The sequence below is a fragment of the Stenotrophomonas sp. AG209 genome, from assembly GCF_003550055.1.
Taxonomy (GTDB): Bacteria; Pseudomonadota; Gammaproteobacteria; order Xanthomonadales; family Xanthomonadaceae; genus Stenotrophomonas.
In genome coordinates this window covers 1,881,804-1,939,223 of the sequence record NZ_QXDB01000001.1, presented here as the reverse complement: position 1 = coordinate 1,939,223, position 57,420 = coordinate 1,881,804, and the positions used below count along the sequence as shown (strand labels likewise).

General features: G+C 67.1%; 48 protein-coding genes (2 of these 48 running past the window's edge). 36 read left to right on the top strand and 12 right to left on the bottom strand.

From position 1 onward, the window contains the following. Positions 1–189 carry the 5' portion of a carbohydrate kinase family protein gene (locus DFO63_RS08985; RefSeq protein ID WP_049443686.1) on the bottom strand. It extends 750 nt beyond the left edge of the window, so 189 of the gene's 939 nt are visible here — the first part of the coding sequence; the start codon lies at positions 187–189; the stop codon falls past the left edge of the window. A 283-nt stretch (positions 190–472) separates the two neighbouring features. On the opposite strand from DFO63_RS08985, the gene DFO63_RS08980 reads away from it, so the two are divergent. The 9 genes from DFO63_RS08980 (at position 473) to DFO63_RS08940 (ending at position 12,705) form a co-directional block, all read left to right on the top strand. Continuing rightward, positions 473–1,519, top strand: coding sequence for a rod shape-determining protein (locus DFO63_RS08980; protein ID WP_005419402.1), 1,047 nt, complete (start codon positions 473–475; stop codon positions 1,517–1,519). A gap of 121 nt (positions 1,520–1,640) precedes the next feature. Then, on the top strand, positions 1,641–3,023 hold the full coding sequence (mreC, locus tag DFO63_RS08975; protein ID WP_119006791.1) for a rod shape-determining protein MreC: 1,383 nt from the start codon (positions 1,641–1,643) through the stop codon (positions 3,021–3,023). Next, positions 3,020–3,505, top strand: coding sequence for a rod shape-determining protein MreD (gene mreD, locus DFO63_RS08970; protein ID WP_005419400.1), 486 nt, complete (start codon positions 3,020–3,022; stop codon positions 3,503–3,505). Before mreC ends, mreD begins: the two co-directional genes overlap by 4 nt. Positions 3,506–3,508: 3 nt before the next feature. Further along, positions 3,509–5,584, top strand: coding sequence for a penicillin-binding protein 2 (gene mrdA, locus DFO63_RS08965; RefSeq protein WP_049443684.1), 2,076 nt, complete (start codon positions 3,509–3,511; stop codon positions 5,582–5,584). After that, positions 5,581–6,693, top strand: coding sequence for a rod shape-determining protein RodA (gene rodA, locus DFO63_RS08960; protein WP_049443682.1), 1,113 nt, complete (start codon positions 5,581–5,583; stop codon positions 6,691–6,693). The genes mrdA and rodA (DFO63_RS08960) overlap by 4 nt, the downstream gene beginning before the upstream one ends. Positions 6,694–6,815: 122 nt before the next feature. Further along, a complete protein-coding gene (gene rodA / locus DFO63_RS08955) occupies positions 6,816–7,910 on the top strand; it encodes a rod shape-determining protein RodA (RefSeq protein WP_182474399.1) in 1,095 nt (364 codons plus the stop codon). 1,060 nt (positions 7,911–8,970) lie between these two features. Continuing rightward, positions 8,971–10,116 (top strand): lytic murein transglycosylase B, encoded by a 1,146-nt coding sequence (mltB, locus tag DFO63_RS08950; protein WP_101766094.1) that lies wholly within the window; start codon positions 8,971–8,973, stop codon positions 10,114–10,116. Then, positions 10,113–11,384, top strand: a complete 1,272-nt coding sequence (locus DFO63_RS08945; RefSeq protein ID WP_049443676.1) for a septal ring lytic transglycosylase RlpA family protein — start codon at positions 10,113–10,115, stop codon at positions 11,382–11,384. The genes mltB and DFO63_RS08945 overlap by 4 nt, the downstream gene beginning before the upstream one ends. Positions 11,385–11,484: 100 nt before the next feature. Continuing rightward, positions 11,485–12,705 (top strand): D-alanyl-D-alanine carboxypeptidase family protein, encoded by a 1,221-nt coding sequence (locus DFO63_RS08940; RefSeq protein ID WP_101766093.1) that lies wholly within the window; start codon positions 11,485–11,487, stop codon positions 12,703–12,705. 226 nt (positions 12,706–12,931) lie between these two features. Here the strand turns inward: DFO63_RS08940 and DFO63_RS08935 are convergent, their stop codons facing one another. Beyond that, the gene (locus DFO63_RS08935; RefSeq protein WP_182474398.1) at positions 12,932–13,990 is read right to left on the bottom strand and encodes a lipid A deacylase LpxR family protein; all 1,059 of its coding nucleotides are present in this window, start codon (positions 13,988–13,990) and stop codon (positions 12,932–12,934) included. A gap of 351 nt (positions 13,991–14,341) precedes the next feature. On the opposite strand from DFO63_RS08935, the gene DFO63_RS08930 reads away from it, so the two are divergent. The 7 genes from DFO63_RS08930 (at position 14,342) to gnd (ending at position 21,774) form a co-directional block, all read left to right on the top strand. Further along, entirely contained in the window at positions 14,342–14,620 is a 279-nt protein-coding gene (locus DFO63_RS08930) for a YbeD family protein (RefSeq protein ID WP_005411067.1), read from the top strand. Next, the gene (gene lipB, locus DFO63_RS08925) at positions 14,608–15,318 is read left to right on the top strand and encodes a lipoyl(octanoyl) transferase LipB (protein ID WP_014038512.1); all 711 of its coding nucleotides are present in this window, start codon (positions 14,608–14,610) and stop codon (positions 15,316–15,318) included. Before DFO63_RS08930 ends, lipB begins: the two co-directional genes overlap by 13 nt. A 19-nt stretch (positions 15,319–15,337) precedes the next feature. Continuing rightward, complete coding sequence (gene lipA, locus DFO63_RS08920) at positions 15,338–16,348, top strand: lipoyl synthase (protein WP_049442836.1); 1,011 nt, start codon at positions 15,338–15,340, stop codon at positions 16,346–16,348. A gap of 234 nt (positions 16,349–16,582) precedes the next feature. Further along, positions 16,583–18,760 carry a carboxy terminal-processing peptidase gene (locus tag DFO63_RS08915; protein WP_049442837.1) on the top strand — a complete coding sequence of 726 codons (2,178 nt, stop codon included), beginning with the start codon at positions 16,583–16,585 and terminating at the stop codon, positions 18,758–18,760. A gap of 233 nt (positions 18,761–18,993) precedes the next feature. After that, on the top strand, positions 18,994–19,602 hold the full coding sequence (locus DFO63_RS08910) for a DUF2242 domain-containing protein (protein ID WP_119006788.1): 609 nt from the start codon (positions 18,994–18,996) through the stop codon (positions 19,600–19,602). Positions 19,603–19,625: 23 nt separating this feature from the next. After that, positions 19,626–20,858, top strand: a complete 1,233-nt coding sequence (locus DFO63_RS08905; protein WP_182474397.1) for a hypothetical protein — start codon at positions 19,626–19,628, stop codon at positions 20,856–20,858. A 10-nt stretch (positions 20,859–20,868) separates the two neighbouring features. Continuing rightward, positions 20,869–21,774 carry a phosphogluconate dehydrogenase (NAD(+)-dependent, decarboxylating) gene (gene gnd / locus DFO63_RS08900; RefSeq protein ID WP_049442839.1) on the top strand — a complete coding sequence of 302 codons (906 nt, stop codon included), beginning with the start codon at positions 20,869–20,871 and terminating at the stop codon, positions 21,772–21,774. A gap of 441 nt (positions 21,775–22,215) precedes the next feature. Here the strand turns inward: gnd and DFO63_RS08895 are convergent, their stop codons facing one another. Beyond that, positions 22,216–23,259, bottom strand: coding sequence for an oxidoreductase (locus tag DFO63_RS08895; RefSeq protein WP_101766090.1), 1,044 nt, complete (start codon positions 23,257–23,259; stop codon positions 22,216–22,218). A 170-nt stretch (positions 23,260–23,429) separates the two neighbouring features. Here DFO63_RS08895 and DFO63_RS08890 point away from each other — a divergent pair, with 170 nt between their 5' ends. From DFO63_RS08890 to DFO63_RS08875, 4 genes are all read left to right on the top strand, one after another. Then, positions 23,430–23,813 carry a BON domain-containing protein gene (locus tag DFO63_RS08890; protein WP_014038506.1) on the top strand — a complete coding sequence of 128 codons (384 nt, stop codon included), beginning with the start codon at positions 23,430–23,432 and terminating at the stop codon, positions 23,811–23,813. Positions 23,814–24,013: 200 nt separating this feature from the next. Further along, positions 24,014–25,831 (top strand): ATP-binding protein, encoded by a 1,818-nt coding sequence (locus tag DFO63_RS08885; RefSeq protein WP_101766089.1) that lies wholly within the window; start codon positions 24,014–24,016, stop codon positions 25,829–25,831. Next, entirely contained in the window at positions 25,828–26,268 is a 441-nt protein-coding gene (locus DFO63_RS08880) for a response regulator (RefSeq protein ID WP_005411057.1), read from the top strand. The genes DFO63_RS08885 and DFO63_RS08880 overlap by 4 nt, the downstream gene beginning before the upstream one ends. A gap of 4 nt (positions 26,269–26,272) precedes the next feature. Beyond that, entirely contained in the window at positions 26,273–27,784 is a 1,512-nt protein-coding gene (locus DFO63_RS08875) for an ATP-binding protein (protein ID WP_049442843.1), read from the top strand. 75 nt (positions 27,785–27,859) lie between these two features. Here the strand turns inward: DFO63_RS08875 and DFO63_RS08870 are convergent, their stop codons facing one another. After that, on the bottom strand, positions 27,860–28,603 hold the full coding sequence (locus DFO63_RS08870; RefSeq protein WP_119006787.1) for a 20S proteasome subunit A/B: 744 nt from the start codon (positions 28,601–28,603) through the stop codon (positions 27,860–27,862). A gap of 91 nt (positions 28,604–28,694) precedes the next feature. Here DFO63_RS08870 and folK point away from each other — a divergent pair, with 91 nt between their 5' ends. Beyond that, entirely contained in the window at positions 28,695–29,180 is a 486-nt protein-coding gene (gene folK, locus DFO63_RS08865) for a 2-amino-4-hydroxy-6-hydroxymethyldihydropteridine diphosphokinase (RefSeq protein WP_032130416.1), read from the top strand. A 75-nt stretch (positions 29,181–29,255) separates the two neighbouring features. On the opposite strand, the gene DFO63_RS08860 is transcribed toward folK, so the two are convergent. Continuing rightward, positions 29,256–29,993 (bottom strand): pteridine reductase, encoded by a 738-nt coding sequence (locus tag DFO63_RS08860; RefSeq protein WP_024957037.1) that lies wholly within the window; start codon positions 29,991–29,993, stop codon positions 29,256–29,258. A gap of 59 nt (positions 29,994–30,052) precedes the next feature. On the opposite strand from DFO63_RS08860, the gene DFO63_RS08855 reads away from it, so the two are divergent. After that, positions 30,053–31,237: an SAM-dependent methyltransferase gene (locus DFO63_RS08855; protein ID WP_119006786.1), complete on the top strand. Its 1,185-nt coding sequence runs from the start codon at positions 30,053–30,055 to the stop codon at positions 31,235–31,237. Continuing rightward, entirely contained in the window at positions 31,234–31,626 is a 393-nt protein-coding gene (locus DFO63_RS08850; RefSeq protein WP_101766087.1) for a VanZ family protein, read from the top strand. The genes DFO63_RS08855 and DFO63_RS08850 overlap by 4 nt, the downstream gene beginning before the upstream one ends. 137 nt (positions 31,627–31,763) lie before the next feature. Here the strand turns inward: DFO63_RS08850 and DFO63_RS08845 are convergent, their stop codons facing one another. The 3 genes from DFO63_RS08845 to DFO63_RS08835 all read right to left on the bottom strand — a co-directional run bounded on the left by DFO63_RS08845 (position 31,764) and on the right by DFO63_RS08835 (position 38,056). Beyond that, positions 31,764–34,121, bottom strand: a complete 2,358-nt coding sequence (locus DFO63_RS08845; protein ID WP_119006785.1) for a family 20 glycosylhydrolase — start codon at positions 34,119–34,121, stop codon at positions 31,764–31,766. 111 nt (positions 34,122–34,232) lie between these two features. Further along, on the bottom strand, positions 34,233–36,896 hold the full coding sequence (locus tag DFO63_RS08840; RefSeq protein WP_119006784.1) for a TonB-dependent receptor: 2,664 nt from the start codon (positions 36,894–36,896) through the stop codon (positions 34,233–34,235). Positions 36,897–37,039: 143 nt separating this feature from the next. Further along, entirely contained in the window at positions 37,040–38,056 is a 1,017-nt protein-coding gene (locus tag DFO63_RS08835; RefSeq protein WP_049442849.1) for a glucokinase family protein, read from the bottom strand. Positions 38,057–38,432: 376 nt separating this feature from the next. Here DFO63_RS08835 and DFO63_RS08830 point away from each other — a divergent pair, with 376 nt between their 5' ends. The 6 genes from DFO63_RS08830 to DFO63_RS08805 all read left to right on the top strand — a co-directional run bounded on the left by DFO63_RS08830 (position 38,433) and on the right by DFO63_RS08805 (position 47,582). Further along, entirely contained in the window at positions 38,433–39,722 is a 1,290-nt protein-coding gene (locus tag DFO63_RS08830; RefSeq protein WP_119006783.1) for a sugar MFS transporter, read from the top strand. A gap of 39 nt (positions 39,723–39,761) precedes the next feature. After that, a complete protein-coding gene (locus DFO63_RS08825) occupies positions 39,762–40,829 on the top strand; it encodes a LacI family DNA-binding transcriptional regulator (protein WP_006391719.1) in 1,068 nt (355 codons plus the stop codon). A 7-nt stretch (positions 40,830–40,836) separates the two neighbouring features. Continuing rightward, entirely contained in the window at positions 40,837–41,865 is a 1,029-nt protein-coding gene (locus DFO63_RS08820; RefSeq protein ID WP_049442851.1) for an SIS domain-containing protein, read from the top strand. Further along, entirely contained in the window at positions 41,865–43,013 is a 1,149-nt protein-coding gene (gene nagA / locus DFO63_RS08815; RefSeq protein WP_101766084.1) for an N-acetylglucosamine-6-phosphate deacetylase, read from the top strand. The genes DFO63_RS08820 and nagA overlap by 1 nt, the downstream gene beginning before the upstream one ends. Then, positions 43,013–44,095 (top strand): heparan-alpha-glucosaminide N-acetyltransferase domain-containing protein, encoded by a 1,083-nt coding sequence (locus DFO63_RS08810; RefSeq protein WP_259337412.1) that lies wholly within the window; start codon positions 43,013–43,015, stop codon positions 44,093–44,095. The genes nagA and DFO63_RS08810 overlap by 1 nt, the downstream gene beginning before the upstream one ends. Before the next feature lie 460 nt (positions 44,096–44,555). Next, entirely contained in the window at positions 44,556–47,582 is a 3,027-nt protein-coding gene (locus tag DFO63_RS08805; RefSeq protein ID WP_119006781.1) for an autotransporter outer membrane beta-barrel domain-containing protein, read from the top strand. A 157-nt stretch (positions 47,583–47,739) separates the two neighbouring features. Here DFO63_RS08805 and DFO63_RS08800 read toward each other — a convergent pair whose 3' ends face one another. Next, positions 47,740–48,174: a hypothetical protein gene (locus DFO63_RS08800; protein ID WP_049442855.1), complete on the bottom strand. Its 435-nt coding sequence runs from the start codon at positions 48,172–48,174 to the stop codon at positions 47,740–47,742. Positions 48,175–48,589: 415 nt separating this feature from the next. Between DFO63_RS08800 and DFO63_RS08795 the strand changes: the two genes are divergently transcribed. The 4 genes from DFO63_RS08795 (at position 48,590) to DFO63_RS08780 (ending at position 51,570) form a co-directional block, all read left to right on the top strand. Next, entirely contained in the window at positions 48,590–49,627 is a 1,038-nt protein-coding gene (locus tag DFO63_RS08795; RefSeq protein ID WP_119006780.1) for a S41 family peptidase, read from the top strand. A gap of 3 nt (positions 49,628–49,630) precedes the next feature. Then, positions 49,631–49,966: a hypothetical protein gene (locus DFO63_RS08790; RefSeq protein WP_049442857.1), complete on the top strand. Its 336-nt coding sequence runs from the start codon at positions 49,631–49,633 to the stop codon at positions 49,964–49,966. Positions 49,967–50,015: 49 nt separating this feature from the next. After that, entirely contained in the window at positions 50,016–50,450 is a 435-nt protein-coding gene (locus DFO63_RS08785) for an SseB family protein (RefSeq protein ID WP_005419309.1), read from the top strand. Positions 50,451–50,565: 115 nt separating this feature from the next. Next, positions 50,566–51,570, top strand: coding sequence for an RHS repeat-associated core domain-containing protein (locus DFO63_RS08780; protein ID WP_080347447.1), 1,005 nt, complete (start codon positions 50,566–50,568; stop codon positions 51,568–51,570). A 241-nt stretch (positions 51,571–51,811) separates the two neighbouring features. Here the strand turns inward: DFO63_RS08780 and DFO63_RS08770 are convergent, their stop codons facing one another. From DFO63_RS08770 to DFO63_RS08760, 3 genes are all read right to left on the bottom strand, one after another. Next, positions 51,812–53,032: a multifunctional CCA addition/repair protein gene (locus tag DFO63_RS08770; protein WP_049442859.1), complete on the bottom strand. Its 1,221-nt coding sequence runs from the start codon at positions 53,030–53,032 to the stop codon at positions 51,812–51,814. A gap of 113 nt (positions 53,033–53,145) precedes the next feature. Next, complete coding sequence (locus tag DFO63_RS08765) at positions 53,146–53,382, bottom strand: hypothetical protein (protein ID WP_049442860.1); 237 nt, start codon at positions 53,380–53,382, stop codon at positions 53,146–53,148. A gap of 106 nt (positions 53,383–53,488) precedes the next feature. Then, positions 53,489–55,474 (bottom strand): transglycosylase SLT domain-containing protein, encoded by a 1,986-nt coding sequence (locus DFO63_RS08760; protein ID WP_049442861.1) that lies wholly within the window; start codon positions 55,472–55,474, stop codon positions 53,489–53,491. Between the two features lie 151 nt (positions 55,475–55,625). Here DFO63_RS08760 and DFO63_RS08755 point away from each other — a divergent pair, with 151 nt between their 5' ends. From DFO63_RS08755 to DFO63_RS08745, 3 genes are all read left to right on the top strand, one after another. Continuing rightward, complete coding sequence (locus tag DFO63_RS08755; RefSeq protein WP_014038483.1) at positions 55,626–56,033, top strand: biopolymer transporter ExbD; 408 nt, start codon at positions 55,626–55,628, stop codon at positions 56,031–56,033. A 104-nt stretch (positions 56,034–56,137) separates the two neighbouring features. Then, the gene (locus tag DFO63_RS08750) at positions 56,138–56,512 is read left to right on the top strand and encodes a biopolymer transporter ExbD (protein WP_233490800.1); all 375 of its coding nucleotides are present in this window, start codon (positions 56,138–56,140) and stop codon (positions 56,510–56,512) included. Positions 56,513–56,783: 271 nt separating this feature from the next. After that, positions 56,784–57,420, top strand: the beginning of a protein-coding gene (locus DFO63_RS08745) for a TonB-dependent receptor (protein ID WP_049442864.1). The gene runs 2,225 nt beyond the window's last position; only the first 637 of its 2,862 coding nucleotides appear in the window; its start codon is at positions 56,784–56,786; the stop codon falls past the right edge of the window.

Here is a 57,420-nt window from a genome sequence, read left to right as displayed (position 1 = left end):
CTGGCCGCCCAGCAGGTGCAGGTTGTAGGCGATGTTGCCGGCGCAGCCGCCGAACTCGCGGCGCATGCGCGGCACCAGGAAGGACACGTTCAGGATGTGCACCTTGTCCGGCAGGATGTGATTCTTGAACTGGTCCGGGAACACCATGATGGTGTCGAAGGCAAGAGAACCACAGATCAGAGCGGACATCGATGTAAGCCTATGCGGTGAATTTTGGGGTGGGCCGGCCCGGTTCAGCGGGCAAGCAAACGGCGCCCTTGGGCGCCCGACGGCGCAAAGGTTACCCGCTGGTGCCGCTCAGGGCCAGAACCGGGTGAGACCCGATCAGGCCGAAAGCCTGTGAAGACGCGGGTTCAGCTAGTTTTTTCCTTGCTCGGCGGCAGGCGGGTTGCTAGGCTTGTCGGCCTCGAATTCTGCCCATTTTTTCGCCATCCCGCGGCGGGCACGACACCCCTCAGGACTCCTTCCTCAGATGTTCAAGAAACTCCGTGGCATGTTCTCCAACGACCTGTCCATCGACCTGGGCACGGCCAACACCCTCATCTACGTGCGCGGGCAGGGGATCGTGCTGAACGAGCCGTCGGTCGTGGCCGTGCGCCAGGACCGTGCCATCGGTGGCACCCGCTCGGTGGCAGCCGTGGGCGCCGAAGCCAAGCAGATGCTGGGCCGTACCCCGGGCCACATCACCACCATCCGCCCGATGAAGGACGGCGTCATCGCCGACTTCACCTACACCGAGGCGATGCTCAAGCACTTCATCAAGAAGGTGCACAAGTCGCGCGTGCTGCGCCCGAGCCCGCGCGTGCTGGTCTGCGTGCCGGCCGGCTCGACCCAGGTCGAGCGCCGCGCGATCAAGGAATCGGCCGAGGAAGCCGGTGCCCGTGACGTGTTCCTGATCGAAGAGCCGATGGCCGCCGCGATCGGCGCCGGCATGCCGGTCACCGAAGCCCGTGGCTCGATGGTCATCGACATCGGCGGCGGCACCACCGAAGTGGCGGTGATCTCGCTCAACGGCATCGTCTATTCGGCCTCGGTCCGCATCGGCGGCGACCGCTTCGACGAGTCGATCACCAACTACGTGCGCCGCAACCACGGCATGCTGATCGGTGAAGCCACCGCCGAGCGCATCAAGGTCGAGCTGGGCTGCGCCTACCCGCAGGCGGAAGTGATCGAGATGGAAATCTCCGGCCGCAACCTCGCCGAGGGCGTGCCGAAGATGATCAAGATCAGCTCCAACGAGGTGCTTGAAGCCCTGCACGAGCCGCTGTCGGGCATCGTCAGCGCGGTCAAGCTGGCGCTGGAGCAGACCCCGCCGGAACTGTGCGCCGACGTCGCCGAGCGCGGCATCGTGCTGACCGGTGGTGGCGCTCTGCTGCGCGACCTGGACCGCCTGATCTCCGAGGAAACCGGCCTGCACGTGCAGGTGGCCGACGATCCGCTGACCTGCGTGGCCCGCGGTGGCGGCCGTGCGCTGGAGCTGGTGGACATGCACGGCAACGAGTTCTTTGCGCCGGAATAAGCCGTCCCGGCCGTTCCTGCCCGCCGCGCCCTTCCGGGGTGCGGCCCGCCGCGATGGCGGGCCGGCACCGGCGGGGCGCCCGCGTGTTTCCCTTCCGCCTTCTGCCAGTTGAATCGTTGCCGTGCCGCCCTACGCCGGTCCTCCCGTTGCCTCCCGATCCGGTGATGCCGCCAGCCCCCTGAGGTTGCTGGCTTACCTCGCATTGGCCATCACCCTGATCGTGCTCGACGACCAGGCCGGCTGGCTGGCGCGCCTGCGCGAGCAGGCCAACAGCCTGGTGCAACCGGTATGGGCGCTGGCTGGCCTGCCCGGCAAGCTCGGCAACCAGGTCAAGGATTCCGCCGCCAGCCACACCCAGCTGGTGACCGAGAACCGCGAACTGCGCAACCAGCTGCTGCTGGCCAACGCGCGCCTGACCCGCCTGCAGACCGCCGCGCTGGACAACGCCCAGCTGCGCGAACTGCTGAACGTGGCCGAGCGCAGTGGCCTGGACGTGCAGCTGGCGCCGATCCTGGACATCGACCTGGACCCGGTGAAGCAGCGGCTGGTGCTTGATGCCGGCACCCGCGAGGGCGTGCATGTCGGCCAGGCGGTGATCGACGCCGGCGGCTTGATGGGGCAGGTGATCAGCGTCACCGGCGGCACCTCCACCGTGCTGCTGCTGACCGACCCCGACCACGCGGTGCCGGTCACCGTGGCCCGCAACGGCGTGCGCCTGATCGTCTACGGCCGCGGCGACAAGCTGGAGCTGCGCGACATTCCGCTCAGCGCCGGCGTGGAAGTGGGCGATGAGATCGTCACCTCCGGCCTCGGCGGGCGCTTCCCGGCCGGCTTCCCGGTCGGCACCATCACCGGCCTGCGCCCGGACGATACCCATGCCTTCCTGGTCGGCGAACTGAAGCCGGCGGCCCAGCTCGACCGCGGCCGCGACGTGCTGTTGCTGCGCCCGGGCGCGGCGATCCGGATTCCGCCGGAACTGCGCCTGCAACTGGAAGCCACCGCGCCGGGCGGCCCGGCCAGCGCCGCTGCCGCGCCGGCGGGAGCCGTGCCTGCGGCAACCACACCGGCCGCCACCGCGCCGGCACCCGTCCCGGCAACGCCTGCACCGGCCGTGGGCCGGTCACCGGCTCCGTCTGCGACGCCGACGGTGGCCCCGGCCTCCTCGCTTGATCCTGCTGCTCCGGTAGTGCCGGCCGCTGGCCGGCAGCAATCCTCGTCTGTGACGAGGAATGCTGCCCCCGCATCCTCCCTTGCCCCCCCGCCTTCGGCGCGCCCCCTTGAACAACAAGGGGGCTCTCCACCCGATGCTGGGTCGGCCCGGGTAGTGCCGGCCGCTGGCCGGCAACCGGCTCCGTCTTCGACGAAGCCGGTTGTCCCCGCATCCTCCCTTACCCCCGCGCCGTCGGCGCGCCCCCCTCAACAAGAGGGGGGCTCTCCCCCGGCCAGCTCCACGGTAGTGCCGGCCGCTGGCCGGCAACCGACCACGCCGGAGGCCCAGCGATGAGCCGTCTGCGAGACAACCCGTGGGTGCTGCCGGCCAGCCTGGTGGTGGCGCTGCTGCTGGGCCTGCTGCCGTTGCCGGCGCTGCTGCAGCCGCTACGCCCGTACTGGCTGGCGCTGGTGCTGGCGTACTGGGTCATCGAGGCGCCCGAGCGTGTCGGCCTGGGCATCGCCTTCGCCAGCGGCGTGGTCGCCGACCTGCTGTACGGCGGCGTGCTGGGCGAACAGGCGCTGCGGCTGGTGATGCTGGCCTTCATCCTGCAGCGCTTCCGCGCCCGCATCCGCTTCTTCCCGATGTCGCAGCAGATGCTGGCCATCGGCGGCCTGCTGTTCAACGACCGCATCGTCAGCGCGCTGGTCCACATCGTGGTGGATGAGCCGACCCTGCCGTGGTCGTACTGGTGGGCACCGCTGCTGGGCATGGGCCTGTGGCCGCTGGTGTTCGTGCTGCTGGACGCGGTGCGCTTCGGCAAGCGCGGGCGCTGAGCCATGATCCCGCGCCGCCAGGTCAAGAACCCGCACGCCGAAGCCGAACAGTTCCGCCGCCGTGCGGCGCTGGGCTTCCTGGGCGTGCTGGTCTGCCTGCTGGGCCTGGGGGGCTGGTACTTCAAGCTGCAGGTGCTGGACCACGACGTCTACGCCACGCGCTCGGAAGCCAACCGCATCAAGCCGCGGCCGGTGGTGCCCGGGCGCGGCATGATCTACGACCGCAACGGCCGCCTGCTGGCCGAGAACGTGCCGGCGTTCCGCCTGGACGTGACGCCGGACAAGGTCAAGGACATGGACGCCACCCTGGAAGGGTTGGCGAAGATCATCAACATCAGCCCGGAAGAGCTGGAAGCGTTCAACAAGTCGCGCAAGGCGCGCCGCAAGTTCCTGCCGGTCACGCTGAAGCTGCGCATGAGCGACGAGGAGATGGCGCGCTTCGCGGTCGACCGCTGGCGCTTCCCCGGCGTCGAGCTGGAGCCCTACCTGACCCGCCGCTATCCCTACGGCGATCTGTTCGCGCACATCATCGGCTACGTCGGCCGCGTCGATGACAAGGACCTGGAGATCCTCGGCGAAGGCAACGCTGCGCTGACCCACATCGGCAAGTCCGGCCTGGAGCGCTATTACGAGCAGCAGCTGCGCGGCAAGGTCGGCTACGAGCAGGTCGAGACCAACGTGCAGGGGCGTGCGATCCGCACCATCGGCCGCGTCGCCGCGCAGTCCGGCGCCGACCTGCGGCTGTCGATCGACGCCGACCTGCAGCGTGCGATGGTCGCAGCCTTCGGTGACCAGGAAGGCTCGGCGGTGGCGATGGACCCGCGCACCGGCGAAGTGCTGGCGATGGTCAGCCTGCCGTCCTACGACCCCAACCTGTTCGTCAACGGCATCTCGCATGCCGACTTCAAGGCGCTGAACGAAAACCCGTCGCGGCCGCAGTTCAACCGCCTGGTGCTCGGTGGCGTCGCCCCCGGTTCCACGCTGAAGCCGCTGATCGGCCTGGCCGGCCTCGATTCGGGCGTGCGCCGCCCGGAAGACAAGGTGCTGTCCACCGGCATGTTCTACCTGCCGGGCACCTCGCGCGGCTGGGGTGACGCCCACCGTGGCGGCCACGGCTGGACAGACCTGCGCAAGTCCATCGCCGAATCGGTCAACACCTATTACTACAAGCTGGCGCTGGATCTGGGCATCGAGCGCTTCGACCATTACATGGAGTACTACGGCTTCGGCCAGCCGACCGGCATCGACCTCACCGGCGAGATCGGCGGCATCCTGCCGTCGCCGGCCTACAAGCGGAAGAGCCGCAAGGAAGCCTGGTACCCCGGCGATACGGTCAACATCAGCATCGGCCAGGGCGACTGGAAGGTCACCCCGCTGCAGCTGGCGCGCGGCGTCAGCGCACTGGCTGACGGCCAGCTGCGCACCCCGCACCTGGTGATCCAGCAGCGCGACGGTTTCGACAGCGACTGGTCGGCGATGCCGGCTGGCGAGAGCAAGCCGGTCAGCCCCAACCCCAACAACGTGCAGGCCGTGCGCGAGGGCATGATGGCGACCATGCGGCCCGGCGGCAGTGGCTGGCGCGTGGCGGTGGGTGCGCCGTACGTGATGGCCGGCAAGACCGGTACCGCGCAGGTCATCAGCCGCAAGGGCACCGCCGCCGTGAATCCGAAGAGCTTGCCGATGCACCTGCGCCACCGCGCGCTGTTCGTCGGCTTCGCGCCGGCGGACAATCCGGTCATCGCGATCGCGGTGGCCGTGGAAGGCGGTGGCTACGGTGGTTCGGCGGCCGCGCCGATCGCCCGCAAGGTGTTCGACGCCTACCTGCTGGGCAAGATGCCCGAAGGCATGCAGCCGCTGGACAGCGAGCGCGGCACCACCGCCATCGGCGCCACCGCGTTCGACAACGAAGACGCCGGCGCGCGCCAGGCTGGCGACCTCGCCGCGGCGCAGCTGGGAGAACATCCGGTGCTGGTCGGCGTGCCTGCGCCGGAACCTGCACCCGCACCGCAGCCGGGTACGCCGGCCGCCGCCGCGCTGCCTGCCACGCCGCGCCCGACCCCTGCGGAGCCAGCACGATGAGAGTGTTCCTGCGCTGGGCCGGCGACATGCTGCGCCGCTTCTTCAGCACGCTGGACTGGGTGCTGTGCCTGGCCCTGGGTGCGCTGATGGTGATCGGCCTGGCGACCTTGAAGAGTGCCGGTGGCGACAGCCTGGTGATGGCGCAGGGCGCGCGTTTCGCGGTGGGCATGGCCGCACTGTGGGGCATCTCGCGGGTGCCGATCCTGCGCATCCGCTCGGCCACGCCGATGATCTACGCGATCTCGATGATCCCGTTGCTGGCGGTGTTCGTGCTGGGCACCGGTAAATATGGCCGGCAGTGGCTGGACCTGAAGTTCTTCTACCTGCAGCCGGCCGAACTGCTGAAGGTCAGCCTGCCGATGATGGTGGCGTGGTACCTGCACAAGATGCCGCTGCCGCCGCGCTTCAGCACCGTGCTGACCGCGCTGGTCATCATCGGCGTGCCCACCGGCCTGGTGATGCTGCAGCCGGACTTCGGTACCGGCGTGCTGATTGCCGCCAGCGGCGTGTTCGTACTGCTGCTGGCGGGCCTGCCGTGGTGGTGGGTCGGCCTGGGCGTGGGTGGCGTGGCCGCGGTCGCGCCGGTGGCCTGGTTCTGGTTGCTGCGGCCGTACCAGAAGGACCGCATCATGATGTTCCTCGACCCGGAGATGGATGCACTGGGTGCCGGCTGGAACATCATCCAGTCGAAGATCGCGATCGGTTCCGGCGGCTTCGATGGCAAGGGCTGGGGCGAGGGCTCGCAGTCGCACCTGAACTTCATTCCCGAACAGACCACCGACTTCGCGTTCTCGGTGCTGAGCGAGGAGTTCGGCTGGATCGGCGTGGCCACCGTGCTGGCGCTGTACCTGGTGGTGATCGGGCGCTGCCTGTGGATCGCCAGCCAGTCGCGCGATTCCTATTCACGCCTGCTGGCCGGCGCCACCGGCCTGGCGTTCTTCGTCTATGTGCTGGTGAATGGCGGGATGATTTCCGGGCTGCTGCCGGTGGTCGGCGTGCCGATGCCGCTGATCAGCTACGGTGGTACCTCGGCGGTCTCGCTGCTGGCCGGTTTCGGCCTGGTGATGGCGGTGCGCAGCCACAATCCGGTGCATGGCGGCTACGGTTGAGTCCGGCGTCGGGGTCAGATCCCTTTTCCCACAGGAAAAGGGATCTGACCCCAGAGCTCGGCTACGGAGAGCAGGGGCGTCCTGACAGCTTCACGCAAGCGCCCGTTGCTACCGTGGCCAGCGTGGAATGGAAACGACTGCTTGGCGGCTGCCGTGAGGTGGTGCGCACCATCGATCTGCCGTTGCTGGCTGCCTTGTTGATCCTGATGGGCGCGGGCCTGGCGGTGCTGCACAGCGTGTCCGGGCCGGTGGGTGGCCAGGCAGCGCGCTTTGCCGGTGGGCTGCTGGCCATGTGGCTGCTGTCGCGCGTGTCGCTGCTGCGCCTGCGTGCATGGACACCGGCGTTGTATGCGCTGTCGATGTTGCCGCTGATGGCGGTGTACGTGATCGGCACCGGCAAGTACGGGCAGCGCTGGCTCAACCTGGGCGTGTTCTACCTGCAGCCGTCCGAGCTGCTCAAGCTGAGCCTGCCGTTGATGATGGCGTGGTACCTGCACCGGCAACCGCTGCCGCCGTCGCCGCGCACGATACTGACCGCCGCAGTGCTGATCGGCGTGCCGGCGGTATTGATCCTGATGCAGCCCAATCTCGGCACCGCCACCTTGGTCACCGCCAGCGGCGTGTTTGCGTTGTTGCTGGCTGGACTGCACTGGGGCTGGGTGGCGACGGGTGCGGCAGGGCTGGCGGTGGCTGCACCCCTGGCCTGGTTCGGCCTGTTGCGGCAGTACCAGAAGGATCGCGTGCTGACTTTCCTCGACCCGGCGGCAGACCCGCTCGGCACCGGCTGGAACATCCTGCAGTCGCGCATCGCGATCGGTTCCGGTGGCTGGGAGGGGCGTGGCTGGGGGCAGGGCACCCAGGCCACGCTGGATTTCCTGCCCGAGTACACCACCGACTTCGCGTTTTCGGTGCTGGCCGAGGAGTTCGGCTGGATCGGCGTGGCGACGCTGTTTGCGCTGTACCTGTTCGTGGTCGGGCGTTGCCTGTGGATTGCAGTGCACGCGCGCGATACGCATGCGCGGTTGCTGGCCGGCAGCCTGGGGCTGGCGTTCTTCGTCTACGTGCTGGTGAACGGTGGAATGATCTCCGGCCTGCTGCCGGTGGTGGGCATTCCGATGCCGCTGATCAGCTACGGCGGGACGTCGGCGGTCTCGTTGCTGGCCGGCATCGGGTTGGTGATGGCGGTACGCGGGCACCGGCCCGTGCACGGGGGATAGGGTTTCCAGCCAACGGCGCAGCCCCTCGTGGGTGGTCGCGCAAAGCAGTTCATGGGTGGGGCCGGGTAGATGGGCTGCGCAGGGGACGCTGCAAGTACGTCCATGTAAGCTCGGTCGCCGCATCCATGCGGCTCACGCCCCTGCGCAGCCCATCTACCCGGCCACGGACAGGTTCCGTGCGCGTCTACCCACGGAGAAGAAAGAGAAGATCAAAAGCGGGTCGCGGCGCTGCGCTTGCTCCTGAGCCGAGCATGGCTATGCCGGTCGTCCTGACCGGCACCCTTCGGGCCGTCGCCATGGGCGACGTTGGCAGCGGCTCCTGCCGCTGCCTTCGGCTCTACAGGAAGCAATGAAGCGGGCGGCCAAGCTGGTTTTGCTTTTGATCTTCTTTTTCTTTTCCGTGGGTGGACGAACACGGAATCTGCCAGCGGCCGGGTGGGTGGGCAGTGCGGGGTGTCCGCGGCATGGATGCCGCGGCCAAGCCCCCATGGATGGGTTCACGGCGTCCCCGCAGTGCCCACCCACCCGGCCAGCCCTCAGCAATCCGGCTTTCAGCGACCAATTCCACCCACGAGGGGCTGCGCCGTTGGCTGGAAACTTCCTGACTCTGCGCAATGCCCGTTATGGAATCGTTCTCACAACGACGCACAGCAGCACGCGCTCTGACCAATTTCCAGAAAAAATGTTAGCTGGTTCACACTTTTACAGCGCGTTGATCTTGATCAATGGACTTGTCGTAATCGGCCTGCACAATGGCGGCCCGTTCGGCACGGCGCGCCGTCAATCGATGCAGCGCGAGGGGGCGTCGGGCGGGAAGCAGTACTGATCCAACGGGTACAGGGAGCGCGGGGTACTGCCACTGGGGAGCGGCAGCCGCGCAGGTACCGACCGGATCCGGTCGCCGGTTGCGTCTGCGGGGATGGGGACGCAACCGGCAACCTCTATCTGAATGGGGCAGGGTGATCACGACGTCTTCACATTTCCCGCTGAACACGGGCAAATCGTTGTGATTCATGGTGTTAGGGGTTTTAATTCATCCATGACCTGCTAACCTGCGACGATGATTCGACGCACTCTGGCCTGCATGCTCACCCTCGGCCTGGTCGCCTGTGCGACCCAGCCGAAGTCCCCACCGTCTTCGCCCCAGGCCAGCAGTACGCCGCGCCAACCCGCCGCCAAGGCCCATGGCCCGGCCGAGGCTGCGCCCGAAGCCACCGCTGCCACCGCGCCGCCGGTCGATCTGACTCCGGTGCCGTTCGAGGTCGCGCGGGCCCGCTTCATTGCCGATACCGCCAAGCGCTATGGCCTGAAGCCGGAGCAGATCAGCAGCGTGCTCGACCAGGCGCAGGTGCGCCAGCCGATCATCGCCGCGATGTCGCGCCCGGCCGAGCGGGTGAAGCCGTGGAACGAATACCGGCCGATGTTCATCAGCAAGGCGCGCATCGATGGCGGCCGCGCGTTCCTGGCCCAGCACCGTGCCGAACTGGATCGCGTGCAGCAGCGCACCGGCGTGCCGGCCGAAGTGATCGTGGCGATCATCGGCGTGGAAACCAGCTACGGCAAGAATGCTGGCAGCCATCGCGTGCTCGATGCGCTGTACACGCTGGCGTTCTATTACCCGCGCAGCGGCGACCCGGCCAAGCTGGAACGCGAAGTGCGCCGCGAGCTGTTCTTCCGCGATGAGCTGGCCAAGCTGTTCGAGCTGGGCCGCGAAGAGAACCTGGACATCACCACGCTCAAGGGCAGCTATGCCGGCGCGATGGGCATGGGCCAGTTCATGCCGTCCAGCTATCTGGATTACGCCGTGGACGGAAACGGTGATGGCCGCCGCGACCTGTTCACCAGCTACGACGACGTGTTCTCGTCCATCGCCAACTACTTCGTGAAGAAGGGCGGCTGGGTGCGTGGCGGACAGGTGGCCGTGCCGGCCACGCTGGCGCCGGGACGCGAGGAGTTCAATCCGACTGAATGGATGCCGACCTGGTCGATGGCCGACCTGGCGCAGCGCGGCTACCAGCCGAGCGCGTCGGTGCAGCCGGGCGCCACCGCCACCCCGATCACGCTTGAAGGCAGCACCGGCAAGCAGTACTGGCTGGGCTTCCAGAACTACTACGCGATCACCCGCTACAACCTCTCGAAGATGTACGCGATGGCCGTGTTCCAGTTGTCCCAGGCCATCGCCGGACAGGAGCTGCCCCCGGCATGAACATCAGATGGCTGGTCCCAGGCTTGATTGTCCTCGCGTTGGCTGCCTGCAGCAGCGCGCCGAAGAAGCCGGCCACGGCCGGCCATGGTGGCAAGTCGGGTGGCACCCTGGTGCAGGGGCGCGGCTCGCGCCCGGCACACTGTCCGGAAGGGTCGCCGTACGCGGCGGCCAAGGAAGACCTGAGTACCCGCGGCAACTACACCGCCGGTGGCCTGTACAAGCCGGGCGTGCGCGACAGCACGCCGGATTACATTCCCAACGTGGCCTGCATTCCCGAGCCGGAAGTGACCGCCGAGGAGCGCTCGGCGATCGGCAACAAGTCGCCGTACGTGGTGCTGGGCAAGTCGTACAAGGTGCTCGACGATACCCATGACTATGTCGAGCGCGGCACCGCGTCGTACTACGGCGCCAAGTTCCATGGTCGCCTGACCTCCAACCGCGAGGTCTACGACATGTACCAGTTCACCGCCGCGCACAAGACGCTGCCGCTGCCCAGCTTCGCCCGCGTGACCAACCTCGACAACGGCGAGTCGGTGATCGTGCGCGTCAACGATCGCGGCCCGTTCCACGATGGCCGCGTGGTCGATCTCAGTTATGCCGCCGCGGTGCGCCTGGGCATCACCCAGCGCGGCACCGGCAACGTCGAAGTGCGCGCGCTGCAGCCGGGCGAGAGCAACCTGCTGGCGCAGAAGCCGTCGCGCCGCGAGCGTCGTGCCGCCGAAGCGGCAGCCGCGGTGGCCAGTGCGCGCCCGGCACCGACCGCGCGCGCAACCGCCGACAGCGATATCGATCGCCTGGTCAAGGGTCTGCCGGCCGATGGCATGCCGGCGCGTGGCCAGCCGGCTACCACCCAGGGTGTGGCCAGCACCGTGCCAGATGTGGCGGTCAGCAGCCTGCCGCCGAGTGCGCCGCTGGTGCGCAGCACTGCACCGGCACCGGTTGCAGTCGCCAGCGCTGCGCCGCGCGCCGTCGCGCCGGCACCGGTGCGCACCGTCGCCGCTACGCCGGCGGCACCCAGCCTGTCGCAGCAGGTGGTGGGCGCGGTGATGGTGCAGGTCGCCAGCTTCTCCAGTCGAGACAACGCCAACCGCGCGATGGGCCAGCTCAATGCCGCCGGCATCGTCGGTGCGACCATCAGCGACATCGCCGCCGGTGGCCGCACGCTGTTCCGCCTGCGCGTTCCCGCCAACGACCATGCCAGTGCTGCGGAACTTGTCGGCCGCATCGCCGGTCTGGGCCTGGGTTCGCCGCAGATCGTCAAGGATTGATCCGCCCGGGCCGGTGCTGCCGGCCCATGCTCCCCCGGCCTTACAATGGCCGTTACGTTCCACCCTCCATTCCCGGCCGTCCCCTGGAGCCTGCTGTCCAATGAATTTCCGTTCCGCCGCCACCGCCCTGGCCGCCACCCTGGTGGTGGGCCTGGCTTCCGCCCAGACGCCGCTGCCGACCCCGGCCACGCCGGCGCCTGCCGCCGCCGCTGCTGCCCCGGCCACCGTCGCCACTCCGCCGGCCCCGGCGCCGAGCGTGTCCAAGGCCTGGGTCCTGATGGATTACGCCACCGGCCAGGTGCTGGCTGGCGAGAACATCCACGAGCAGCTGGCCCCGGCCAGCATCACCAAGGTGATGACGTCCTACGTGATCGCCGCCGAGGTCAAGAACGGCAAGGTCCGTGCGGATGACCAGGTGATGATGAGCGAGCGCGCCTGGCGCGAGGGTGGCGCCGGCACCGATGGCAGCTACAGCGGCTTCCCGGTCAACCAGACCGCACGCCTGGAAGACATGGAAAAGGGCATGGCGATCCAGTCCGGCAATGACGCCGCGATCGCCCTGGCCGAGCACGTGGCCGGCAGCGAAGAAGCCTTTGCGTCGCTGATGAACAGCTACGCCGCCAAGATCGGCATGAAGGACTCGCACTTCGTCAACGCCCATGGCCTGACCGCACAGGGCCACCACAGCACCGCCTACGACCTGGCGCTGCTGGGCCGCGCAATGGTGCGTGATTACCCGGAAACCTACGCGTACAACAAGATCAAGGAATTCCAGGTCGGCAACATCAAGCAGCCGAACCGCAACCTGCTGTTGTGGCGCGATGGCAGCGTGGACGGCATCAAGACCGGCCACACTTCCGAAGCCGGCTACTGCCTGATGAGCTCGGCCCAGCGTGGCGACCAGCGCCTGATCGCCGTGGTGCTGGGTGGTTCGTCGGAGAAGCAGCGTGCCGATGACAGCCTGGCCCTGCTGAACTGGGGCTTCCGCTTCTTCGAGACCCACCGCCTGTACGAACCGGGCAAGGCCGTGGCCGAGCACAAGGTCTGGAAGGGCACCACCGACAAGGTGCAGCTGGGCGTGGCCCAGCCGATGCTGGTGAGCGTGCCGCGCGGCCGCTACAACGACCTGAAGCCGAGCATCGACGTGCCCAAGACCCTGGAAGCACCGTTCACCGCCGGCCAGCAGATCGGCACCGTGAAGGTCACCCTGGATGGCAAGGTCATCGCCGAGGCACCGCTGGTGGCCGTGGCCGCCGTCGAGCAGGCCGGCTTCTTCAAGCGCCTGTGGGACAGCTTCTGGATGTGGTGGGAATCGGAATGATCCACGCCCCGGCGTGGTGAACGGAAAGGCCGGCGAATGCCGGCCTTTTCTGTTTCGGGATGCCGCTTGCGCATGAATCCTGCCGGATGGGGGTAGTGCCGGCCGCTGGCCGGCTCCCCATGAACCCATCCGGATGTGGGTAGTGCCGGCCGCTGGCCGGCACCCCATGAACCCATCCGGATGTGCCAACAGCCGGCCAGCGGCCGGCACTACCTCACCCCCTCGCTTACAGCGAGCGACTGATGGTGAAGCTGCCGAACACCGGCGACTGGCGCTGGCCATCGAATTCGCGGGTGCTGTGGTAACGCGCGACTGCGAATTTCCAGCGCCCACGCATCACCGCGATGCCGTAGCCGCCCTGGGCCACCACGTGGCGCTTGTCCGCGCTGTGGCTGCTGCGGAACGTGTTGCCGTCCAGGGTGATGTCGCGGATCATCCACGCCGCGTCGGTGGTCACGAACAGGTGCCATGACCAGCCGTTGGGACGACCACCACGGGTCGGTGCGGTGTTCTCACCGGCCGGACGCAACGGCGTGCTGCCGAAATCATCGGGCAGCTTCCAGCCGAAACGCACTTCGCCACCGGCATTGGCCTTGGTTTCCAGGTTGCCGATCGCACCACCGTAGTGGCTGATCGCATCCCAGCCCCAGCCGCCGGCATTGACGCTGGCATCGGCCGGCCAGCGGCGCATGCGCTCGTGGGTCAGCATGAACACCGGTTCGTTGTGCAGCTGGTTGTCCCAGCCCTCGAACTTCTTGTCGCCCAGGAGGTTGTGTACCGCGTCCTGCACCTGCTTGCCCTGTGCCCATGGGCCGACCACGCCCAGCGTCAGCTGGGTGGTCTGCAGGCGGTCGCCGCTGCGCGCGTTGAAGCCGAAGCTGGCGATCAGCACGCCGGCATACGGGCGGTCATCCTTGATCAGATCGCGGCGGGCCGGGTCGGTCGGGGTGAAGATGCCCTGGCCGATGCTGAAGATCATGTTCTGCTGTTCGAACCTGCCGGGGTGCAGCCCTTCCAGGTACTGGTTCACCCAGCGCGCCATGCGCGGCAGGCAGGGGTCGTCGGTGTAGTCGACCAGGTTCGGCGAGACCAGGGTCAGCTGCGCGCCGTTGGTGTAGCCCTGGTCCTGGTGGCGGCCACCGAACAGGTCGTTGTCGACGCGGAAATTGATCTGCGGCGGGTGGTCGCGCATGGCGTCCGGGCCACACTGTTCGGCCGCCTGGGCGGCAAGGGGAAGGGTAGCGGCCAGCAGGCCGGCCAGCCCGAGGGCTGCGACACTACGCATGGATGGAATGCTCATGGGGAAGGGGGCGGTTTTCTGTCGTTTTCTGCAACGCCACGGTACTCGCGCCCGCGCGTCGGAACGAGCGCGTTGGGATCACTTGTCTGTTCCGAAAACAACATTTTCCGACGGACACAATTTGTTACCCGATCAGGCGCCGGTACCGTTCCACGCAGGCGCCGCAGCTCGCCCTGGGGGTGCTGTGGCCCGGCCGCAGCGGGGGATTGCAGTCAGCTGCGGTTGGGCCTTCGGCCCGGGCGCCGGGGCCGTCTGCAACGCAGCAGGCCGCCCGTGCCGTCTTTGACGTTGATGAATACTCTTGGGTTTGTCGCCCTGCGGCCCGATAATGGGGCCATGGAAATCAAGTCCGACAACCCCGACCACGGCTTCCAGTTCCCCGGCCAGTTCGAGCTCAGCGCCATGGGCCCGGCCAACCGCGGCCTGGAGCATGAGCTTCCCCGTCTGCTGCTGGCTGCCGGCATCGATGTGGTGAACGAACGCATCAGCTGGAAGCATTCGTCCAACGGCAAGTACGTGTCCGTCCGTATCGTGTTCAAGGCCGAGAGCCGCGAGCAGTACGACCTGGCGCACCAGGCACTGCGCGACCACCCGGAAGTGAAGTGGACGCTGTAGCCGACAGCTGCCCGGCCGAAGCCGCCCCGGAAGACCGCGCGCCGCGTCCGGCGGTGGTCCGTGACCTCGGCCGCCAGGCCTATGAACCGGTGTGGCGCGCCATGCAGCGCTTCACCGACCAGCGCAGCGACGCCGACGCCGACGAGCTGTGGGTAGTCGAGCACGATCCGGTGTTCACCCTGGGCCAGGCCGGCAAGGATGAGCATGTGCTGGCGCCGGGCGATATCCCCGTGCTGCACGTGGACCGTGGCGGCCAGGTGACCTATCACGGCCCCGGCCAGATCGTGGTCTATCCATTGCTGCGCCTGCCGCGGCTGGGCATCGGCGTGCGCGACTACGTGTGCCGCATCGAGCAGGCGCTCATCGATACCCTGGCCGAGTGGAACATCGGCGCCGAACGCCGCGAGGGCGCCCCGGGCGTCTACGTCGGTGGCGCCAAGATCGCCGCGCTCGGCATCCGCGTGCGCCGCGGCTGCACCTTCCATGGCCTGGCCTTCAACGTGGCCATGGACCTGGAACCCTTCCACCGCATCAACCCCTGTGGCTATCAGGGGTTGCAGGTGACCTCGGTGGTAGACTTGGGCGGCCCCTCCGGGATGGATGCCGTCAAGCCGGTGCTGCTGGACCACCTGGCCCGCCAGTTCGGCCTGCTGCTGCAGCACACGCCGGAACTGCCCGATCTTTCTGCGGCCGCCTGACCGCCCCCCCGGAACTGCCATGACTGAAACCACCGCCCGTTCCATTCCCCTGCAGATCGTGCAGGGCGACTCTCCGTCCGCCGCGCCGTTGCAGGCCGGGGTCAAGCAGCTGGGCGGTGACAAGATCAACCGTTCGCCGGTGCAGTTCGCCGACGCGCCGGTGCTGCGCAAGCCGTCCTGGATCCGCGTGCGCATTCCCTCGGGCAATGCCGTGCAGAACCTGAAGGCCAAGCTGCGCGAGAACCGCCTCGTGACGGTGTGCGAGGAAGCCAGCTGCCCGAACATCCACGAGTGCTTCGGCCATGGCACCGCCACCTTCATGATCCTCGGAGAGGTCTGCACCCGCCGCTGCTCGTTCTGCGACGTGGCCCACGGCCGCCCGAAGCCGCCGGATGCCAACGAGCCGGCCAGCCTCGGCCAGACCGTGGCCGACATGGGCCTGAAGTACGTGGTGGTGACCAGCGTCGACCGCGATGACCTGCGCGATGGCGGTGCCCAGCACTTCGTCGACTGCATCACCGCCATCCGCGCGAAGTCGCCGGGTACCCGCATCGAAGTGCTGACCCCGGACTTCCGTGGCAAGGGCCGCATGGAGCGCGCGCTGGAGATCCTGGCGCAGAACCCGCCGGACGTGTTCAACCACAACATCGAGACCGTGCCGGACCTGTACCGCAACGTGCGCCCGGGTGCGGACTACCAGTGGTCGCTGAACCTGCTGAAGAACTTCAAGGCGCAGCACCCGGACGTGCCGACCAAGAGCGGCATCATGCTGGGCCTGGGCGAAGAGTTCGAACAGATCAAGGCCACCATGCGCGACCTGCGCGCGCACGACGTGGACATGATCACCATCGGCCAGTACCTGCAGCCGACCGCGCACCACCACCCGGTACTGAAGTACTGGACCCCCGAGGACTACAAGGCGCTGGAAGACTACGGCTACGAGCTGGGCTTCAGCCACGTGGCCTCCGGCCCGATGGTGCGCTCGTCGTACCACGCCGACGTCCAAGCCAAGGGCGCGGGCGTCCGGTAAGCGGTTGCCGCCGGGCCACGGCCCGGCGCTGCCAATGGGTGCCACCACCAGCATGGTGGGTGCGGACCGTTGGTCCGCACGCCTTTGCCTGCATTCACAATTTGCTACACCGGCCCCGCTAGGCTGGTTTTCCACCGAGCGCGGCCGGGTGACAAGCCCGGCAACTTTCGGCACTGTCGTGGTGTCTGAACACCCTGCAGTCTCCCCCTTGGCAAGGCGCCTTCGAGCACGTCAATGAAATTCAAAGCCCCCGCATTCCTGATGGCCCTGGCGCTGGTCGCGCCGCTGGCGCTGGCGGCCAAGGCCGACTCGCCCGCATTGCCCGCGGCGGCCACCGCCGATCAGGTGACCACCTCCAAGCTGGTGTACGGCCTGTTGTCCGACAGCCGTTACGCCTACCGCCCGCGTGCGCTGGACGAGGCCACCTCCAAGGACGTGTTCAAGCGCTATCTGGAGACCCTGGACGGCGGCAAGCAGTACTTCACCCAGGCCGACGTGGCGCGCTTCGCGCCGTTCGAAGCCAATATCTCCTCGGCCATCCGTGGCGGCGAGCTGGAGCCGGCGTTCCAGGTATTCGCGGTCTACAAGCAGCGCGTCGGCGAGCGCGTGGCCTATGCGCGCAAGCTGCTCAAGCAGGAACCGGACTTCACCACCGACGAGCGCTTCGAATACGACCGCAAGAAGGTGCCGTGGGCGGCCAGCAGCGCCGAGCTGGATGAGCTGTGGCGCAAGTCGGTGAAGAACGACTGGCTGCGCCTGAAGCTGGCCGGCAAGAAGCCGGACGACATCCGCAAGACGCTGGACAAGCGCTACGCGACGCTGGAGAAGTCGGTCAACGAACTGAAGGGCGAAGACGTCTTCCAGTTCTTCATGAACTCGTACACCAGCGCGGTTGATCCGCACACCGATTACTTCACCCCGCGCACCGCCGAGAACTTCAACCAGGCGATGTCGCTGTCGCTGGAAGGTATCGGTGCGCAGCTGCAGCGCCAGGACGATGTGGTGGTGATCCGCGAGATCATCGCCGGCGGTCCGGCCGCAGTGGACGGCACGCTGAAGCCGGGTGACCGCATCGTCGGCGTTGGCCAGGGCAAGTCCGGCCTGGTCGAGGATGTGATCGGCTGGCGCATCGACGATGTCGTGGCCAAGATCCGCGGCGCCAAGGACACCCAGGTCAAGCTGGAATTCATTCCAGCTGCCGAAGGTGCCGACGGCAAGCACCACACCCTGGTGCTGACCCGGCAGAAGGTGCGCCTGGCCGAACAGGCCGCCAAGGGCGAGACCATGACCATTCCGGCCGCCAACGGCGAGCCGGCACGGAAGATCGGCGTGATCAAGCTGCCGACCTTCTACCAGGACTTCGAAGGCCGCCGCCGCAATGCCGCCGACTATGCCTCGGCCACCCGCGACGTGGCCAAGCTGCTGGCCGGTTTCAAGAACGACAAGCTGGACGGCGTGGTGCTGGACCTGCGCAACAACGGCGGTGGTTCGCTGGATGAAGCGATCGAACTGACCGGCCTGTTCATCGAGCAGGGCCCGGTGGTGCAGGTGCGCGAGTCCGGTGGCCGCGTCACCGTCAACAGCGACCGCAACCAGGGTGTGGCGTGGGACGGCCCGCTGGCGGTGCTGATCAACCGTGGTTCGGCCTCGGCCTCGGAGATCTTCGCCGGTGCCATCCAGGACTACGGTCGTGGCCTGGTGATCGGTGAAACCAGCTTCGGCAAGGGCACGGTGCAGAACATCGTCGACCTCGACCGTTGGCCGAGCGGCGAGACCCAGCGCTTCGGCCAGGTCAAGCTGACCATCGCCCAGTTCTTCCGCATCAGCGGCAGCAGCACCCAGCACAAGGGGGTAGTGCCGGACCTGGCCTTCCCGGCCAGCGTCGATGCCACCGAATTCGGCGAAAGCACCTACGACAACGCGCTGCCGTGGACCCGCATCGCTGCCGTGCCGCACACCCAGTACGGCAACTTCGCGCCGCTGCTGCCGAAGCTGGAGACCCGTCACGACGCGCGTATCGCCACTGACAAGGAATTCCAGTGGTGGAACGAGGACGTGCAGCAGTTCCGCACTGAAGCGGCGAAGAAGTACATCTCGTTGAACGAAGCGACCCGTCGCGCCGAGCGCGAGCGCCAAGACGCCCAGCGCAAGGAGCGCCAGGTGCAGCGCAAGGAACTGGGCCTGGCCCTGGACCCGCTGGCCGACGACAGCAGCGACGATGGCCTGACCGGCAACGAGCGTGACATCGTGAAGGATGCCGCGCGCGAGAAGGCGGCGGAAAAGCGCCCGGACCCGCTGCTGCGCGAGTCGGCCTCGATCCTCGCCGACGCGGTGAACCTGCTGGCCAACGACCGCCCGCTGTCCGCACAGGTGCTGCCGCAGTCCACCGGCGCGGGGCGTTGGGCGGACTAAGCCGGAGACGGCATGTGATACCCGAGGGGCCGGCATTGCCGGCCCCTTTCTGTTTGGGGACCTCGTTCACGGTAGCGCCGGGCCATGCCCGGCGAGCGAACTGCCACAAACGACTTAATCCCCTCCGTCCCCTTTTTCGTGCATGAACCGGGAGCAACGTGGGGGGGGCATGTCGACCTGCCGCACACGGGGGCGGGACTACCCTTGGTGCTTCCGTTCTCGCAGGAGTACCCATGCGGGCCTCCCGTCTTTCCAGCGCTGCCGTGGCGCTTACCAGCGCCCTGATCCTCTCGGCCTGTGGGGGCCGTGCCGCCGACAGCACCGTGCTGCGCGAATCCTTCGATTCCGGCGATACCTTCTCGCGCACGGTCGATGGGCGCCCGGGCGACGCCTGCGAGGCGGCGCGCCGCACCCTGCTCAGCCAGGGCTATGCCATCGCACGTTCCGATGAGGCACAGGTGGAGGGCAACAAGAATTTCCAGCCGCGCGAGGATGACCATGAGCAGCTGGTGCTACGGATCTCCTGCGCCCCGCGTGGCAGCCAGACGCTGGTGTTCGTCAGCGCAGTGCAGGATCGCTACGCGCTGAAGAAGAGCCCGACTTCGGCCAGTGTCGGTGTGGGCGCGCTGGGCTCGGTGTCGCTGCCGTTCGGCAGCAACGACGACTCGCTGGTTAAGGTGGCCAGCAGCACGGTCACCGACGCCGAGTTCTATCGTCGCTTCTTCCAGCGCCTGGAGCAGTACCTGCCGGCTGCGGCGGGCAAATCTGCGCCATCGCCATCGCCATCGCCATCGCCGGCAGCGGCGCCGGAGCCCGCACCGGCGGTCACGGACCAGGGCTGAGCGTGCGCGGCAAGTGGCTGGGTATGGCCCTGCTGCTGGTGCCAGCGTGGGGCGCCACGGCGTCATCCCTGGACTGTGCGCAGGGCCTGCTGCAGCGGCTGGGGTGGCGCTTCGAAGACGCGGATCTCCGTGCGCCGCAGGTACTCAAGGGGCCGGTGTGTACGCGTGCCTCGCTCGCCGCGGCGCAGGCAGCGGGTGATCTGCGCGTACGCTGGCCGACGGATCTGCCTGCGGGCGAACGACAGGCACTGCTGCAGCAGCTGCTGGAAGACCCTGCCACGGTCTGTGCCTATGCCTTCGAGCTGGGGGCGGCCACGCGGCGCGCGACCTCGGCATTGCAGGGCAATGCCACGTTCCGTTTCTCCGGCCCGCAGCTGGGCTGGATCGGCTTTGGTCTGGGTGGCGCGCCGGCACAAGGCTGGCAGCGTACGCGCAGTTTTGGTCGCGGCTTCGTGCCCAGTGCGGGCAACAGCCATGCGCTGCAGGCGTTCTACAGCGGTAGCGTGCGTGCCGAATGCGGTGTCGGCCGCCAGGTCGCGCAGCTGGCCACCCAGCGCGAGCTGTATGGCGATACCGCGTTCGATACGGAGTTCGCAGCGGATGAACTGTCGATCGGCACCTTCCTCGCGCTGCACGATACCGACAGCATCCTGCTCGGCGCGCATGCTGGCGATTTCTTCGCCGACGGCAAGGCGGTGCGCACGTCGGCGATGGGGCGGCAGGCGTTCGTCGGCGTGCCCGGTTTCATCGAACATGTGTACGACAAGGGCATGCTGGACGACCTGAGCAACCAGGCCGAGAACTTCGTGGTGGTCGAGGTGGGCGAGGGTGCTGCGCAGGCGTTGCAGCTGCACGGCGGCCTGGCCTGGTACGACCAGCGCAATGCCGAGCTGTGGAAACTGGCGCAGGACATCCCGCGCATCGGCCAGCGCTACTTCGAGCGCCTGCTGTTCGACCGCGATCCACACCTGCGCGCACGGCTGGCGCCGCGCTACCACGACACGCTGGCACGCATGGACCAGCTGCTGGACGATCCGTTCTACCAGCAGTTCGTGATCTATGTGCATCCGCGCGGTATACGTCCCATCGGCTACCACATCGCCCGCCTGCTCGATCGTAATCCGCGCACGCCGTTTTCGATCGACCTGGCGGTGCACAATCTGCATACCACGCTCTACCGGCGTTGGCGCGAGGCGCAGCTGCGCCACTGCGCGGCTACCGGCAGGCCAGGCAGCCTGACCCTAGACCCCAACTGAAGGTGAAACAATGGACATTGCAATGATCGGCCTCGGCCGCATGGGCGCCAACATGGCCCAGCGCCTGCATCGCGGCGGCCACCGCGTGGTCGGCTACGACCCGGGCGAAGGCGCCCGCCAGCGCGCCGCGGAGGCCGGCCTGGAGGTGGTTGATTCGCTGGCCGCCGCCGTGGCCGCGCTGCCGGTACCGCGCGTGGTGTGGCTGATGGTGCCGGCCGGCGAAACCGTCGACCAGACGCTGGGCCAGCTGACCCCACACCTGGCCGAGGGGGACATCGTCATCGACGGCGGCAACTCCAACTACCAGGACTCGATCCGCCGCGCCAAGGCGCTGTCCGAGGACGACCTGGGCTACGTCGACTGCGGCACCAGCGGTGGCGTGTGGGGCCTGCAGGAAGGCTACAGCCTGATGGTCGGTGGCGAAGCGTCCGTGGTGGAGCAGATCGCACCGCTGCTGCGCACGCTGGCCCCGGCCGAAGACCGCGGCTGGGCGCGTGTCGGCCCGTCCGGCGCCGGCCACTTCACCAAGATGGTCCACAACGGCATCGAGTACGGAATGATGCAGGCCTATGCCGAAGGTTTCGCGCTGATGGAGCGCAAGCAGGAGATGGAGCTGGACCTGGCGCAGGTGGCCGAGGTGTGGCGCCACGGCAGCGTGGTGCGTTCCTGGCTGCTGGACCTGAGCACCGAAGCCCTCAAGCGCAATCCCTCGCTGGATGGCATCGCACCGTACGTGGAAGACTCCGGTGAAGGCCGCTGGACCGTCGCCGAAGCCATCGCGCTGGACGTGCCGGCGCCGGTGATCACGCTGTCGCTGCTCGAACGCCTGCGTTCGCGTGAATCGAATTCGTTCACCGATCGCCTGCTGTCGGCGATGCGCAATGAATTCGGCGGCCACGCCATCAAGAAGTCGTAAGCACTAAGCCGGGGTCGGATCCCTTTCCGCAGGAAAGGGCTCTGACCCCATGCAGCCAGTCGAGCATGGCTCGACTCTACAAAAGCCGTTTCCGATCGTTTCCACGTCGATGTGTCGACCAAGGTCGACACCTACCGTCGGGCGCGGGAATCTGTCGAAGGCGGGGTGGGTCCGGTTGCGGGGACGTGAGCGCCATGGGCCCGAGGCATGCCTCGGGCGGGTTGGGCAGGACGCCCAACCCCGGTCTTGCCGTGTGCGCAGGACAGCGCACACGAGCAAGGCGCGACCGAGCCTACAGGGACGTATTTACGGCGTCCCCCGCAACCGGACCCACCCCGCCATCTCACGGATGGCCGGCTTTTGCTGTTGCTGTTGCTGTTGAGGTTGCCGGCCAGCGGCCGGCACTACCGCTTCTGCGGGTGCAGGGCGCAGCCCTGCCGGTCATCCCAACTGCACCCGCCGCCCTTCGCGCGCGCTGTCCATGCCGGCCTGCAGCAACCGCATCAGCTGCAGCGCCTGCACCGGGCTGACCGTGGCTTCGCCATCGCCGTGCATCGCCGCCGCGAACTGCGCATACAACCGCCGGTAGTCGCCCGGCAGGTTGTCGACCGTCGTGCGCTGCACGTTGTCCTCGGCGTCGCAGCGCAGCAGCTCGCCATGCCGCGGATCAATGCCCCAGCCCGGCGCGCCCGGTGCCACGCCACGGCGCAGCTGCGCTTCCTGCACATCCAGTCCGTGCTTGATCCAGCTGCCATCGCGGCCATGCACTGCGAAGTGCGGCGTGGGCGCCGCTACCAGCGAACCGGCATGCACGATCGCGCGATGCCGCGGGTAGTGCAGTACCGCGTGGAAGTAATCGATGCCGCTGCCGCCTTCGCGCTGCACGGCCAGATCGGCATCGATCGCCTCGGGCCAGCCGAACAGCACCAGCATCTGGTCGAGCAGGTGCGGGCCGAGGTCGTACCACAGGCCACTACCCGGCCCGTCCTGCTCGCGCCAGCGGTCGCGTACCTGCGGGCGGTAACGGTCGAAGTGTGCATGGCACTCGGCCACGTCACCGAGTGTGCCTTCGCCCAGCAGCGCCTGCAGCGTGAGGAAGTCGGCATCGAAGCGCCGGTTCTGGAACACGGTCGCGATGCGTCCGGCATCGCGCGCCGCAGCCAGCACCGTTTCCGCTTCGGCCACATCCAGCGCGAACGGCTTGTCGACCAGCACGTGCTTGCCCGCCGCCAGCGCGGCGATCGCCAGCGGCGCGTGCTGTTCGTTCGGTGTGGCGATCACCACCGCATCCACTGCTGGATCGTCGAACACCTCCTGCGGCGTGGCGCGCACGTGCACGTCGCTGAACGCGCGCAGCAGGGTGTCGCGTTGCGAACTGACGATGCTGTGCAGCACCAGCCCGGGCGTGTGCTGGATCAGTGGCGCATGGAAGACGCGGCCGGCGAGGCCGTAGCCGATCAGGGCCAGTTGCAGGTCGGGGCGCATGGCAGGGCTCCGGCAGTGGGAAGGGCAGGGTAAACGACGGGTGCTGGCCGTCCAAAACTGAACCGTTGCCGTTGGAAACGTTTCGATTCACGGCGGCATGACCGCAACGCTACGCCTGCTCTACGGCGGCTTGTCCAGACTGGCAGCACATCCCGAAGGAGTACGACACGATGAGCAATACCACCCGCACGCTGATTGCTTCCGCCCTGACCCTGGGCCTGGCGCTGTCCTCCTCGGCTGCATTCGCCAAGGACCCGGCCGCGAAGAGCCCGCCGACCAGCACCCATCCGACGACCCATGCCGATCGCCATGACTCCAACGAGCCGGTGACCGATACCTGGATCACCACCAAGGTGAAGGCCGATCTGCTGGCCAGCAGCAACGTTCCGGGCACTGAAATCAAGGTGGAAACCGTGAATGGCGTGGTCAGCCTGAGCGGTGCCGTGGCCACCCAGGCCGAGAAGGACAAGGCGGTCACCACCGCCAAGGGCATCAAGGGCGTGACCCGCGTCGATGCCGCCGCATTGAAGGTCAGCGCCGCTGCCAAGCGCTGACCCCGGTGGGCGCCCCGGCATGGGGCGCCCGCTGCTGTGTAGCGCCGAGCGTGGGCTCGGCGCTACAGCATCGGATTCCGAACCCGTTCAGGCAACGCCGCTGGAAACTCCAGAGTTGTGACCGCCTGCGCTATATTGCCGGTTCCGCCGCAGCCGGGCTCGCCCCGGACCACGCTTCGCGGCTGTGCTGACGAGGAACTATGGCGCTGGTTTTCAGTGACGACATCTGGGACCGCTGGCGGTTGCCGGCCCTGGCGCTGGCCGCTGCCGCGATCATCGTGGTGCCGTGGTTGACCCTGCGCAAACTGCAGCAGGACAGCGAACAGGCGATGGCTTGGGTCAACCATACCCAGGCCGTTGGCGTGGCGCTGCAACAGCTGCAGGCCGACGTGCGCGATGTCGAATCGGCGGCATTGACCCTGTCCAAGGGCGTGGATGCCCCCGGCCTGCGCGAGCGCATGGCCAAGGCCAACGAGATCCCCGGGCGCCTGGCCGAACTGGGCCGGATGACCCGCGACAATCCGGATCAGCTGATCCGCATTGGCCGCATCGAATCGATGCTGGACGGTCGCTTGGCCGTGGCCCGCGAGCTGGCCCGGTCCGAACCGAACAGCGATCAGCGTGAGCTGGTGCAGGACCTGAGCACGCGTTACCCGATCCGGGGCCTGGTGGAAGAGCTGCAGGCCAGCGAGCAGAAGCTGCTGGCGCTGCGCGCCGAGCAGGCCGCGCGCCAGCGCAAGCAGACTGAACTGGTGTCGTGGAGTTCGCTGGTGATCCAGCTGGCGCTGCTCGGCCTGGTGCTGTGGCTGCTGCAGCGGCAGATCGGCCGCCGCCTGCATGCGGAGCGGCAATCGCTGCGCTCGGCTGCACGCGCGGCGTCGGTGCTGCAGACCGTGCGCGAACCGATCGTGCTGCTCGACCGCGACCTGCGCGTGCAGCTGCACAACCCGGCATTCGCTGAGCTGTACGGCCTGCAGGACGAACGTGCCGACGGCCTGCTGCTGGAAACCGTGGGCGACAACGCCTGGCAGGACCCGGTGGTCCGGCAGCGCCTGGCTGACGTGCTGTCGCGCGGTCGCGAACTCTGGGACTTCGAGCACGAGCAGCGCACCGCCGACGGCATGGTGCGCTACATGCTGCTCAACGCGCGGCGCATGCCGTTGCCCGACACCGACGACGAAGTGGTGCTGCTGACCATCAGCGACGTCACCATGCAGCGCGCAGTGCAGCTGCGCGTGGAAGAGCTGAACCGCCAGCTGGAAGGCAAGGTTGCGCAGGTATCCGAGGTCAACCGCGAGCTGGAGGCCTTCAGCTACTCGGTTTCGCATGACCTGCGTGCGCCGCTTCGCCACGTGGCCGGATTCTCCGACAAGCTGTCGCGCCACCTCGGCGAGGCCGCCGATGACAAGAGCCGCCATTACCTGGAAGTGATCTCCAGTTCGGCCCGGCGCATGGCGGCGCTGATCGACGACCTGCTGGTCTACTCGCGGCTGGGCCGCGCGGCGATGCGCCAGCAGGCGGTGGACATGCAGTCGCTGGTGGCCGATACCCGCGCCATGCTCGATTCCAACCTGCAGGCCGAAGCAGAGAACAGCGGCCATGCGCACCACGTGGAGTGGAGCATCGCGCCGCTGCCGATCGTGGTGGGCGATGAGAACATGATCCGCCAAGTCTGGCTGAACCTGCTCGGCAACGCGGTGAAGTACTCGGGCAACCGCGAGCCGGCGAAGATCCGCGTGGATTACCAGCCGCAGCCCGATGGCGGCCATCAGTTCACGGTCAGCGACAATGGTGCAGGCTTTGACATGGCCTACGCCGGCAAGCTGTTTGGTGTGTTCCAACGCCTGCACAAGGCCAGTGACTACCCGGGTACCGGCATCGGCCTGGCCAGCGTGCGTCGCGTGCTGACCCGTCATGGCGGCCGTATCTGGGCCGAGGCTGAACCGGACGTCGGCGCCACCTTCCACTTCTATCTGCCTCCCGCGATCGACGCGGACAAACAAGGGCCTTCTGCATGACCACTCTGCGCACCATTCTTCTCGCCGAAGACAGCCCGGCTGATGCCGAAATGGCGATCGACGCCCTGGAAGAGGCGCGTCTGGCCAATCCCATCGTGCACGTCGAAGACGGCGTGGAAGTGATGGACTACCTGCTGCGCCGCGGTGCCTTCGCCAATCGCGAGGAAGGCCTGCCGGCAGTGCTGCTGCTGGACATCAAGATGCCGCGCATGGATGGCCTGGAAGTGCTGCGGCAGATCCGCGAGCACGAAGAACTCAAGCGCCTGCCGGTGGTGATCCTGTCGTCCTCGCGCGAGGAAAGCGATCTGGCCCGCAGCTGGGACATGGGCGTGAACGCCTACGTGGTCAAGCCGGTGGACGTGGACCAGTTCTTCGGCGCGGTGCAGACCCTGGGCAAGTTCTGGGCGTTGATCAACCAGGCACCGGAACTCGAGTGAGCCCATGCCCCTGACCGGTTCCGCCCTGGGGGCGCTGCGCATCCTGCTGGTGGAAGACTCACCGGAAGATGCCGAGCTGATGTCCGAACAGATGCTCGACGCGGGCCTGGAAGCCCGCTTCGAGCGTGTCGAGAGCGAGGCGGAACTGCGCCAGGCACTGGCTGCGTTCCAGCCGGACATCGTGCTGTCCGACCTGAGCATGCCGGGGTTCTCCGGTGATGACGCGCTGCGCATCGTGCGCGAGACATCGCCGGAAGTGCCCTTCATCTTCGTCTCCGGCACCATGGGTGAGGAGAACGCGGTGGCGGCGCTGCAGAAGGGCGCCAATGACTACATCATCAAGCATCTGCCGGCGCGCCTGCCGTCGGCGGTGGCGCGTGCGATCCGCGATGCACGCAGCGCGGTGGAGCGTGCACGGGTGGAAACCGAACTGATGCGCGCGCAGCGCCTGGAAAGCCTGTCGCTGCTTGCCGCCGGCCTCAGCCACGACCTGCGCAACATCCTGCAGCCGTTGCTGATCATGCCGGACCTGCTGAAGGCGCGCACCGACGATCCGCAGCTGCACCACCTGGCCGACGTCATCGCCGAGTGTGGCCGCCGTGGCCACGAGATGGCCGAATCGATGCTGTCGTTCGTGCGCGGTTCGCGCAAGCCGAGCGAGCGCATCGAGATCGATGGCCTGTTCGATGCGGTGGCACTGCTGTTGCGCAGCAACGTGCCCGATGCCGTGCGCCTGGAACTGCAGGTGCAGGACGAAGGCCTGGTGGTCGATGCCAACTACACCGAGTTGCAGCAGGTGATGTTGAACCTGGCGCTCAACGCGATCCAGGCGATGCCCAACGGCGGCCGACTGAGCCTGACCGCCAGCCATGCCGGCGAGCGCGATGGCGTGGACTGGATGCAGATCTGCGTGGCCGATGAAGGCATCGGCATGGATGCGGACACGCTGTCGCACCTGTTCAATCCGTTCTTCACCACCAAGGCCGATGGCACCGGCCTGGGCCTGATTTCCTGCAAGCGCATCGTCGAAGGTGCCGGCGGCAGCATCCATGTCAGCAGCCAGCCGGGGCAGGGCACCTGCTTCGAACTGCGACTGCCGATGCATGAGGCCATTGATGGCAGCGAGCCTGTCGAGCAGCTGGTGGCCCTGGGCAGTGGCCAGTCGATCCTGGTGGTCGACGGCGAGGCCACGCGCCTGTCGCTGCTTGGCAACGCACTGTCCAGCCAGGGATATCAGCTGCAGCTGGCCTCCGATGGCCCGGCGGCGCTGCGCTGGATGCAGCAGGAGGCGATGCCGGCGCTGGTGATTGCCGACGCCGGCTCGAAGTTGCTGCCGGCCAGCCAGCTGCTGGGCGAGATGGCCACGCTGGGCTATCGCGGTCCGGCGCTGGTGCTGGAGGATGCGGCGATAGCGGTGCCCGCCGACGCGTTCCCTGCCGGTGTTGAGGTGCATGTGCTGCGCAAGCCGCTGCAGATGCAGCAGGTGTTTCGCGCAGTGGCCGAAGCGCTGGGCTGATGCCGCGGTAGTGCCGGCCGCTGGCCGGCATCCGCGTGCGGTGGGATCACTGCGGTTGCCGGCCAGCGGCCGGCACTACCGTTCGGCGGTTTCCCACGGAAAGCGCGGCAGGGCGTCCACCGCCTGTTCCAGCCGCCGTGACCAGTTCTGGTGGATGTCCGCATACAGCGCTGAATCCGCGCCCAGCCGCAGCTGCTGGCCGATGCGCAGTTCACCGTCGCGCAGCAGCGCGAGGTCGATCGGCAGGCCCACCGACAGGTTGGAACGGATGGTGGAGTCCAACGAGACGATGGCGGTGCGCGCCGCATCTTCCAGGTGCGTGGCCGGGCTGAGGATGCGGTCGAGGATCGGCTTGCCGTACTTGGATTCACCGATCTGCAGGTACGGCGTCTCCGGCGAGGCGGCGATGGCGTTGCCGAGCGGATAGATCATGTACAGCCCGGGGCGCTCGCCGGCGATCTGGCCGCCGAAGATCAGCGTGGCCTGGGTGTTGACCCCATCGTGGCCATGTTCGCTGTGGTTGCTGTGCACCTGGCTGTCCACCAGCAGCTGGCCGACGTACTCGGCGGCTTCGAACAGGTGGGCCATGTCGCGCAGGTTGGGCGTGCGCCGTTCACCGGCGTCGCGCCCCAGGCGCGACACCAGCAGCTGGGTGGTGGCCAGGTTGCCAGCCGCCATCAGCACGTAGGCTGCCTGGCCGGGGTACTCGAACACGTGCAGCTTGCGGTGCACGCGCACATCGTCCAGCGAGGCATTGGTCCGGGTGTCGGCAGCGAAGACCAAGCCTTCGTCCACCTCGATTCCAACGCAATAGGTCATGTCGGTGCCCTATCATGTGCGTCCCGGATTGTAGGCAGGCCGCCGTGACGACGGCATGTCCACGCCCCCCAAGTGCCGTCACCTGAACCGCATGACCACCGTGCTCCTGAGCCTGGGCAGCAACGTCCAGCCCCGTCGCTACCTCCACGCCGCGGTGGCGGCCCTGCGCGAGCGCTTCGGCGCGCTGCAGGTGTCGCCCGCCTACCGTACCGCCGCGGTCGGCTTCGATGGCCCTGCCTTCCTCAACAATGCGGTGGCGATCGAAACCGACCTGCCGCTGCAGGAACTGGACGACTGGCTGCATGCGCTGGAAGACGCACACGGCCGCGATCGTAGCGGCCCGCGCTTCTCCGACCGGACCCTGGACATCGACGTGGTGTTCTACGGGGATCTGGTGGTGGAAGGTCCCGGCCACCTGCGCATTCCGCGCCCGGAGCTGAAGCATGCCTTCGTGCTGAAGCCGCTGGCCGACATCGCGCCGGGCTTCATCGACCCGGTCAGCGGGCAGGACCTGGCCACGCTGTGGCGTGCGCACAGACAGTTTGGCGAGGCGTTCGAGGTGGTGGACCTGGAATGATGGTGGGTGACGGGGTCAGATCCCTTTTCCCGGCGGGAAAAGGGATCTGACCCCATTGTGGATCCCGGCAACATTTCAACTGACTGTACGCCCGCCATCCACGCGCAGGGTATGGCCAGTGACGAAGCTGGCTTCGGCCACCAGCCAGTAAACCGCTTCGGCAATCTCCTCGACAGTACCGATCCGCGCCAAAGGCGTGCGCGCCAGCAGCGCTTCGCGGGCGAAATCGTCCTTGCCCTGTTCCGGCCACAGGATCGCACCGGGCGCCACCGCATTGACCCGCACCTTCGGCGCCAGCTCCAGCGCCAGCGAGCGGGTGGCCATCTCCAGCGCGGCCTTGGCCATGGTGTAGGCGATGTGGTCGCGCATCGGGTCGGTGCCGTGCAGGTCGGTCAGGTTGACGATGCAGCCCTGCTGGCGGCGCAGGTAGGGCGCCGCCGCCTGTGACAGCAGCAGCGGCGCGCGTGCATTGACCGCATACAGCTCGTCCATCGCCTCGGCGGTGACCTGGCCGAGCGGGGTGGGGAAGAAGTTGGAGGCGTTGTTGACCAGCGCGTCCAGCCGGCCGAAGTGGGTGACGGCCTGTTCCACCAGGTCGGCCAGGGCGTCGGCGTCACGCAGGTCGGCCTGCAGGGCCAGCACGCTGCCCGGGCGCACGTTGTCGAAATCGAACGCGGCCTGCTGCAGCTCGGCGCTGGAGGTGTTGGCATGCAGCACCACCGACCAGCCGCAAGCGTGGAACTGGCGGGCGATGGCCGCACCGATCCGGCGCGCGCTGCCGGTGATCAGGACCACGGGGTGGGTGTCGCTCATCGAGGGTCCTCCAAGGCTCGGCTATCCTGTGCACCATTGTCACCGCATTCGAAGACGCCATGCAGCCCACCTTCCCCCTGCCCGAAGCCGATGCCCTGGCCCACAGCGACCAGCTGGCGGCCGCCCTGCGCGCCGAAATCCTTGCGCAGGGCGGGGCAATGCCGTTCTCGCGCTTCATGGAGCTGTGCCTGTACACCCCCGGCTGGGGCTATTACAGCGCCGGCGCCAGCAAGTTTGGTGGCAGTGGTGACTTCACCACCGCGCCCGAGCTCGGCAGCCTGTTCGCCGGCAGTGTGGCCAATGCGCTGGCGCCGGTGTTCGCCCAGCTGGGTGCGCAGGCGCGCATGCTGGAACTGGGCGGCGGTACCGGCGCCTTCGCCGAGGCGGTACTGCTGCGCCTGGCCGAGCTGGACGCGCTGCCGTCGCGCTACGCGATCCTGGAACCCAGCGCCGACCTGCGCGAGCGCCAGCAGCAGCGCCTGCAGCAGAACCTGCCGGCGGAGTTGGCCGCGCGGGTGGACTGGGTCGACCGCCCGTTCGAAGAGGACTGGGAAGGTGTGGTGTTCGCCAACGAGGTGATCGACGCGCTGCCGACCCCGCGCTTCCTGATCCGGGACGGCGAGGTCTACGAGGAAACCGTCGAGCTGGACGCCGAGGGCAACTTCATCCGGGGTGCGCAGCCGGCCGACATCCTGCTCAACGGTGCGGTGCGCCATATCGAGCGTTACCTGGAAAAGCCCTTCGCCGAAGGTTACCGCTCCGAGGTGCTGCCGCAGCTGCCGTACTGGCTGCAGGCGGTGGCTGGCGGCCTGCAGCGCGGCGCGATGCTGTTCGTCGATTACGGCTACAACCGCAGCGAGTTCTACCAGCACGACCGCGACGATGGCACCGTGCGCGCGTTCTACCGCCACCATGTGCACAACGACGTGCATCGTTGGCCGGGCCTGCAGGACATCACCGCGTCAGTGGATTTCACCGCGATGGCGGAGGCGGGCCTGCACGGTGGCTTCGAGCTGGCCGGCTACTGCAGCCAAGCCAGTTTCCTGCTCGGCAACGGCCTGGACCAGGTGCTGCTGCTGGCCGAGGAACGCACCGACGAGGTCGGCCGCATCCAGCTGCGCGACCAGGTGAAGAAGCTGACCCTGCCGACCGAGATGGGCGAGCGCTTCCAGGCGATCGGCCTGCAGCGTGGCGTCGACTTCGAGCCGGCCTTCGAGCTGGGTGACCTGAGCTGGCGCCTGTGAGCCACGCGTTGCCGGTGATCAAGCCGCTGCGGCGGCCACGGTTGTGGACCGCACTGTGGGTGACGGCGGTGCTGCTGGTGATCGTGGTCTGCCTGATCCCGCCACCGCCGATTCCGCTGCCGGAAAACAGCGACAAGGGCGAGCACTTTCTTGCTTACTTCATTCTGGCGGGCAGTGCGGTACAGCTGTTCCGGCGCGGACGTCCGCTGCTATGGGTAGGCGTGGGCCTGGTGCTGATGGGGATCGGCATCGAGTTCGCGCAGGGCGCGCTGACCAGCAACCGCACTGCTGACCCGATGGATGCGCTGGCCAATACGATCGGGGTGCTGGCCGGCATGGCTACGGCACTGACCCCGCTGCGTGACCTGCTGCTGCGCTGGCGCGGGTAAAGGCGTGCCAACCAAGGTTGGCACCTACCGGTAGATCCACGCCGCGCGTGGATGGAATTTCAGTAGATCCACGCCATGCGTGGATGGACTGCCCGGGGTGCCGACCAAGGTCGGCACCCACCAGGACAGAACCGCCGTCATTTCCCCAGCGTGACCTCATCCAGCACCCACATCGCCGGGCGCGTATCGCCGGTGAAGTTGATGCACAGGTCGCCGTTACCCTGGGTGCCCTTCGGCAGCGTCGCACGCAGGGTCACGAAGCCATCGGCATCCGGCTTGGCCGGCAGCGGCACTTCGGCCAGCACCTTGCCGCTGCAGTCGCCGCGACGCACCAGCATCTCGCCATGCGCGCGCTTGGCCTTCTCGAAGCGACGCTTGGGTTCGTCGTGGGCCAGCTGGAAGTAGTACGGGATGCGACCTGCACGCACTTCCACGCTGCCGATGCCGTCCAGCTGCACCTGCGGCCAGCGCCAGCACGGCTGGAAGATGTCCACGTTGAACACCGCACGGGCGCCCTCGCGTGGGCCATCGTCTTCCAGGCGCAGCACCAGCCCCTTCTTGCCTACGCAGCTGAGCAGTTCATCACTGCGGCGGCTGAGCAGCGATTGCGCAGTGAAGTCTGCGACCGTCGGCTTCGCGGCCAGCATCTGGCCCTGGTAGAACGCGGCGGCCCGCACGGTCGCGGGCAGCTGCGCCGTCAGCGGCTGCTGGTACAGCGGCGACTGCGCGGTCACCGGCTGGCCATCGGTGCTGTAGCGCACTTCATAACCCAGCGGATTGGCCAGCGAAACGCTCACGGTGTTCTTCGCGCGATCATCGGTGTAGTCCACGCCTACTTCGAACGGGGTCTGCGCATAGGCCAGGCCCCAGGCACGGTAGCGCTGCAGCTGCGCCGGCAGGCGTGCGAGGAAATCGCGGAAATCGCGGTGTTCCGGCGTGCTCCAGCCGGTCTCGGCCACGGCGGCCAGGCGCGGGAACAGGTTGTGCTGCAGGCGTGCATAGCTGCGCGTGTGTTCGGTGAACATGTTGGCCTGCAGGCCGAGGATGTGCCCGCGCTTGTCGGCGGCCAGTTCGGCCGGCACCGGCTCGAAGTTGTAGAGCTTGCCGAGATTGACCTGGGTCGGACGGCCCGGCGGTTCGTTCGGTGAGGCCGTCTGCAGGTAGTCCAGGTACAGGTAGCCGACCGGCGACATGATCACGTCATGCCCGGCACTGGCCGCAGCCAGGCCACCTTCGGTGCCCTGCCACGACATCACCGTGGCCTGTGGCGGCAGACCGCCTTCGAGGATTTCATCCCAGCCGATCAGGCGCCGGTCGTGTTCCTCCAGGAACGTCTCCAGGCGCTTGATGATGTGGCTCTGCATGGCCATCTCATCCTTGATGCCCAGTGCACGCATGCGCTGCTGTACCTGCTTCGAGGCTTCCCACTGGTCCTTGACCGCCTCGTCGCCACCCACGTGCACGTACCTGGCCGGGAACAGTTCGATCACTTCCTCCAGCACGTTCTCGAGGAAGGTGACGGTGCTGTCTTCCACGTTGAACAGGTTCGGGAACACGCCCCATTCGCTGATCGGCTTCAGCGGGGTGTTGATCGAACCCAGCTCCGGGTACGCGGCAATCGCAGCTGTGGCATGGCCGGGCACGTCGATTTCAGGAATCACCTGGATATGCAGCTTCGCGGCATAGGCGATCACCTCGCGGATCTGGTCCTGCGTGTAGAAGCCGCAGTACGGATGCTCCTGGCCGCTGGCCGGATCGATGCCACCGTCGCCGGCCGGCAGGCGGCAGCTGCCCACTTCGGTCAGCTTCGGGTAGCGCTTGATCTCCATGCGCCAGCCCTGGTCATCGGTGAGGTGCCAGTGGAAGGTATTGAGCTTGTGCGCGGCCATTGCGTCGAGCACGCGCTTGATCTCGTCCAGGCTCTGGAAATGCCGTGCCGAGTCGAGCATGAAACCGCGCCAGCTGAAGCGTGGCGCATCCTGGATCTGCACCGCTGGCAGCACTCCGTTACCGCCGCCGGTAGCGAGCTGGGCGAGCGTGGTCGCGCCATAGAACAGGCCGGTTTCGTTGCCGGCCTGCACCAGCACGCCCTGCGCGGTGCTTTCCAGCGTATAGCCTTCGCCGCTGTCGCGGAAGGTCGGGACGATCTGGAAGCGGATGCTGCCGGTCTTGGCTGCGGCCTTGCCCTTGGCCAGTGCCAGTCGCGGGCCACCGCTGCGGGCCAGTAGATCGGCGAACTGTCTGGCGACGCGCTGCGCGGCTTCGCCTTCGGCCTGCAGCACGGTATCGGCGCGCACGGTGATGCCGCTGCCCTGGCCGGGCCGCACCGTGGCCGGAGCGGGAATCAGCATCAGGCTGCCGGCACGCAGCTGCGGACCCGGTGCTTCAGCAGCCGGCGTGGGATCGGCGGCGAGTGCCGGCAGTGCCGGCAACATCGCGAGCAGGCTGCCCAGCAGCAGTGCGCTGCGCATCCGGGCGCGGGAAGGCTTGACCATCGGAACGACTCCTTGGAACGGTGCGATGAACGCTATACATGAAAAACGCCGGGCCCGGAATGACCCAGGCCCGGCGTGCGTGCACGACTCGGCGATGTTGCCGCCGCTGGATCAGTACTTGAAGCGGAAGTTGAGGTAGTACTGGCGACCGTTGCTGTAGAACGAGGTCGGGATGGCCGCGGTCTGGTAGTACTTGTAGGTCGGGTTGTTGAGGTTCAGGCCATCCAGGGTGATGCTCAGCCAGTCGGTGGCCTTGTAGCTCAGCGAAGCCGACAGCGTGCCGAAGTCATCCTGGTAGTACGGGTTGGTGCCCGACAGGCTGATCAGGAACGAGGAACGGCGGGTATAGCTGACGCGGGCGCCAAAGCGCTCGTTCTCGAAGTAGGCACCCACGTTGTAGGTGTTCTTCGAGGTGCCCAGCAGGTTGTGCGAGCCGTCCGACCAGGTGTGCGAGGTGGTGCCGTTGGCGTAGGTGTAGTTTGCATTGACGCCGAAGTACTCGCCGATCGGCTGTTCGTAGGCCACTTCCACGCCGGTGACCTTGCCGTCGGCATTGATCGGAGTGGAGATCTGGTAGGTCTCAAGCTGGTTGGTCAGTTCGCTGTACAGCTGGCGCGAGACCACGTCGAAGGCGATGTAGTCCTTCAGGTTCATGTGGTACGCGCCCACCGACAGCAGGCCGCGCGGCATGAAGTACCACTCCAGGTTGGCATCCAGGTTGGTCGACAGGGTCGGCTTGAGGTTCGGATTGCCACCGCCGCCGGTGCGGTTCAGGTCCGAACCGTACGAGGAGGCGCCCAGTGCCGAGTAGTCCGGCAGGGTCTGGGTCTGCGAGGCGGCGACGCGCAGCACCAGCGAGTCGTCCAGGTCGAACTTGATGTTGGCGCTGGGCAGCACACGGTTGCGCTTGTTCTGGAAGGCCAGGCGCTCCCACATGCCGAACAGGCTGCTGACATCGGCGTCGGCAGCCTTGCTGACGGCGTTGTAGGTGTCGATGTCCTGCTTGATGTTGACGTAGCGCAGGCCGACGTTGCCGCTCCACCAGTCGCCGCGGAAGTTGGCCTGCACGTAGCCGGCGAAGTTCTTTTCCTTCACCTTCCACTCGGCGCCATAGTTGTGGCGACCGGTCGGGCCATCATTGCCGGCCAGCCAGGTGGAGTTGTTGGTCACGGCGTCCTTCAGCGCGCCCGGGGTGAAGTACCAGAGGTTGCGCGGGAAGGTGCCGCCGATGTCACCGGCAAAGCCACTCGGATAGTTGGCCGTGGCACCGTTCTTCAGCGCGCTCCAGATGTCACCCGGGGTTGCACCTTCCGGCGACAGCGCTTCGCGCTTGTGGTCGGCGAAACGCAGGCCGAAGTCGATCGAGCTCAGCACGCCGCCATCATTGAAGTACTGGTTGAAGTCGAGCGTGGCCCACTTCTCCTTGTCTTCAGCCGTGACCTGCTGGTTGCCCCAGGTGCCGAAGCTGGTCACGCCGTTGGGCGAGAGGTCGCCGCCGACATTCCAGTCGATCGGCGAGCCATTGCCGTGGGTGGCCCAGCTGGCGCCGCCGCCGTTGGCCAGGGTGACCTCGGCGATGTACTGGCGCGGCGTCTCGCCGGTGCCCTTGGTGCTGCCGGCCTGGAACTTGGCGGTCAGGCTGTCGCTGATCTGCCAGTCGGCATCGAAGGTGACATAGCTCGACTTGGCCTTCGACTCGCGGTAGATCATGTCGTACACCGCATAGTTGGTGCCCGGCACGCCCTTGTAGTTGGCGTTGGTCAGCACGCCGTCCTTGACCACATAGCCCGGATCCGGCGCCTGCGACTTGGCGAAGCTGTTGCCGAACATCATGAAGTTGCGGTTGTAGTTGTTCGCCTTCAGCTCGGAGCTGAAACCATTCAGGCCCAGGGTGAGGCTGTCGCTCGGCTTGAACTGCAGCGAGACCAGGCCACCCTTGCGCTCACGGGTCTGTTCGAACAGGGTCGAACCCAGCAGGCCCGGGACGTTGACGCCGATCAGGTCCGGATTGGTCTTGGCGACCGGATCGTCCGCGCCGATCTTGAAGAAGCCACCCGGGATTTCCTGCGCTTCACGGCGCAGTTCGCGCTTCTGGCTGAAGCCCTGCACCATCACGCCGAAGGTGCCTTCGTCGTTCTTGTAGTTGAACAGTGCCGAGTACTGCGGGTCGTTCGACTTGGCCTGGTCCGAACGGACCATGCCGATCGAGCCTTCAGCGGTGAACTGCTTGGAGAATTCCAGCGGCTTGCGGGTGATGATGTTGACGGTACCGGTGGTGCCGCCGTCCTGCAGCTTGGCCTGCGAGGACTTGTTCACTTCCACCGAGCTGACCAGTTCCGACGGCAGCAGCGAGTAGCTGACGCTGCGGCCGACGTTGTTGCCCTGGCTGAGCACGAACCAGTCGGCCGAGCCGACGGTGTGGCCGTTGATCAGGGTCTGGGTCAGGCTCGGGCTGGTGCCGCGCAGGCTGACACGGTCGGCTTCATCGAAGCCGCCTTCATCGGCGCTGGACGAACTGATGTTGACGCCCGGCAGGCGCTGCAGGGTGTCAGCGACGTTGTGCGCCGGCAGCTTGCCCACGTCCTCGGCGGTGACCACTTCCACGCGCGCATTGGCTTCGCGCTTGGTATCCAGCGACTTCTCCATCGAACCACGGATGCCCGTGACAGTCACGGTGTCCAGGTCGGTGGCGGTCGGGGCGGCCTGCTGCGCGTGCGCACTGAAGACGATGCAGCTGACGATGGCGGCCGAAAGCAGGGTCTTGCGGGTATTCATGATGTCTCTCCTCATCACTCGATTGGATGCCGGCGGCGGTGTTCGATTACGGTTGCGAAGACAGGCGCGGGGCGGCGGCGAAGTCCCGTGCGTTGGCGTGCCACGTACAGCGTGCTGCGATTGCGTTGAAGCCTGTTGCGGTGTCAGGCGGCCGACTGCTGCAGGTACCAGCTGGCAGCGCCGACCACGCCCAGCTGGCCGTGCTCGACGACCTTCACCGGGATGCGTGCCAGCGCTTCGCCCATCGGCCCCTTCTGCAGGTAGCGTTCGACGAACGTGCTGGCGTGCAGGTATTCGCGGATCTGCGGCAGGATGCCGCCGGCCAGGTAGACGCCACCGTGGGCACCATAGAACAGGGCCATGTCGCCGATGGTGCTGCCGAGCAGGCCGCAGAACACATCCAGCGCCTGGCGCGCATGCGCATCGGTATCGGCCATGGCCGCGGCGGTGACCGCATCGGGGCTGGCCAGCGTCGGTGCCTGGCCCTGCAGCGCGCACACCGCACGGTACAGGTTCATCAGGCCCGGGCCGGAGATCGCATGCTCGATCGACACGTGCGCGCGGTCGCGCTGCATGTGGCGGACGATGGCCATTTCCAGTTCGGTGCTGGCGGCCAGGGTCGGCTGGCCGGCTTCGGTCGGCAGGACCACCGGACCATGCGCGGTGGGAATCCACAGCGCGGCGCCGAGACCGGTGCCAGGGCCGACCACCAGGGTCGGGCCACGCGCGGCGGTGTCCGGCCCGCACAGGTGCAGCACGCCGCTGGCGTCCACCTGCGCGGCGGCATAGGCCACCGCTTCGAAGTCGTTGACGATGTAGACCCGCTGCAGGCCGACGTCCGCTTCCACCTGGCGTGCCGACAGCGGCCACGGCAGGTTGGCGGTGATCACCGTGCCGTCCTCGCGGGCGTAGCCGGCGCTGGCAACCACGCAATGCGTGGGCCGCGGGCCTTCGCCAAGAAAGTCCGACAGGATCGCGCTGAGGCCGGCATGGTCGGCGTTGCGGTACTTGCGGTATTCCAGCACCTGCACCGGATGGGCGGTGTCACCGCTGGCCTGGACCCGGGCCACGCGCACATGGGTGCCACCGACGTCCGCGGCCAGGAACGAGGGCGCGACGCGGGACAGGACATGCGAGGGGGCGGGGTGGCTGGCGGTCACGCGGGCTCCTGCTGCAGGTGGGGCCGGCCCCGGGATTGGGGGCGGCGATTGGGGCGGAGTCTGTAACCCCGCTGACAACGATGTCAACGAGTTCGTGACACTTTCGTTGCTGCGCCGCAACGAATGCGGCATGCGGTAAACGTTTACATGGCGTGAGTGCTGGATTCACATGGGAACCGTTGCAGCACGGGGCTCAAGGCCCGCAGCGCATTCAGCGCGGTGCACGGCAATCGGCTTGCGCAGTGCAGCACGAGGTTCACGGGGGCGTGCAGGGAAGTTGACAAACCGCTGTTGTCCATCGAAAGAATGTGACAACGTTGTTCCCAGCCACTCTCCGACGCCGCGTTCTGCGGCCGTCGCCGCAGGAGCCCTCCTGATGTCCGCCGTCCCCGCTGCAAGCGCGCGCCCGAACGTGGCCACCTCCATCGCCATCGTTGGCGTGTTGTTCTTCCTGATCGGCTTCTTCACCTGGCTCAACGGCCCGCTGATCACCTTCGTCAAGTTGGCCTTCGAACTCAGCGAGGTCGGCGCCTTCCTGGTGCTGATGGTGTTCTACCTGTCCTACTTCTTCCTGGCCCTGCCAGCGTCGTGGATCCTGCGCCGCACCGGCATGAAGAAGGGCCTCAGCCTGAGCCTGCTGGTGATGGCCGGTGGTGCTGCGTTGTTCGGTGAATTCGCCACCCAGCGCTGGTATCCGGGGGCGCTCGGCGGCCTGTTCGTGATCGGTAGCGGCCTGGCGCTGCTGCAGACCGCGATCAACCCCTACATCTCCATCCTCGGCCCGATCGAGACGGCGGCACGCCGCATCGCGCTGATGGGCATCTGCAACAAGATCGCCGGCATGCTGGCGCCGGTGCTGATCGGCACCGTGGTGCTGCATGGCATCGGTGATCTCTCGGCCACGGTGGCCGCTGCGGATGAAGCCACCAAGGCGCAGTTGTTGAACGAATTCGCTGCCAAGATCCACACGCCGTATCTGGCCATGGCGGGTCTGCTGGTGGTGCTGGCAGTGGCCGTGCTGTTCTCACCGCTGCCGGAAATCAAGTCGTCCGAAGCCAACGCCACGCCGGTCGCGGCCGGTGCCGCCGAGCGCCGCAGCATCTTCCAGTTCCCGCATCTGTGGCTGGGTGTGCTGTGCCTGTTCGTCTACGTGGGCGTGGAGGTGATGGCCGGTGATGCGATCGGTACCTACGGCCATGGTTTCGACCTGCCGCTGGACCAGACCAAGATGTTCACCTCGCTCACTCTGGGCGCGATGCTGGTCGGCTACGTGGTCGGCCTGCTGGTGATTCCCACCGTGGTGTCGCAGTCGCGCTACCTGACCTTCTCGGCGGTGCTGGGCGTGGTGTTCTGCCTGGGCGCCTGGGCTACCCACGGCTACGTATCGGTGGCCTTCGTGGCCCTGCTGGGCTTCGCCAACGCCATGATGTGGCCGGCGATCTTCCCGCTGGCCATTCGCGGCCTTGGCCGCTTCACCGAGACCGGCTCGGCCCTGCTGGTGATGGGTATTGCCGGCGGCGCGATCATTCCGCAGCTGTTCGCCGTGCTCAAGCAGCACATCGACTTCCAGCTGGTGTTCGTGCTGCTGATGGTGCCCTGCTACCTGTACATCCTGTTCTACTCGGTGATCGGCCATCGCGCCGGCCTGCCGCAGGACAAGGTCTGATCGGCGATGATGGACGGCAGCCAACCCCAGGGAAAACCCATGCGCAGAGCGACCATCAAGGACGTTGCGGAGAAGGCCAAGGTCTCGCTGAAGACGGTCTCGCGGGTGATCAACAACGAGCCCTCGGTGATGCAGGCCACCCGTGCGCGGGTGCTGCGTGCGATCGCCGAACTCGATTACGAGCCCGATCCGTCCGCGCGCAACCTGCGCAGCGGCACCACCTTCGTGATCGGGCTGGTCTACGACAACCCGAACCCGTACCACATCATCGGCGTGCAGAACGGCGTGCTGGCCGCCTGCCGCGAGACCGGCTTCGGCCTGCAGATCCATCCCTGCGATTCCAGCTCGCCGCTGCTGGCCGATGAACTGGCCGACTGGGTGCAGCGTTCGCGCCTGGCCGGACTGGTGCTGACCGCGCCGATGTCCGAGCGCCGCGACCTGATCCAGGCGTTGACCGCGCGTGGCATCAAGCTGGTGCGCATCATCGCCGCCACCGAAGACCCGGCTGACGGTGCCTGCGTGTTCGTCGACGACCGCGAGGCCGCTTACGAGATCACCGAGCACCTGATCCAGCTGGGGCACCAGCGCATCGGCTTCCTCTGGGGCGGCATCTCGCACCGTTCCTCGGGCGAGCGCTATGCCGGTTACGAAGCCGCGCTGAAGGACTACGGCATGACCGTGGACAAGCACCTGGTGGTGCAGGGCGACTACACCTTCGACGATGGCTTCCGCGGTGCGCGCCGCCTGCTGGCGCTGCGCGAACCGCCCACCGCCATCTTCGGTTCCAACGACGAAATCGCCGCCGGCGTGCTGGCCGCCGCGAAGTCAGCCGGCATGAACGTGCCGTACGACCTGTCCATCGCCGGTTTCGAGGACAGTCCATTCTCGCGCCAGTCGTGGCCGCCGCTGACCACCGCCAAGCAGGCCACCGAAGACATCGCCCGCCATGCCGCGCGCCTGCTGATCGCGCAGCTGCGCAGCGACGCCTATGACGACGCGCCCGCGCCGCTGCACAACCAGGGCTTCGTGCCGCAGCTGGTGGTGCGCGGTTCGACCGCGCCGATGCGCCCGGCCGGCGCACGCCCCCTTCCTTCCGATCCTGCCTGAGCCTGCCATGTCGCTGTCAGACCCCACGTCCACCCTGATGTTCGCCGAGGCCGCTGAAGCGGCCGACGTGGTCGCGCGCCAGTTCTCGCGCAACCACGCCACCATGGAAACCCTGGCCGCCAGCCTGCGCGCCGCGCCGCCGCCGTTCGTGGTCACCTGCGCACGCGGCAGCTCCGATCATGCCGCCACCTATGGCAAATACCTGCTGGAAACCCAGCTGGGCCTGGTGGTCGCATCGGCTTCGCCGTCGGTGGGTTCGGTCTATGCCGCGCCGCTTCAGTTGCGCGGTGCGCTGTTCATCGTCATTTCGCAGTCGGGCAAGAGCCCGGACCTGCTGCGCAACGCGGAAGCTGCCAAGGCCGCCGGTGCGCGCGTGATCGCGCTGGTCAACGTCGAGGATTCGCCGCTGGCGCAGCTGGCCGACACGGTCATTCCGCTGCATGCCGGTGCCGAAAAGAGCGTGGCGGCCACCAAGAGCTACCTGGCCTCGCTGGCGGCACTGCTGCAGCTGGCCGCGTACTGGAAGCAGGACAGCAGCCTGCGTGCGGCGCTGGACCTGCTGCCGGACGCGATGCGCGAGGCCTGGCAGTGCGACTGGAGCGTGGTGACCGAAGGCCTGGTCGATGCCACCAACCTGTTCGTGCTCGGCCGTGGCCTGGGTCTGGGCGCGGCGCAGGAAGCGGCGCTGAAGTTCAAGGAAACCTGCAGCCTGCACGCCGAAGCCTACAGCTCGGCCGAGGTCAAGCATGGCCCGATGGCGCTGGTCGGCCGTGGTTTCCCGGTGCTGGCCTTCGCCCAGCCGGACGAAACTGGTGCCGGAACCCGTGCGGTGGTCGATGAGTTCACCGCACGCGGCGCGCAGGTGTGGATGGCCGGTGCCGGTGGCAACCTGCCGGTGGCCGCCGCGCCGCACCCGCTATGCGCACCGCTGCTGACCGTGCAGAGCTTCTATCGCGCGATCAACGCGTTGGCGCTGCGTCGTGGCTTCAACCCGGATCTGCCGCCGCATCTGAACAAGGTTACGGAGACGGTGTGATGGCAACGGTGCTGCGCAACGCCCGCATTCTCGCCGGCGATGAGTTCCGCGACGATCTGGCGGTCGTGATCGAGGACGGTCGCATCAGCGCGCTGCTGCCTGACGCTGCGCCGCAGCTCGGCCAGGCCGCCGAGCAGGTGGACCTGGGCGGTGGCTGGCTGTTGCCCGGTTTCATCGATGTGCAGGTCAACGGTGGTGGCGGTGCGCTGTTCAACAACACGCCGGACGTGGCGGCACTGCGCACCATCGCGCAGGCGCACCGTCGTTTCGGTACCACCGCGATGCTGCCGACGCTGATCAGCGATGACGTGGGCGTGATGCGCGAGGCCATCGGTGCGCTGCGCGAGGCCATCGCGCAGGGGGTGCCGGGCGTGATCGGCATCCATCTGGAAGGCCCGTACATCGCGCCGGCGCGCAAGGGCACGCACGATGCCAGCAAGTTCCGCGTGCCGGACGAAGAAGAGATCGCGCTGGCCGCATCGCTCGACAACGGCGTGACCCTGCTGACCCTGGCACCGGAACGCGTGCCGCTGGAGACGATCCGTGCGCTGGTCGAGCGCGGCGTGATCGTTGCCGCCGGCCACACGGCAGGCACCTACGAAGAGATCCGCGAGGGTCTGGATGCCGGCGTGCGCGGCTTCACCCATCTGTACAACGCGATGTCGCCGTTGCAGGGCCGTGAGCCCGGCGCGGTGGGCGCTGCGCTGGAAGACCGCGACAGCTGGATCGGCATCATCGTCGATGGCGTGCATGTGCATCCGGCCAGCCTGCGCGTGGCATTGGCGGCCAAGCCGCGCGGCCGCCTGCTGCTGGTGACCGATGCGATGCCGCCGGTCGGTGCGGATGATCCCAGCTACGTGCTGTATGGCGAAACCATCACCGCCATCGATGGCGTGGTGCGCAATGCCGCCGGTTCGCTGGCCGGTTCTGCACTGGACATGGCCACCGCCGTGCGCAATACCGTGCAGCTGCTGGGCCAACCGCTGGCCGAAGCGGCGCGCATGGCCTCGACCTATCCGGCGCAGTTCCTCAACGTCGACGACCGCCTCGGCCACATCGCCGAGGGCTACCAGGCCGACCTGGTCCTGCTGGATGACGCCCTGCAGGTGCGTGGTACCTGGATTGCCGGACAGTACGAGGCCGCCTGATGGCCGATCCCTTGAAGGGAAGTATGCCGCCGCGCCGCCTGGGCTCGATCGATGCCCTGCGCGGCATCACCGTGGCGGCGATGCTGCTGGTCAACAACCCGGGTGACTGGAGTGCGGTGTTCGCACCGCTGCGCCATTCGGAATGGCATGGCTGCACGCCCACCGACCTGGTGTTCCCGTTCTTCCTGTTCCTGGTAGGCGTGTCGATGGCCTTCAGCGTGGCACCGCGCGCGCTGGATGCCGCTGCACGTCCAGCGCTGGCGCGTGGCGTGCTGGAGCGCGCGCTGCGCATCCTGCTAGCGGGTGTGTTACTGCACCTGTTGATCTGGTGGGCACTGCATACCCATCACTTCCGCATCTGGGGCGTGCTGCAGCGAATCGCGGTATGTGCGGCGCTGGTGGGGGTGTTGGCCGTGTATGCCCGTCCGCGCGCACAGGCGGCCGTACTGGTCAGTCTGCTGGTGGGGTATACCGTGCTGCTGCTGGGCGTCGGCGATCTGGCGCCGTGGACCAATCCGGCCAGCCGCCTGGATACCACGCTGTTCGCACCGTGGATCTACCAGTGGCATGCCGATACCGGGCTCGGACATGACCCGGAAGGATTGCTGAGCACGCTGGGCGCGCTGGCCAGCACGGTGCTTGGCCTGCTTGCCGGAGGCCTGCTGCGCAACGGGCGTTCGGCGGCATTGGCCGGCCTGGGTGTGGCAACCGGCGTGCTGGGCCTGCTGCTGGCTACGGTGCTGCCGCTGAACAAGCAGCTGTGGACGCCCAGCTATGTGCTGTGGACCGGCGGCCTGGCCGCGCTGGCGCTGTGGCTGGGTCATGTGCTGATCGACCAGAAGAGCTGGCCGGCGCTGGGCCGGCGCTTCGGGGTCAACGCGATCACCGCGTACCTGGGGGCATCGGTGATGTCGGTGGTGCTGATGGCAACCGGCGCCTGGGGCTGGATCTGGCAGCAGCTGGCCAACGCGATGCCGCAGTCGCTGGAACTGGCGTCGATGCTGCAGGCGCTGGTGTTCGTCGCGCTGTGGTGGGGCGTGGCGTGGTGGCTGGACCGGCGGAAGATCTATCTGAAGATCTGACGGCACGGAGTCGGATCCCTTTCCGCAGGAAGGGGGTCTGACCCTTCCCGGGAGGGCACCTCATCCACGCATGGCGTGGATCTACTGTGTGCTGTGTTTCCTCGGTGCATGGGGTGGATCAACCCGGTGTGTCGGCGGTCTCATCCACGCATGGCGTGGATCTACTGTGCGATGTGTTTCATCGGTGAATGGGGTGGATCTACCGGGCGAGGGGCGAACGCGATGGAGGCGGAATGGTCAGTAGATCCACGCCATGCGTGGATGCTCTCCGCGGGCTTGCGATCGCCGCCTTGATGAACGGTTTCAGCCACGTAGAGTCGAGGTGATGCCCGATCAAGTTCGCATCTGAACTGTGATAACTGGCACTCAATTTCACCTATCGAAACCATTCACCACACGGCAGACTGCCTTCGCAGTACCGCATCCCCGCAGTTCCTGATCCCCTGTCCAGGAGTGCTGTATGTCCCGTGCCGTCCCGCGCGCTTTCCGCCCGCGCCGCCTCACTGTTTCCGTGTGGCAGGCCCTGGCTGTCCCGTCCGTCATGCTGCTGACCGCCAGTGTCGCCTGGGCCGGCTGTGACAATGCCACCCCGACCGCAGGCCAGACGGTCACCTGCGATGCCAACGCGCCGAATCCGCAGACCGTCCCCGTCGCTGCCACTGGTGCGGCCGGCATCACCGTCAATGTCGCCAGCACGGCACAACTGCAACAGAGCAGTGGTGGCAGCGCGATTTCGCTGGTCGGGGCCGGCGGGCACCTGCTGTCCAACCTCGGCGCGATCAGTTCGGTGGGTGGCGTGGCGGTCCAGCTTGGCGGTGGCAGCCGCGTCGAAAATACCGGCAGCATCAGCACCGGCAACAACACGGCCCTGCAGTTCGTTGGCGCCGGCGACAGCGTGCTGGTCAACAGCGGAACGATCAGCGGGCGCACCGGCGTACAGTTCGATGCGGGCAACGATCGCCTGGAAATGCAGGCCGGCAGCATCACCGGCGGTGTCCTGCAGGGGGAGGGCAATGATGTGCTGCTGCTGAGCAATGGCACCATCGACAGCGTCGACCAGGGCAGCGGCGATGACCAGATGACCGTCACTGGCGGCACCGTCACCGGTGTGGTGGCGCAGGGCAGTGGCCGCGACGATTTCGTCATGAGTGGCGGCACGATCGGCGCGCTGCAGCAGGGCGACAACATCGATACGTTCCGCATGAGCGGTGGCCGCATCATCGGCGCGTTCGAGGATGGCGACCAGGCGTGGATGACCGGTGGCCGCATCGGCCGCGTCAACATGAAGCTGGACAAGAACCTGTGGGACCAGTCCGGCGGCACCGTGGACGGCAACGTGGTGACCGGCTTCGATACCGACACCATCATCATCTCGGGTACGGCCTACATCGGTGGCAACATCAGCGTCAGCGGCGGCAATGACAGCGTGACCATCACCGACGGCACCGTGCGTGGCCAGGTGCTGCTCAGTACCGGCAACGACACCTTCAACTGGAATGGCGGCGGCATCGTCTACGGCGCGATCGACATGGGCCCGGACAATGACGTGGCCAACCTCAGCAACCTCAACCAGGGCAACCTCGGTGCGATACCGCTGTTCGATGGTGGCAGTGGCATCGACCAGCTCAACCTGAGCAACGTCAAGACCGCGGGCGTAGGGCGTTTCCAGAACTGGGAGACGATCCGCCTGGCCAACAGCACCGAGCTGAGCTTCGATGGTGATCTGGTGCTGGGCGACAGCGGCACCGGCACCGGCACGCTCACGGTGGATGACACCAGTACCGTCTACGCGGGCAGTGGGGGGCATGCCATCCGCCCGTTCAACAGTGGTGCACTGGTGGAGATGGTCAATGCCGGACGCATCGACCTGACCGGTGCCGGCGCCGGGGATGTGTTCACCGTGCGCGGCAACTATCGCGGTGACGGTGGTGGCCTGTACCTGCGCACCGTGCTGGGCGCGGACAATTCCACCAGCGACCGCCTGGTGGTTGATGGCGGTACTGCCACCGGTACCACCGGCATCGGCGTGCTCAATGCCGGCGGCAGCGGCGCGGCCACGCTGGCCGATGGCATCCTGGTGGTGCAGGCCTTGAATGGTGGCCGTACCGCGCCGGGCGCGTTCTCGCTGTTCGCACCGGTCGCGGCCGGTGCCTACGAGTACTTCCTGTTCAAGGGCGGTGTCAGTGCCGGTACCAGCGAGAACTGGTACCTGCGCTCGACGCTGGTGACCGGGCCGACGCCGGCACCCAATGGCGGCGGCAGTGCCACGCCACCGCCCCTGACGCCGCCGGTGGCACCGCCACCGCCAATCACCCCGGCGCCGCCACCGCCGCCCGAAGGCGCTACCGATCCAGACCTGACCGCGGGCGAGACCGCGCCGCCACCGCCACCACCGGAACCCGCTCCGGTGGCGCCGCCCAGCGACCCGGCGGTGCCGGACGTGCCGGTGGCGGGTGGCAGCCTGCCCGGTACCGGTGCGCCGCCGACGCCGGGTGCACGCCCCGCCGAGGGCGCAGTGGTGCCGCTGTACCGCGTGGAGACCGCCACCTACGCCGTGGTGCCGCCGCTGCTGCGCGAGACCTCGCTGGCCAGCCTCGGCACGTTCCACGAACGGCAGGGCGAGCAGCGCCTGCTGTACAACCAGGGCGCATTCCGCACTGCCTGGGGCCGTCTGGTGGGGCAGAGCAGCGAGATCCACTGGAAGGGGGATGCGCAGCCGGGCTTCGATGGCGATGTGATGGGCCTGCAGGCCGGTCTGGATGTGTGGGCCGCAGCGTCTGACAATCATCGCAACCAGATCGGCGTGTTCGTTGGCCGCACCCGCGCACAGGGCAAGACCACCGGCCTGGCGCTGGGCTGGGAGAATGTGCAGGTGGGCCAGAACCGCCTGGACGACAAGCACGTGGGCCTGTACTGGACGTTCACCGACAGCAGTGGGGGCTACATCGACGCCGTGGCGATGCAGAGCCGCTACGACGGCCGCGTACGTTCCTCGCGCGGGCTTGGCTTCGGCATCAAGGGCGATGGCACCAGCGTATCGGTGGAAGCCGGCAAGCCGCTGCTGCACTTCGGTCAGTCCGCATGGTGGCTGGAACCACAGGTGCAGGTGATCTGGCAGCGCACCGCGCTGGACGACCGCCGCGATGAGGTGTCGAGCGTGCGTTTCGACAACGACAATGCCTGGACCGGCCGCATCGGCCTGCGCCTGGGCGGCGATTACCAGTTGGCCGACAACGGATGGCAGCCGTATTTCAAGCTCAATTACTGGCATGGCCGTTCCGGCGAGGATCGCATCGGCTTCGACGATGACGTGATCGTCAATTCGCAGCGCTCGCGCGCACTGGAAGCCGGCGTGGGTGTGGTCGGGCGCTTCAACCGCACGATCAGCGCCTATGCCGTGGCCGATTACACGCGCGAGCTAGGTGGCGACCGCAACGAGAAGCGCCGCATCATCGAAGGCAACATCGGCCTGCGCGCGGATTGGTAGCGCCGGGTATGGATGTCATGACCCGCTCTGGTGGGTGTCGACCTTGGTCGACACGATGCCCTCCGCTGCCATGACGTTGCTCTGGTAGGTGCCGACCTTGGTCGGCACAGAACCCACCGACACCGCGACCTCCGCGCAGCCGAGCAAAGGCTCGGCTCTACAGCGGCGGTGCGCACGCATCCGGTTCCACCAACGCCCCGGCATGATCGGCCAGCACCACCACCGCATGCAGCAACCCTTCCTCCACCTGCGGCGGGCACTGCGCCGCCGCATCGTCCATCTCGCGTGCCGACTGTGCGGCCAGCAACACACCCCCACACGCAGACAACGCCGCCAGACAGCGCGTGGCCTCGGCCAGTTCCCGACCGCGCGCCTCGCTGAGTTGCCGCTCGCGCCACGGCTGCCCATCGGCCGCTTGGTTGTGCGCGATGCCGCGCAACCGCGCGAAGAATGCCGATGGCGGCGCCTGTTCGTGGGTATCGGTGAGTGCGTCCTCCAACGCTTCGGCTGCGGCATTGGGCAGATGTAGACCGGGCAATGCTGCGCCGAGCAGTGCCTGCAGGCGTGGATAGGTGGGGTAGGGCGTGTTCATGGCGGCAACCTCACAGGGCAAGGCCACCTGCGGGGTGCAAGGTGGCGGGCGGTGCGGGTTGGCGTGCCGGTGAAGCTACCCAAAGGAAACGAAGCCGGCGGATCGGGAGGATCCCCACGCACCGCCCGCCGCAGAACGACAGACGGCGCAGTATTCGAGCCTGCGACATGGACGCAAGCCCGCCTTTAGGTAGCTTCATTCAGGACGCCAATCCCGGTCAGCGCAGGAAGCGCCGACGGGGCCACCTTGGCGCGTTGTACACCGCGATGACATGGGCAAAGTTGCAATGTTGCGATCGCCTGGCGCCTGCTTTACTGCAGGTCGCGGCAGAGTCAGACACGACAGTTCGCGCGTGGCGCAAGCGATCATGCCCCGGTTATGCTGCGGTCCTGATTCAACGACAAGGAAACGTCGCATGCAGGTTTGCAAGGGAGTGCGTCGCATCGGCGCGCTGTTGCTCGTGTTGCTGGCGACCGGCGCCATGGCCGATACGCCAAGCGTGGTCGAGGTGCCCTCGCCGGAGGCCCAGGCCGAGATCCTCGCCCTGCTTGAACGCCAGGCGCTGTATCGCGACCGGGTGGACTGGCCCGCCACTCGCGTACGCCTGCAATCGGCGCAGGGCGACCCCGCGCGACGGCTGGCCGTTCTGCGCGAAGTCATTGCGCTCAGCACCGGCCACCATGGTGCATGGACCACGCCCCAGCGCCAGCGCGAATCCCTTGCACGTGCGCAGCAGGCCGGCGCCGCCGCCGTGGACCGGGCCAAGGCCGCTGATGCGGTGGATGCGCGCATCGGCTGGGTGGTCATCGAGGGCTACGCCTCCACGCCCGGCGCGACGCCGCAGGAAAAGTTCCGTCAGGACATCCAGCGTGCCGCGCGCTGGCAGCAGGTCATCCGCAGCAAGGACGACGGCGCGCGCTGTGGCTGGATCGTCGACCTGCGGGACAACGGCGGTGGCGCCATGTGGCCGATGCTGCTGGGCATGGCCCCGCTGCTGCGCACCTCGGTGGTGAACAACGAGGACGTCGGCTCGTTCGAAACCGCGCACGGGCCGCAGCGCTGGACGTTGACGGCGACCGCTGTGCAGCTGGCAGGCAAGCCATTGCTGGATTTCGGCCAGTCCGGTTATGTGCTGCGGCAGCCTGGCGCGCCGGTGGCGGTGCTGTTCGGGCCCCGCACCGGCAGTTCGGGCGAGGCCTCGGTGCTGGCGTGGCGTGGCCGCCCGCAGGCGCGGAGTTTCGGCCAGCCAACCGCAGGTGTCTCCACCGGCAATGTCGTGCACACGCTTGCCGATGGCAGTCGCCTGCTGCTGACCACCAGCGTGATGCGGGACCGCAATGATCGTGGTGATGGCTTGAAGATCGAGCCCGACCAGCGCGTGGAGGGGGAGGCCGCCACCGTGGCTGCCGCCCAAGCGTGGCTGCTGGCCCAGCCCGCCTGCCAGGGCCACTGAGCCATGATCCTGATCGGCCAACAGGAACGGGTGGTGATCGTCGGCCCCACCGAAGCGCATCACTGCCTGCGCTGCCAGACGGAAACCGAGTTCGCCCCGCAGCTGCGCTACAAGATGGCGCGCATCGACCTGCTGTTCGGCTTCACCTACCAGCGCCGTTACGAACTGGCCTGCACCCGGTGCGCGCACGGCTGGGTGTTGGATACCGAGACCATGGACCAGCAGCTGGGCGGGGTACCGATCCCGTGGCGGCACCGCTTCGGCCTGCCGCTGATGCTGGTGGTCGTGGCCGGGCTGGCCGCGCTGGGCTGGCTGTGGCGGCACGGATTCATCGGTTGAGGGCCGGGGCTGTTAAAGTCTGTCCTGCAATCACGTACCGGAACCGACCATGGACCACGACACCCCGTTCGAACCCCTCAACGACCTCGAGGTGCGCCTGCTGCAGGCCCAGGACGGCACGCTGACCGCAGCGCAGTTCCTCGACGGCCTGCTGACCTCGACGGCGTTCGTGCTGCTGGACAAGGCCATTGGTGAAGATGGCGCCTGGGACGAGAGCATCTCGCCGCTGGTGCTGACCAGCGAGAGCGGCGAGCCGATGTTCGCGGTGTTCACCGCGCCCGAGCGTGCTGGCCTGTGGCACGAGCAGCTGCCGCAGTTCGCCCATGCCATGCCGATTGCGGTGCACGCGCTGTTGGCCGGTATCGGCGACGGCGTCGGCCTGGTGCTGAACCCGGGCCTGGACGTGGGCATGGAGATGATTCCCGATGCCGTGGCCCAGCTGAAGCAGCGGGCTGCAGCGATCACACGTGGCATGGCGCATTGAGATTGATGGCATAGAAATCGAACCGTCCTCTTCGTTCCTCGCTGCTAGGCATTGATATGCCATTCAATTTGGGAATGTAAGAGCAAGAGCATTGGTGAAGAGCTTAAGAGCGAATATGCTGTTCAAGGAGAGAGTAGCTATGCGGTCGATAGGTGTTGGTCTAGTTTTCGCTGTTTTCTCTGTAATCTATGCTTTTGAATCCAAAGCGGAAACAGTTACATATATTCATACTGATGCTCTGGGGTCAGTAGTTGCCGAGTCAGATGAGACTGGCCGGGTGACAAAGCGCTATAGCTATGAGCCGTACGGAGCGCAGATTGGAACTGGTATTGAAGATGGAGTGGGTTACGCCGGGCACGTGAGTGATTCGGCGACTGGGCTGAGCTACATGCAGCAGCGCTATTACGATCCAGGCTTGGGGCGTTTCTTGTCAGTGGATCCAGTCACAATGTACGGGAATGGAGATGGGAGACATTTCAATGCCTATGCATATGGATTCAACTCACCCTACACATTCAAAGATCCTGATGGCCGTTGTCCAATCTGCCCAGCCCTGTTTGGAGGCGCCGGTGGCATGGCGGTGGACTATGGGATTCAGAAGTACATGAATCCCGGAAAGCCAATCAACAAGACAGAGCTGGCAATTGCCGGCGTTGCTGGAGTTGTAACTGGTGGTACCGGCGGCCTGGTGGTTGGAGCCCTGGCGAGAGGGACGATTTCGATCGGTCAGGTCGTAGCAATTCAAGCGACGGTGGGTGCCGCGACTGGTGTTGCGGGTACGGCTGCACAGGGCGCAATCGAAGGAACACCAGTGACAAGCGCTCAACTGGGCTTATCGGCTGTCGGCGGGAGTGTTGGCAGTTTGGCGGGCAGCGGAATTGGAAAACTCGCTGGAGACTTTTCGCAGGCGTCTACTCAAGGGGCAGTGAGTAATATGATGAAGGCGCCAGTGAGTTCACCTGCTGGCATCGGTGCACATATTGCAGAGGCGACTGCGAGCGCCGGCGCAATTGGAGCAAAGCAAGGGGCGGTACAGGGTGCATTGTCTAATGCGGGCCAACGCGGTGCTGATGCCGCAGTTGGAACTGGACAGAAAATCGCTGAGGACAGGTTGAAGTGATGAGATTTTTTAATCGATCTCTCCTTGTGTACGAGCTTGGGCTTCTAGTCGTATTCATACTGGTCGCATTCTTCATCACCCGGTTCAATCCGGTGGAGACGCTCCGGTTGGGTGGATGGCTGTTCCTCTTGATGCAACCCATCTTGTTGGGTGCTCATGCTGTCGACCATTTTTCGCGCAAGCGCCGTCGATAGACGGGAGATGTGAAGGTGCCGGCCAGCGACCGGCACTACCCGGTGCTTCAGCGGGCGGCGGCGATGGCTTTCACCCGCGCCTTGGCCAGTGCCTCACCGATGGCCGGACCTTTCAGATGCGTGGTATCCAGATCCCGCGCCTGCACTGACAGCGCCGCCTGATGCAGGCGCTTGAGCGTTTCGCCCTGTGGGTAGTCGGCATCCTCGAAGCCGAGCCGGCCGCGCTTGTCGGCCTCGCAGCACAGCGCGATGCGGGCCACGCGTTCTGGCCTGCGCAATGCATCGCAGCGGCCCAGCAGTTCCAGCACGGTGGCATCGCGTAGTTCGTCGATGCGGTGCACGTTCAAGTGCTCGCGGCAGACCGCTTCGGCCAGCTGCTGGTGCTCGGTGGGAATCTTCAACCGCGCGCACAATACCTTCAGCGGTTTGATGCCGCGCTGCTCGTGCATGATGTGGCGCGGCCATTCCTCCGGCGGGGTCAGGCCCTTGCCGAGGTCGTGTGTGAGGGCAGCGAAGCCGACCAGGTCATCACCCGGTGCCAGTTTCGCGGCCATGTCGCTGACCATTTCCTGATGGATGCCGGTGTCGACTTCCGGGTGGAATTCGGCACGCTGCGGCACGCCATACAGCGCTTCCAGCTCGGGCAGGATCGGGCCCAGTGCCTGCGCATCGTGCAGCGTGCGCAGGAAGGCGGAGGGCCGTTCACTGACCAGCGCCTTGCGCAGTTCCTGCCAGACGCGTTCCGGCACCAGCGCGTCCAGCTCGCCACTGGCAGCGACCTCGCGCATCAGCGCCATGGTCTCTTCGGCGACGGTGAAGCCCAGTGGCGCGAAGCGCGCCATGAAGCGCGCCGCGCGCAGCACGCGCAGTGGATCTTCCACGAACGCAGGGCCGACGTGGCGCAGCACGCGCTGCTCAAGATCGCGAACGCCACCGTAAGGATCGACCAGCGTGCCGCTGTCTTCGTCACAGGCAATCGCGTTGATGGTGAAGTCGCGGCGCTGCAGGTCTTCTTCCAGCGTCACCGCCGGATCGGCATCGACCACGAAGCCGCGATAGCCACGGCCGGATTTGCGCTCGGTGCGCGCCAGCGCGTATTCCTCGCCGGTCTTCGGGTGCAGGAACACCGGGAAATCGCGGCCGACGGCGGTGTAGCCCTGCGCTTCCATCTGCGCGGGCGTGGCGCCAACCACCACCCAGTCACGGTCGCCGGCAGGGCGCTGCAGCAGGCGGTCGCGTACGGCGCCGCCGACAAGATAGATCTTCATGGGGGGATGATCGCACGGTAGGTGCATGAGCATCGGTAGTGCCGGCCGCTGGCCGGCAACCGCAGTCATCCCGAAGCTGCCGGCCAGCGGCCGGCACTACCGATGCAACGGCATCACGGCAAACCGCGCCACTCCGGTACGAACAGGCCGGCCAGGAACCACAGGCCGTAGACGATCCACAGGCAGAGGAAATAGAGCTTGATCTGCGCTTCGTCCCACAGGCTGCCCCAGCTGTCGATGAAGGCCAGCGACTTCCAGCCTTCCATCCAGGCCGCGCCACCCCAGCGCAGCACCCAGGTGGCGAACAGGCTCCAGGCGGCGAATATCCCGATCCAGGCCAGCAGGCTCATCGCTTTCCCCTCCCCGGGAAACGGATGCCGGGTAGTGCCGGCCGCTGGCCGGCAACCCTTGGATAATGGCCGAAGCCGGCCAGCGGCCGGCACGACCGTGGTGCGATCAGTCGCCGCCCTGGTCAGCGTTGGCTGCACAGCTGAAGCTCTTGCGCTTGTCCACCAGGCGGCCCATCAGGCGGTCGCTCAGCGGCAGTGCATCGCCATTGAGGCGCCAGTCGTAGATCACGCTGAAGGCCAGCACGCGGGCGACGTACTCGCGGGTTTCCTTGTAGCTGATGGTCTCGATCCACAGGTCCGGATCAAAGCCCGGGCGCTGGCCCTGCCAACGCGCGGTCGGGGTCGGGCCGGCGTTGTAGGCGGCAATGGTCACGTACGGCAGGCCGTCGTACTTGTTCATCAGCTGGCGCAGGTAGGCGGTACCGATGGCGATGTTGGTGTCAGGGTCGTACAGGCTGTCGGCACCGCCGTAGCCGGTCAGGCCGATCGACTTGGCCACGCCGGCACCGGTGGCCGGCAGCACCTGCATCAGGCCCATGGCGTTGGCAGGCGAGCGCGCGCGCGGGGTGAAGGTGCTCTCGGCGCGGATCTCCGCCGCCACCCAGGCCGGATCGATCGCGTTGCGCGCCGATTCGCGACGGATGGTGGCGTCGTGGTGCAGCGGGAAACGCAGGTCGTACAGGCGCTGTTCCTGCGGCTGCTTGCCGAGCGCGAACACGGCGCGGTCGAACCAGCCGTTGTCCTGCGCCACGCGTACGGCGAGGCGGCGCTGGGTGTCATCGAAGCGCGACAGCGCACTGTTCCATTCGGCCACGGCCCAGCCGGCGCGATCGATCTGGTACAGCGCCATCGCACGCTGGATGGCCGGATCGCGCGCGATCACCGCCTGTGCCTGCGCGCTGTCGTTCGGCTTCCAAGGGCACAGGGTATAGCCCTGCTGCAGCTTGTCGGCGGCCAGGAAACCGTGGAAGGTCGGTGCACGCGCGGCCTCGCGGAACAGCGGCTGCGCCTGCTGGGCCTGGCCGGTCTTCTCCAGCATGCGGCCTTCGAAGTAGCGCCAGCGCGGATCGCTGCGCTGCTTGCTGCCCATCTTGCGGATCGCGGCCAGCGCCGCTGGCCAGTCGCCGCGCGACATCGCTTCGCGCACGCGCCATTCGTGCAGGCGCTCGTCATACGCCGATTCGGGCACCGCGTTGAGGCGGCGCGCCGAATCCGGAAGGTAGGACGCCACCGTCCACAGTGCGATCTGGTAGAGCACCTGGCCCTGCTGGTCGGCACTCAGGCCCAGTGCCTGCGCATACTGCGGCAGCTGCTGTTCGGTGGCGCCGGGATCGGCCTTGGCCAGCTTGGCCAGGCCATCGGTGGCGATGCGCCGGCTGCGCTCGTTGCGCGGCCAGTTCAACGCGCTGGCGTTGGGCTTGTCGACAAAGGCAGCGTAGTTGTTGGCCAGTGCCAGGTCGGTGGCGGGCAGGCCGCGTGCGGCGCTGCGCATCACTGCCGGCTGTTGCGCGTCGGCGGCGGCATCGATGCGTTCCCAGCGCAGGGCGTCGCTCAGCCCACCCTGGGCCTGCAGCACGGCGAAAACGGCATCACAGCCGTCCGGCAGCGACTTGCCGTTCTTGCGCCACAGATCCTGCGCTTCACTGATCCACTGCGGATCAACCTTGCCGGTCACCTGCCGTGCGGTCAGCTGCGCACAGCGCAGGCCGGCGTTGTCGGTGGGCACCCAGTTGGCGAGCAGGGTCGGCCAGTCCTGGCGGCGTGCGACCGAGGGAAGCCACACGCCGCGGAAGGTGGTAGCCACGGCCTGGCCGTCGTAGCGCTTGAGGAAGGCCTGCGCCTGCGCGGTATCGACAGTGTCGATGTTGCGGCGCAGGTTGGCGTACTCCAGCCAGCCGTAAGCCGGATGGCGGCTGAGTGCAGCGGCCTGGCCGGGATCGAACTGGCCGCGTTCGGCGGCCGCGATCGCGGCCTTCAGCTGCGCGTTCTGGGCATCGAGGGACTGGGCATTGGCGCAGCCGATCAGCAGCGTGGTGGCCAAGGGCAGCAGGGACAGGGCGGTCGAAGAGCGTCGGGTCATGGCGGGCAGCATAGCGGGCAATGGCTGAATTCAGTTTCGCATTGCGTGCACGCCGGGCGTCGGCAACGACAGCTGAATGAACCCGCGCAGGCCACTGCCGCAGGTGATCGCAGGCGTCGTAACGTCGGTCTTGGGCGAACGGCCCGGCTGCAGGGAGCGGCACATGGCGTTCAGTAGCGCAGGAAGAAGCGGCCCGCTGGCGGACATCAATGTCACGCCACTGGTGGATGTGATGCTGGTGCTGTTGATCATCTTCATCGTGACCGCGCCGATCGTGGCCCGGCCGATTGCCGTGCAGTTGCCACAGGCCACCGATCGCACGATCGATCGCCCCGAACCGCCGCCGCCGATCGAGCTGCGCCTGGATGCGTCGAACCAGCTGAGCTGGGATGGCCAGCCGATGGCCATCGGCGATCTGCAGGCGCGCCTGCAGGCGCAGGCCGGCGAGCATGCCGGCAACCTGCCGGAGCTGCGCATCGCCACCGATCCGTCGGCCGAGTACGAAGGCATGGCGCGGATCCTGGCTGCGGCCGAGGCCACCGGCATGGAGCGCATCGCCTTCGTGCGGTGAGTTTCATGCGGTGAATCCCGCAACGGGCGGCCTGCCATCGGCGGGCCGCTCTTCCTGCGAGGGAACGTGGCATGCGATACGGGACACAGCGCGCGACCTCACTGATGGCCACCCCCAATCTGGCACCGCTGGTGGATGTGTTGCTGGTGCTGCTGGCATTGGTGGTCACCACGCTGCCGATGGCGCAGGCGACCGGCCTGCTGGCGTTCCAGCAGCGCACCTCGTGCCCACCCTGGCCGGCGTCCTCGCCCCAGCCGATCAACCTGCGCATCGACGCAGCGGGCGCGGTGTTCTGGAATGGCCAGCCGCTGGATGCCCCCGCATTGCAGCAGTACCTTGCGCAGGCGCAACAGATGCCGCAGCAGCATCGCCCCTGGGTGCACCTGGCGACCGCCGACGACACCGACTACGGAGACATGGCGCGCGTGCTGCTGGCCGTGAGCCAGCATGGGCTACGCGTCGACGCGCCCGGCCACTAGCGCCTGCACCGACAAGTCCCCTTGATGAGCTGTGGCGGATCTCGGCGCGCGCTGTCGCAGCCGGCATCAACGTGGAGGGCGGTGAACAGTACCGTCCGGTTCTAAACGGCCCTCATCTGTCGCAAATGGCCGTCAATTGCGTCAATTCCGCGTGAAAGAGTGTCGATCATCACGCCGTGATTTTTACCGCTTGTTTACAAAGGAGACGCTGCCGCCATGCAGGGGGGAGCGCGGCAGCCCATGTCCCGACATTCCTTTGGAGAGAGAGCGAATGAAGCACCTGCACCACCGCCCGTTGGCGGTTGCCGTCACGCTGTGCGTGATGGCCCTGGCACCCTTGGGTGCCGCTGCACAATCCACCACCAACCTCGACGCGGTGGAAGTCACCGGTACCCGCATCAAGCGCGCTGAGGTCGAGGGCCAGGTCCCGATCCAGACGCTGACCCGCGGCGACATCGAACGCACCGGCCTGAACTCGATCAGCGAGGTGCTGCAGCAGCTCACCGGTTCCGGTTCGGCGCTCAATGCCAAGTTCAATTCATCCGGCAACTTCGGCTTCCCGCCGGATGGCAGCGGCGTGGGTGCTGGTTCGGCACAGGTCGACCTGCGCCACCTCGGTGCCAAGCGCGTGCTGGTGCTGGTCGACGGCATCCGCTGGGTCAATGAGTCGTCGGCATCGGGCGTGGGCGCGGCTACCGACCTCAACACCATTCCGCTGGCCATCGTCGAGCGTATCGAGGTGCTGGAAGACGGTGCATCGTCGCTGTATGGCTCCGACGCCATCGCCGGCGTGGTCAACATCATCACCCGCCGCGACTTCGATGGCGGCCAGGTGACCCTGAACTACGGCGAATACAGCAAGGGCGACGGCACGCAGAAGGGCGTGGACCTGGCGTGGGGCAAGAGTG

Bases quoted from the DNA above. Each gene is read 5' to 3' on its own strand.
- DFO63_RS08860 (WP_024957037.1), bottom strand. From the start codon at position 29,993: ATGAGCGACACCCACCCCGTGGTCCTGATCACCGGCAGCGCGCGCCGG.
- gnd (WP_049442839.1), top strand. From the start codon at position 20,869: ATGGACATTGCAATGATCGGCCTCGGCCGCATGGGCGCCAACATGGCC.
- folK (WP_032130416.1), top strand. From the start codon at position 28,695: ATGACCACCGTGCTCCTGAGCCTGGGCAGCAACGTCCAGCCCCGTCGC.
- DFO63_RS08840 (WP_119006784.1), bottom strand. From the start codon at position 36,896: ATGAATACCCGCAAGACCCTGCTTTCGGCCGCCATCGTCAGCTGCATC.
- mltB (WP_101766094.1), top strand. From the start codon at position 8,971: ATGATTCGACGCACTCTGGCCTGCATGCTCACCCTCGGCCTGGTCGCC.
- DFO63_RS08890 (WP_014038506.1), top strand. From the start codon at position 23,430: ATGAGCAATACCACCCGCACGCTGATTGCTTCCGCCCTGACCCTGGGC.
- nagA (WP_101766084.1), top strand. From the start codon at position 41,865: ATGGCAACGGTGCTGCGCAACGCCCGCATTCTCGCCGGCGATGAGTTC.
- DFO63_RS08765 (WP_049442860.1), bottom strand. From the start codon at position 53,382: ATGAGCCTGCTGGCCTGGATCGGGATATTCGCCGCCTGGAGCCTGTTC.
- DFO63_RS08870 (WP_119006787.1), bottom strand. From the start codon at position 28,603: ATGACCTATTGCGTTGGAATCGAGGTGGACGAAGGCTTGGTCTTCGCT.
- DFO63_RS08825 (WP_006391719.1), top strand. From the start codon at position 39,762: ATGCGCAGAGCGACCATCAAGGACGTTGCGGAGAAGGCCAAGGTCTCG.
- lipA (WP_049442836.1), top strand. From the start codon at position 15,338: ATGACTGAAACCACCGCCCGTTCCATTCCCCTGCAGATCGTGCAGGGC.
- DFO63_RS08855 (WP_119006786.1), top strand. From the start codon at position 30,053: ATGCAGCCCACCTTCCCCCTGCCCGAAGCCGATGCCCTGGCCCACAGC.
- DFO63_RS08880 (WP_005411057.1), top strand. From the start codon at position 25,828: ATGACCACTCTGCGCACCATTCTTCTCGCCGAAGACAGCCCGGCTGAT.
- DFO63_RS08940 (WP_101766093.1), top strand. From the start codon at position 11,485: ATGAATTTCCGTTCCGCCGCCACCGCCCTGGCCGCCACCCTGGTGGTG.
- DFO63_RS08915 (WP_049442837.1), top strand. From the start codon at position 16,583: ATGAAATTCAAAGCCCCCGCATTCCTGATGGCCCTGGCGCTGGTCGCG.
- DFO63_RS08875 (WP_049442843.1), top strand. From the start codon at position 26,273: ATGCCCCTGACCGGTTCCGCCCTGGGGGCGCTGCGCATCCTGCTGGTG.
- DFO63_RS08785 (WP_005419309.1), top strand. From the start codon at position 50,016: ATGGACCACGACACCCCGTTCGAACCCCTCAACGACCTCGAGGTGCGC.
- DFO63_RS08795 (WP_119006780.1), top strand. From the start codon at position 48,590: ATGCAGGTTTGCAAGGGAGTGCGTCGCATCGGCGCGCTGTTGCTCGTG.
- mreD (WP_005419400.1), top strand. From the start codon at position 3,020: ATGAGCCGTCTGCGAGACAACCCGTGGGTGCTGCCGGCCAGCCTGGTG.
- DFO63_RS08830 (WP_119006783.1), top strand. From the start codon at position 38,433: ATGTCCGCCGTCCCCGCTGCAAGCGCGCGCCCGAACGTGGCCACCTCC.
- DFO63_RS08905 (WP_182474397.1), top strand. From the start codon at position 19,626: ATGGCCCTGCTGCTGGTGCCAGCGTGGGGCGCCACGGCGTCATCCCTG.
- DFO63_RS08895 (WP_101766090.1), bottom strand. From the start codon at position 23,259: ATGCGCCCCGACCTGCAACTGGCCCTGATCGGCTACGGCCTCGCCGGC.
- DFO63_RS08910 (WP_119006788.1), top strand. From the start codon at position 18,994: ATGCGGGCCTCCCGTCTTTCCAGCGCTGCCGTGGCGCTTACCAGCGCC.
- DFO63_RS08770 (WP_049442859.1), bottom strand. From the start codon at position 53,032: ATGAAGATCTATCTTGTCGGCGGCGCCGTACGCGACCGCCTGCTGCAG.
- mrdA (WP_049443684.1), top strand. From the start codon at position 3,509: ATGATCCCGCGCCGCCAGGTCAAGAACCCGCACGCCGAAGCCGAACAG.
- DFO63_RS08845 (WP_119006785.1), bottom strand. From the start codon at position 34,121: ATGGTCAAGCCTTCCCGCGCCCGGATGCGCAGCGCACTGCTGCTGGGC.
- DFO63_RS08780 (WP_080347447.1), top strand. From the start codon at position 50,566: ATGCTGTTCAAGGAGAGAGTAGCTATGCGGTCGATAGGTGTTGGTCTA.
- DFO63_RS08800 (WP_049442855.1), bottom strand. From the start codon at position 48,174: ATGAACACGCCCTACCCCACCTATCCACGCCTGCAGGCACTGCTCGGC.
- DFO63_RS08885 (WP_101766089.1), top strand. From the start codon at position 24,014: ATGGCGCTGGTTTTCAGTGACGACATCTGGGACCGCTGGCGGTTGCCG.
- DFO63_RS08790 (WP_049442857.1), top strand. From the start codon at position 49,631: ATGATCCTGATCGGCCAACAGGAACGGGTGGTGATCGTCGGCCCCACC.
- DFO63_RS08760 (WP_049442861.1), bottom strand. From the start codon at position 55,474: ATGCTGCCCGCCATGACCCGACGCTCTTCGACCGCCCTGTCCCTGCTG.
- DFO63_RS08980 (WP_005419402.1), top strand. From the start codon at position 473: ATGTTCAAGAAACTCCGTGGCATGTTCTCCAACGACCTGTCCATCGAC.
- DFO63_RS08755 (WP_014038483.1), top strand. From the start codon at position 55,626: ATGGCGTTCAGTAGCGCAGGAAGAAGCGGCCCGCTGGCGGACATCAAT.
- DFO63_RS08805 (WP_119006781.1), top strand. From the start codon at position 44,556: ATGTCCCGTGCCGTCCCGCGCGCTTTCCGCCCGCGCCGCCTCACTGTT.
- DFO63_RS08945 (WP_049443676.1), top strand. From the start codon at position 10,113: ATGAACATCAGATGGCTGGTCCCAGGCTTGATTGTCCTCGCGTTGGCT.
- DFO63_RS08750 (WP_233490800.1), top strand. From the start codon at position 56,138: ATGGCCACCCCCAATCTGGCACCGCTGGTGGATGTGTTGCTGGTGCTG.
- DFO63_RS08930 (WP_005411067.1), top strand. From the start codon at position 14,342: ATGGAAATCAAGTCCGACAACCCCGACCACGGCTTCCAGTTCCCCGGC.
- DFO63_RS08810 (WP_259337412.1), top strand. From the start codon at position 43,013: ATGGCCGATCCCTTGAAGGGAAGTATGCCGCCGCGCCGCCTGGGCTCG.
- DFO63_RS08935 (WP_182474398.1), bottom strand. From the start codon at position 13,990: ATGCGTAGTGTCGCAGCCCTCGGGCTGGCCGGCCTGCTGGCCGCTACC.
- DFO63_RS08820 (WP_049442851.1), top strand. From the start codon at position 40,837: ATGTCGCTGTCAGACCCCACGTCCACCCTGATGTTCGCCGAGGCCGCT.
- rodA (WP_049443682.1), top strand. From the start codon at position 5,581: ATGAGAGTGTTCCTGCGCTGGGCCGGCGACATGCTGCGCCGCTTCTTC.